Origin of the sequence: Serratia marcescens (genome assembly GCF_029846115.1) — a bacterium.
GTDB lineage: Bacteria > Pseudomonadota > Gammaproteobacteria > Enterobacterales > Enterobacteriaceae > Serratia > Serratia marcescens_L.
The window spans coordinates 2456082-2513752 of the sequence record NZ_JARVZZ010000001.1 but is presented as its reverse complement, the minus strand read 5'-3'; the positions used below and the strand labels follow the sequence as shown (position 1 = coordinate 2513752).

The 57671-nt window shown below is 58.2% G+C and carries 54 protein-coding genes and 1 pseudogene (2 of these 55 cut by a window edge); 27 read left to right on the top strand and 28 right to left on the bottom strand.

Translation table 11 applies throughout. The features are described 5' to 3' along the window. On the bottom strand, positions 1-318 hold the 5' portion of the coding sequence (locus QDT79_RS11850) for an isoaspartyl peptidase/L-asparaginase family protein (RefSeq protein ID WP_308316532.1). It extends 639 nt beyond the left edge of the window; only the first 318 of its 957 coding nucleotides appear in the window; the start codon lies at positions 316-318; the stop codon falls past the left edge of the window. Positions 319-676: 358 nt separating this feature from the next. Beyond that, positions 677-1213, bottom strand: a complete 537-nt coding sequence (locus tag QDT79_RS11845; protein WP_060421380.1) for a DUF924 family protein — start codon at positions 1211-1213, stop codon at positions 677-679. 157 nt (positions 1214-1370) lie between these two features. On the opposite strand from QDT79_RS11845, the gene moeA reads away from it, so the two are divergent. Both moeA and moeB read left to right on the top strand, forming a co-directional pair. Further along, positions 1371-2609 (top strand): molybdopterin molybdotransferase MoeA, encoded by a 1239-nt coding sequence (gene moeA / locus QDT79_RS11840; protein WP_308316531.1) that lies wholly within the window; start codon positions 1371-1373, stop codon positions 2607-2609. A gap of 2 nt (positions 2610-2611) precedes the next feature. After that, positions 2612-3367 (top strand): molybdopterin-synthase adenylyltransferase MoeB, encoded by a 756-nt coding sequence (moeB, locus tag QDT79_RS11835; protein WP_107227444.1) that lies wholly within the window; start codon positions 2612-2614, stop codon positions 3365-3367. Positions 3368-3418: 51 nt separating this feature from the next. Here the strand turns inward: moeB and QDT79_RS11830 are convergent, their stop codons facing one another. After that, on the bottom strand, positions 3419-5011 hold the full coding sequence (locus tag QDT79_RS11830) for an ABC-F family ATPase (protein ID WP_107227436.1): 1593 nt from the start codon (positions 5009-5011) through the stop codon (positions 3419-3421). Between the two features lie 246 nt (positions 5012-5257). Here QDT79_RS11830 and QDT79_RS11825 point away from each other — a divergent pair, with 246 nt between their 5' ends. Together QDT79_RS11825 and QDT79_RS11820 are read left to right on the top strand one after the other, a co-directional pair. Continuing rightward, positions 5258-5911: an Ssp6 family T6SS pore-forming effector gene (locus QDT79_RS11825; protein ID WP_063988859.1), complete on the top strand. Its 654-nt coding sequence runs from the start codon at positions 5258-5260 to the stop codon at positions 5909-5911. Between the two features lie 1943 nt (positions 5912-7854). Continuing rightward, positions 7855-9159, top strand: coding sequence for an MFS transporter (locus tag QDT79_RS11820; protein WP_063988856.1), 1305 nt, complete (start codon positions 7855-7857; stop codon positions 9157-9159). Between the two features lie 22 nt (positions 9160-9181). Here QDT79_RS11820 and cynR read toward each other — a convergent pair whose 3' ends face one another. Next, positions 9182-10081, bottom strand: coding sequence for a transcriptional regulator CynR (gene cynR, locus QDT79_RS11815; protein ID WP_063988855.1), 900 nt, complete (start codon positions 10079-10081; stop codon positions 9182-9184). Positions 10082-10195: 114 nt separating this feature from the next. On the opposite strand from cynR, the gene QDT79_RS11810 reads away from it, so the two are divergent. From QDT79_RS11810 to QDT79_RS11795, 4 genes are all read left to right on the top strand, one after another. Beyond that, positions 10196-10849: a carbonic anhydrase gene (locus QDT79_RS11810; protein WP_063988854.1), complete on the top strand. Its 654-nt coding sequence runs from the start codon at positions 10196-10198 to the stop codon at positions 10847-10849. 19 nt (positions 10850-10868) lie between these two features. Continuing rightward, entirely contained in the window at positions 10869-11339 is a 471-nt protein-coding gene (gene cynS / locus QDT79_RS11805) for a cyanase (protein WP_063988853.1), read from the top strand. A 234-nt stretch (positions 11340-11573) separates the two neighbouring features. Beyond that, positions 11574-11831 (top strand): YjhX family toxin, encoded by a 258-nt coding sequence (locus QDT79_RS11800; protein WP_004939031.1) that lies wholly within the window; start codon positions 11574-11576, stop codon positions 11829-11831. Positions 11832-11892: 61 nt separating this feature from the next. Next, positions 11893-12399, top strand: a complete 507-nt coding sequence (locus tag QDT79_RS11795) for a GNAT family N-acetyltransferase (protein WP_063988852.1) — start codon at positions 11893-11895, stop codon at positions 12397-12399. Between the two features lie 32 nt (positions 12400-12431). Here the strand turns inward: QDT79_RS11795 and QDT79_RS11790 are convergent, their stop codons facing one another. Together QDT79_RS11790 and QDT79_RS11785 are read right to left on the bottom strand one after the other, a co-directional pair. Next, complete coding sequence (locus tag QDT79_RS11790) at positions 12432-12929, bottom strand: P-loop nucleotide/nucleoside kinase family protein (protein WP_063988851.1); 498 nt, start codon at positions 12927-12929, stop codon at positions 12432-12434. A gap of 168 nt (positions 12930-13097) precedes the next feature. Beyond that, positions 13098-14006: a LysR family transcriptional regulator gene (locus QDT79_RS11785; RefSeq protein WP_253718941.1), complete on the bottom strand. Its 909-nt coding sequence runs from the start codon at positions 14004-14006 to the stop codon at positions 13098-13100. Between the two features lie 120 nt (positions 14007-14126). On the opposite strand from QDT79_RS11785, the gene QDT79_RS11780 reads away from it, so the two are divergent. Then, complete coding sequence (locus tag QDT79_RS11780; RefSeq protein WP_080473366.1) at positions 14127-14858, top strand: isochorismatase family protein; 732 nt, start codon at positions 14127-14129, stop codon at positions 14856-14858. 31 nt (positions 14859-14889) lie between these two features. Here the strand turns inward: QDT79_RS11780 and QDT79_RS11775 are convergent, their stop codons facing one another. After that, on the bottom strand, positions 14890-15237 hold the full coding sequence (locus QDT79_RS11775) for an antibiotic biosynthesis monooxygenase family protein (protein ID WP_063988849.1): 348 nt from the start codon (positions 15235-15237) through the stop codon (positions 14890-14892). A gap of 167 nt (positions 15238-15404) precedes the next feature. Here QDT79_RS11775 and QDT79_RS11770 point away from each other — a divergent pair, with 167 nt between their 5' ends. The 5 genes from QDT79_RS11770 to QDT79_RS11750 all read left to right on the top strand — a co-directional run bounded on the left by QDT79_RS11770 (position 15405) and on the right by QDT79_RS11750 (position 21135). Continuing rightward, positions 15405-16088, top strand: coding sequence for an ArsR/SmtB family transcription factor (locus tag QDT79_RS11770; RefSeq protein WP_308316530.1), 684 nt, complete (start codon positions 15405-15407; stop codon positions 16086-16088). 74 nt (positions 16089-16162) lie between these two features. Then, positions 16163-16870 carry a glutathione S-transferase N-terminal domain-containing protein gene (locus tag QDT79_RS11765; RefSeq protein WP_063988847.1) on the top strand — a complete coding sequence of 236 codons (708 nt, stop codon included), beginning with the start codon at positions 16163-16165 and terminating at the stop codon, positions 16868-16870. A gap of 130 nt (positions 16871-17000) precedes the next feature. Further along, positions 17001-18428, top strand: coding sequence for an alkaline phosphatase (gene phoA / locus QDT79_RS11760; RefSeq protein WP_063988846.1), 1428 nt, complete (start codon positions 17001-17003; stop codon positions 18426-18428). 461 nt (positions 18429-18889) lie between these two features. Continuing rightward, on the top strand, positions 18890-20470 hold the full coding sequence (gene mqo, locus QDT79_RS11755) for a malate dehydrogenase (quinone) (RefSeq protein WP_063988845.1): 1581 nt from the start codon (positions 18890-18892) through the stop codon (positions 20468-20470). Positions 20471-20676: 206 nt separating this feature from the next. Further along, the gene (locus tag QDT79_RS11750; protein WP_107227424.1) at positions 20677-21135 is read left to right on the top strand and encodes a helix-turn-helix domain-containing protein; all 459 of its coding nucleotides are present in this window, start codon (positions 20677-20679) and stop codon (positions 21133-21135) included. 73 nt (positions 21136-21208) lie between these two features. Here the strand turns inward: QDT79_RS11750 and QDT79_RS11745 are convergent, their stop codons facing one another. The 4 genes from QDT79_RS11745 to QDT79_RS11730 all read right to left on the bottom strand — a co-directional run bounded on the left by QDT79_RS11745 (position 21209) and on the right by QDT79_RS11730 (position 26180). Beyond that, positions 21209-22249: a fimbrial protein gene (locus QDT79_RS11745; protein ID WP_063988843.1), complete on the bottom strand. Its 1041-nt coding sequence runs from the start codon at positions 22247-22249 to the stop codon at positions 21209-21211. Between the two features lie 11 nt (positions 22250-22260). Next, the gene (locus QDT79_RS11740; protein ID WP_308316529.1) at positions 22261-24876 is read right to left on the bottom strand and encodes a fimbria/pilus outer membrane usher protein; all 2616 of its coding nucleotides are present in this window, start codon (positions 24874-24876) and stop codon (positions 22261-22263) included. Between the two features lie 26 nt (positions 24877-24902). Next, on the bottom strand, positions 24903-25586 hold the full coding sequence (locus QDT79_RS11735; RefSeq protein ID WP_004939085.1) for a fimbrial biogenesis chaperone: 684 nt from the start codon (positions 25584-25586) through the stop codon (positions 24903-24905). A gap of 66 nt (positions 25587-25652) precedes the next feature. After that, positions 25653-26180: a fimbrial protein gene (locus tag QDT79_RS11730; protein ID WP_063988841.1), complete on the bottom strand. Its 528-nt coding sequence runs from the start codon at positions 26178-26180 to the stop codon at positions 25653-25655. A 514-nt stretch (positions 26181-26694) separates the two neighbouring features. Between QDT79_RS11730 and QDT79_RS11725 the strand changes: the two genes are divergently transcribed. From QDT79_RS11725 to QDT79_RS11715, 3 genes are all read left to right on the top strand, one after another. After that, positions 26695-27411 carry an EAL domain-containing protein gene (locus QDT79_RS11725; protein ID WP_047568560.1) on the top strand — a complete coding sequence of 239 codons (717 nt, stop codon included), beginning with the start codon at positions 26695-26697 and terminating at the stop codon, positions 27409-27411. Positions 27412-27432: 21 nt separating this feature from the next. Further along, a complete protein-coding gene (locus QDT79_RS11720; protein WP_004939094.1) occupies positions 27433-28023 on the top strand; it encodes a LuxR family transcriptional regulator in 591 nt (196 codons plus the stop codon). 185 nt (positions 28024-28208) lie between these two features. Beyond that, complete coding sequence (locus tag QDT79_RS11715; RefSeq protein WP_130018453.1) at positions 28209-29834, top strand: FMN-binding glutamate synthase family protein; 1626 nt, start codon at positions 28209-28211, stop codon at positions 29832-29834. A gap of 108 nt (positions 29835-29942) precedes the next feature. On the opposite strand, the gene betA is transcribed toward QDT79_RS11715, so the two are convergent. From betA to betI, 3 genes are all read right to left on the bottom strand, one after another. Then, positions 29943-31610 carry a choline dehydrogenase gene (gene betA / locus QDT79_RS11710; RefSeq protein WP_130018452.1) on the bottom strand — a complete coding sequence of 556 codons (1668 nt, stop codon included), beginning with the start codon at positions 31608-31610 and terminating at the stop codon, positions 29943-29945. 224 nt (positions 31611-31834) lie between these two features. Next, a complete protein-coding gene (gene betB / locus QDT79_RS11705) occupies positions 31835-33307 on the bottom strand; it encodes a betaine-aldehyde dehydrogenase (RefSeq protein WP_308316528.1) in 1473 nt (490 codons plus the stop codon). Between the two features lie 14 nt (positions 33308-33321). Next, on the bottom strand, positions 33322-33924 hold the full coding sequence (gene betI / locus QDT79_RS11700) for a transcriptional regulator BetI (RefSeq protein WP_004939107.1): 603 nt from the start codon (positions 33922-33924) through the stop codon (positions 33322-33324). Between the two features lie 397 nt (positions 33925-34321). Between betI and QDT79_RS11695 the strand changes: the two genes are divergently transcribed. Continuing rightward, positions 34322-36361 (top strand): choline transporter, encoded by a 2040-nt coding sequence (locus tag QDT79_RS11695; protein ID WP_060440723.1) that lies wholly within the window; start codon positions 34322-34324, stop codon positions 36359-36361. Positions 36362-36405: 44 nt separating this feature from the next. Here the strand turns inward: QDT79_RS11695 and QDT79_RS11690 are convergent, their stop codons facing one another. From QDT79_RS11690 to QDT79_RS11675, 4 genes are all read right to left on the bottom strand, one after another. Next, positions 36406-36876, bottom strand: coding sequence for a YkgB family protein (locus QDT79_RS11690; RefSeq protein WP_033637683.1), 471 nt, complete (start codon positions 36874-36876; stop codon positions 36406-36408). A gap of 65 nt (positions 36877-36941) precedes the next feature. Further along, on the bottom strand, positions 36942-37232 hold the full coding sequence (locus tag QDT79_RS11685) for a pentapeptide MXKDX repeat protein (protein WP_060436890.1): 291 nt from the start codon (positions 37230-37232) through the stop codon (positions 36942-36944). A 59-nt stretch (positions 37233-37291) separates the two neighbouring features. After that, positions 37292-38068, bottom strand: a complete 777-nt coding sequence (locus tag QDT79_RS11680; RefSeq protein ID WP_130018448.1) for a molybdopterin-dependent oxidoreductase — start codon at positions 38066-38068, stop codon at positions 37292-37294. 10 nt (positions 38069-38078) lie between these two features. Further along, a complete protein-coding gene (locus tag QDT79_RS11675) occupies positions 38079-38690 on the bottom strand; it encodes a cytochrome b/b6 domain-containing protein (protein ID WP_308316527.1) in 612 nt (203 codons plus the stop codon). Positions 38691-38840: 150 nt separating this feature from the next. Between QDT79_RS11675 and QDT79_RS11670 the strand changes: the two genes are divergently transcribed. After that, complete coding sequence (locus QDT79_RS11670; protein ID WP_047728196.1) at positions 38841-39554, top strand: winged helix-turn-helix domain-containing protein; 714 nt, start codon at positions 38841-38843, stop codon at positions 39552-39554. A gap of 3 nt (positions 39555-39557) precedes the next feature. After that, the gene (locus QDT79_RS11665; RefSeq protein WP_063988835.1) at positions 39558-41024 is read left to right on the top strand and encodes a sensor histidine kinase; all 1467 of its coding nucleotides are present in this window, start codon (positions 39558-39560) and stop codon (positions 41022-41024) included. On the opposite strand, the gene QDT79_RS11660 is transcribed toward QDT79_RS11665, so the two are convergent. The 9 genes and pseudogenes from QDT79_RS11660 to QDT79_RS11620 form a co-directional block, all read right to left on the bottom strand. Next, complete coding sequence (locus QDT79_RS11660) at positions 41021-41689, bottom strand: fimbrial biogenesis chaperone (protein WP_060438937.1); 669 nt, start codon at positions 41687-41689, stop codon at positions 41021-41023. The genes QDT79_RS11665 and QDT79_RS11660 overlap by 4 nt on opposite strands. Before the next feature lie 9 nt (positions 41690-41698). Then, positions 41699-43333, bottom strand: a complete 1635-nt coding sequence (gene ecpD / locus QDT79_RS11655; protein WP_308316526.1) for a fimbrial adhesin EcpD — start codon at positions 43331-43333, stop codon at positions 41699-41701. Then, positions 43323-45769: pseudogene (locus QDT79_RS11650) on the bottom strand (fimbrial biogenesis outer membrane usher protein). The gene ecpD and the pseudogene QDT79_RS11650 overlap by 11 nt, the downstream one beginning before the upstream one ends. 122 nt (positions 45770-45891) lie before the next feature. After that, positions 45892-46560: an EcpB family pilus assembly chaperone gene (locus QDT79_RS11645; RefSeq protein ID WP_308316525.1), complete on the bottom strand. Its 669-nt coding sequence runs from the start codon at positions 46558-46560 to the stop codon at positions 45892-45894. Between the two features lie 77 nt (positions 46561-46637). Continuing rightward, positions 46638-47225 (bottom strand): common pilus major fimbrillin subunit EcpA, encoded by a 588-nt coding sequence (gene ecpA / locus QDT79_RS11640; protein ID WP_004939148.1) that lies wholly within the window; start codon positions 47223-47225, stop codon positions 46638-46640. Positions 47226-47650: 425 nt separating this feature from the next. Further along, positions 47651-48280 carry a helix-turn-helix transcriptional regulator gene (locus tag QDT79_RS11635; protein WP_308316524.1) on the bottom strand — a complete coding sequence of 210 codons (630 nt, stop codon included), beginning with the start codon at positions 48278-48280 and terminating at the stop codon, positions 47651-47653. Positions 48281-48446: 166 nt separating this feature from the next. Next, on the bottom strand, positions 48447-49286 hold the full coding sequence (locus tag QDT79_RS11630) for a winged helix-turn-helix domain-containing protein (RefSeq protein WP_308317177.1): 840 nt from the start codon (positions 49284-49286) through the stop codon (positions 48447-48449). Positions 49287-49815: 529 nt separating this feature from the next. Beyond that, the gene (locus tag QDT79_RS11625; protein WP_308316523.1) at positions 49816-51237 is read right to left on the bottom strand and encodes a heavy metal sensor histidine kinase; all 1422 of its coding nucleotides are present in this window, start codon (positions 51235-51237) and stop codon (positions 49816-49818) included. Further along, the gene (locus QDT79_RS11620) at positions 51234-51905 is read right to left on the bottom strand and encodes a heavy metal response regulator transcription factor (RefSeq protein ID WP_033650568.1); all 672 of its coding nucleotides are present in this window, start codon (positions 51903-51905) and stop codon (positions 51234-51236) included. The genes QDT79_RS11625 and QDT79_RS11620 overlap by 4 nt, the downstream gene beginning before the upstream one ends. Positions 51906-52045: 140 nt before the next feature. Here QDT79_RS11620 and QDT79_RS11615 point away from each other — a divergent pair, with 140 nt between their 5' ends. The 5 genes from QDT79_RS11615 (at position 52046) to QDT79_RS11595 (ending at position 54827) form a co-directional block, all read left to right on the top strand. Continuing rightward, complete coding sequence (locus QDT79_RS11615) at positions 52046-52669, top strand: hypothetical protein (RefSeq protein ID WP_063988828.1); 624 nt, start codon at positions 52046-52048, stop codon at positions 52667-52669. A gap of 12 nt (positions 52670-52681) precedes the next feature. Then, the gene (locus QDT79_RS11610) at positions 52682-53287 is read left to right on the top strand and encodes a cytochrome b/b6 domain-containing protein (RefSeq protein WP_063988827.1); all 606 of its coding nucleotides are present in this window, start codon (positions 52682-52684) and stop codon (positions 53285-53287) included. Beyond that, positions 53280-54047, top strand: coding sequence for a molybdopterin-dependent oxidoreductase (locus tag QDT79_RS11605; protein ID WP_063988826.1), 768 nt, complete (start codon positions 53280-53282; stop codon positions 54045-54047). Before QDT79_RS11610 ends, QDT79_RS11605 begins: the two co-directional genes overlap by 8 nt. 256 nt (positions 54048-54303) lie before the next feature. Beyond that, positions 54304-54561 (top strand): hypothetical protein, encoded by a 258-nt coding sequence (locus QDT79_RS11600; protein ID WP_308316522.1) that lies wholly within the window; start codon positions 54304-54306, stop codon positions 54559-54561. A gap of 71 nt (positions 54562-54632) precedes the next feature. Then, the gene (locus QDT79_RS11595; RefSeq protein WP_253718938.1) at positions 54633-54827 is read left to right on the top strand and encodes a hypothetical protein; all 195 of its coding nucleotides are present in this window, start codon (positions 54633-54635) and stop codon (positions 54825-54827) included. Positions 54828-54840: 13 nt separating this feature from the next. Here the strand turns inward: QDT79_RS11595 and ygbI are convergent, their stop codons facing one another. Further along, positions 54841-55611 carry a DNA-binding transcriptional repressor YgbI gene (ygbI, locus tag QDT79_RS11590; RefSeq protein WP_130018440.1) on the bottom strand — a complete coding sequence of 257 codons (771 nt, stop codon included), beginning with the start codon at positions 55609-55611 and terminating at the stop codon, positions 54841-54843. A gap of 283 nt (positions 55612-55894) precedes the next feature. On the opposite strand from ygbI, the gene ltnD reads away from it, so the two are divergent. Continuing rightward, positions 55895-56809, top strand: a complete 915-nt coding sequence (ltnD, locus tag QDT79_RS11585; RefSeq protein ID WP_308316521.1) for an L-threonate dehydrogenase — start codon at positions 55895-55897, stop codon at positions 56807-56809. Beyond that, positions 56809-57671: the 5' portion of a 3-oxo-tetronate kinase gene (gene otnK, locus QDT79_RS11580; protein ID WP_149558794.1), read on the top strand. Its footprint extends 397 nt past the window's final position; only the first 863 of its 1260 coding nucleotides appear in the window; it begins with the start codon at positions 56809-56811; its stop codon lies beyond the right edge, outside the window. The genes ltnD and otnK overlap by 1 nt, the downstream gene beginning before the upstream one ends.

The following is a 57671-nucleotide window of genomic DNA, read 5'->3' as shown; positions in this document are numbered from 1 at the left end:
CGGGTTGCGGATATGGCTGACGCCGGCGACGGCGCCGGCATCGCAGGTGCGGCCGTCCATCACGCAGGCGTCCAGTTCGTGAGTGCCCTGATGGGTAAACACCGAGCCTTTGCCGGCGTTGAACAGCGGGCACTCTTCGAGCAGTCGCACCGCTTCGGTCACCGCGTCCAGCGCGCTGCCGCCCTGTGCCAATATCGCCTGCCCAGCGGCCACGATCTCGGACAGCGCCTGGATATACAGCCGTTCTTTTTCCTCACTTAGCGCCGCCCGGGTAATTGCGCCCGCGCCGCCATGAATGGCAATCACTGGTTTGCTCATTTGCCTGACACCCTGTGTTAATCCCGCCGTTGCACAGCGAATAAGCTGAGCGCGGTATCATTATTATTTAGTCTTTTTCGACTCTATTTAGTCCTACAGTGGAAGTACAGCATAACGTCCACGTCCCGCTTTTAGCGTAGTCCGCTTAGACCATTTCGCACCTTGAAATAGCTTATTGGAATAAAAACAGCAGGTTATAAAAAGCAGCGAACCGCCGATCGTGCGGCTGAGATTATTGGTAATTTCGCGTGCGGAAATAGCGGCATGGCGTGAGGAAATAAACGTTCGCGCTGAATAACGCTTATTGTGGCACCCGACCTGCTGTTTTTTCCCCGGTCGGGCGCAGATGATCCGATGATTAAAAACCCGATCCAGGCTGCTGTAAAAAGGCCTCTTCTTCCGGCGTGCTGGTGCGCCCCAATATCGCATTGCGATGCGGGTAGCGGCCGAAACGATCGATGATCGCCTTATGGCGCAGCTCGAACTCCAACTGGTCGCCGTTGTTGAGCTCGGTGTACAGCACCAGCGCCTGCTGGTGGATCAGCGGCGATTCCGAATGCATGAATGGCAGATAAAGGAAGCCGCGCTGCTCGCGGCTCAGCCGTTCGCACTCGCCGCTGCGGATCGCCTCCTGCGCCAGGATCAGCGCCATGCCGTCGCAGGCGAACGACTGCGGCGTACCGCGGAACAGGTTGCGGCTGAACTGATCGAGCACGATCACCTCCGCCAGGCGCCCTTCGATGGTGTCGCGCCAGTGCGCCAGCTCCCCCGCCGCCGCCGCCCGCCAGATTTCGCCGAAACGGCTGTGCAGCAGACGATCGAAATCGTCGTCCTTTTTGAACCACATGATCGGTTCGATCTCGTCGAACCAGAACTCGATAACCTGTTTATGCATCATGATTCTCCTCTGTTTTACGCAGTTTATACCCGATCGCCCCGGCGCCGCAGTGCGAAAGATGGCGGGCATAACCCGTTCTCCCCCCCGGCGTTCTCTGCCATAATACCCGCACTTTGTCGCTATTTTAGCGCACCCTGATTACGGAGTTCCCTTTATGGATCATTGCCATACTTCCGATCTCATCTCCCTGGAGCAAGCGCTGGAAAAAATGCTCGGGCAGATCGCCCCACTACAGCAAACCGAATCCGTTGCCCTGACCGCCGCCGCCGGCCGCATCACCGCCGCGCCGGTGGTCTCGCCGCTCGACGTGCCGCCGTTCGCCAACTCGGCGATGGACGGTTATGCGCTGCGCCTCGCCGATCTGGCGGCCAATGCGCCGCTGCCGGTCGCCGGGAAAGCCTTCGCCGGTGCGCCGTTCGACGGCCAATGGCCGGCCAACAGCTGCGTGCGCATCATGACCGGCGCGCCGATCCCCGCCGGGGCGAACGCGGTTGTCATGCAGGAGCAGGCAGAAGTGAGCGACCAGGGCGTGCGTTTTAACGCGCCGGTTGAAGCCGGCCAGAATATCCGTCTGGCGGGTGAAGACATTCTCCGAGGCGCGAGCGTGTTGCCGGCCGGCGTGAAGCTGGGCGCCGCGCAGCTGCCGCTGCTGGCTTCACTCGGCGTCGCCGAAGTGCAGGTAATGCGTAAGCTGAAGGTGGCGGTGTTCTCCACCGGCGACGAATTGCAGCCGGTCGGCCAGCCGCTGCAGGCGGGCCAAATCTACGACACCAACCGTTTCGCGGTGCGCCTGATGCTGGAACAGCTGGGCTGCGAGGTGCTCGATCTCGGCATTATCCGCGACGATCGCGATGCGCTGCGCGCCGCTTTCGAACGGGCGGACAGCCAGGCCGACGTGGTCATCAGCAGCGGCGGCGTCTCGGTCGGCGAGGCCGACTACACCAAACAGATGCTCGACGAGCTGGGCCAGGTCAGCTTTTGGAAGCTGGCGATCAAACCCGGCAAACCCTTCGCCTTCGGCAAGCTCGGCCACGCCTGGTTCTGCGGCCTGCCGGGCAACCCGGTTTCCGCCGCCCTGACCTTCTACCAGCTGGTGCAGCCGCTGCTGGCGAAGCTGGCCGGCCACAGCGACTGGCGCCTGCCGCCGCGCCTGCGCGCGCGCGCGCTGACCCCACTGAAGAAATCGCCGGGCCGCCTCGATTTCCAGCGCGGCGTGTTCAGCAGCAACGCCGCGGGCGAACTGGAGGTCAGCACCACCGGCCACCAGGGCTCGCACGTCTTCAGCTCCTACAGTCAGGGCAACTGTTTCATCGTGCTGGAGCGCGAACGCGGTTCGGTGGCGGTGGGTGAAACGGTGGAGATCGAGCCGTTCAACGCCCTGCTGAGGAGCTGAGCATGCTGCCGGAATTGACCGACGCCGAAGCGCTGCGCTACAACCGCCAGATCGTGCTGCGCGGCTTTGACTTCGACGGCCAGGAGAAGCTGAAGGCCGCCCGCGTGCTGATCGCCGGGCTGGGCGGGCTGGGCTGCGCCGCCGCGCCTTACCTGGCGGCGGCCGGCGTCGGCCATCTGGTGCTGGTGGATTTCGACACCGTCTCGCTCTCCAACCTGCAGCGCCAGATCCTGCACCGCGACGATCGCATCGGCCAGAGCAAAGTCGCCTCCGCCAAGCGCGAACTGAGCGCCATCAACCCGCATATCCGCATCGACGCGATCGACGGCCGACTGGAAGATGAGGCAGTTGCGGCAGAGATCGCCGCCTGCGATCTGGTGCTGGACTGCACCGACAACGTGGCGGCGCGCGACGCCCTGAATCGCCGGTGCCACGCGCAGCGCAAGCCGCTGGTTTCCGGCGCGGCGATCCGCATGGAAGGCCAGCTCAGCGTGTTCACCTATCAGCCGGGCGAGCCCTGCTACCGCTGCCTGAGCCGGCTGTTCGGCGACAGCGCCCTCACCTGCGTAGAAGCGGGCGTGATGGCGCCGCTGGTCGGCACCATCGGCACCCTACAGGCGATGGAAGCCATCAAGCTGCTGGCCGACTATGGTCAACCGCTGCGCGGCAAGCTGTTGATGTTCGATGCGATGAGCATGCAGTTCCGGGAGATGAAACTGCCAAAGGATCCGCACTGCGAAGTGTGCGGCGGGGAATGACGGATAAAAAAAGGGCGGGATAATTCCCGCCCTGATGCGTTGCCACGAGGGTTACACGATGCCCTGGCTGCGCAGATAGTCTTCGTAGTTGCCGGTAAAGTCGATCACCTTGTTCGGGGTGATTTCCAGAATCCGGGTTGCCAGCGAGCTGACGAACTCACGGTCGTGAGAGACGAAGATCAGCGTGCCTTCGTACATCTCCAGCGCCATGTTCAGCGATTCGATGGATTCCATATCCAGGTGGTTGGTCGGTTCGTCCATCACCAGAATATTCGGGCGCTGCATCATCAGCTTGCCGAACAGCATGCGGCCCTTCTCACCACCGGACAGCACCTTCACGCGCTTCTTGATGTCGTCCTGGCTGAACAGCAAACGGCCCAGCACGCTGCGCACCGCCTGCTCGTCGTCTTTTTCCTGCTTCCACTGGCTCATCCAATCGAATACGCTCAGGGTGTCGTCGAACTCGTATTCGTGATCCTGCGCGTAATAACCGATACGGGCATTTTCCGACCACTTCACGGTGCCGCTGTCCGGCTGCGCATCGCCCACCAGCGTTTTCAGCAGGGTAGTTTTACCGATGCCGTTGGCGCCCAGCACTGCAACCTTCTCGCCCACTTCCACCATCAGGTTCAGCTTGTTGAACAGCGGGCCTTCGTCGAAGCCCTTGGTGAGCGCTTCCACTTCCAACGCGTTACGGAACAGCTTCTTGTCCTGCTCGAAACGGATGAACGGGTTCTGGCGGCTGGAGGCTTTCACCTCTTCCAACTGGATCTTGTCGATCTGGCGAGCGCGCGAGGTGGCCTGCTTGGACTTGGAGGCGTTGGCGCTGAAGCGGCTGACGAACGATTGCAGCTCACTGATCTGCGCTTTTTTCTTGGCGTTGTCCGCCATCAAACGCTCACGCGCCTGGGTGGCGGCGGTCATGTATTCGTCGTAATTGCCCGGATACACGCGCAGCTCGCCGTAGTCCAGATCCGCCATGTGGGTGCAGACCATGTTCAGGAAGTGACGGTCGTGCGAAATGATGATCATGGTGCTGTTGCGCTCGTTCAGCACCTGCTCCAGCCAACGAATGGTGTCGATGTCCAGGTTGTTGGTCGGTTCGTCGAGCAGCAGGATTTCCGGATCGGAGAACAGCGCCTGCGCCAGCAACACCCGCAGCTTGAAGCCCGGCGCGATTTCGCTCATCGGGCCGTAGTGCTGTTCCACCGGAATGCCGACGCCAAGCAGCAGTTCGCCGGCGCGCGCTTCGGCGGTGTAACCGTCCATCTCGCCGTAGGCGACTTCCAGATCGGCCACTTTATAGCCGTCTTCTTCGCTCATCTCCGCCATGGCGTAGATGCGGTCGCGCTCTTCCTTCACCGCCCACAGCTCGGTGTGGCCCATGATCACGGTGTCCAGCACGCTGTATTGTTCGAAGGCGAACTGATCCTGACGCAGTTTACCCAGGCGCTCGTTCGGATCAAGGAACACGTTGCCGCCGGTCGGTGCCAAATCGCCGCCGAGGATTTTCATAAAGGTGGATTTGCCGCAGCCGTTGGCGCCGATCAGGCCGTAACGGTTGCCGCCGCCAAATTTAACAGAGATGTTTTCAAACAACGGCTTGCTGCCGAACTGCATGGTGATGTTGTTGGTGCTTAACACAGCGCTCGCTCTTTATACATAGGGAATGTGATTTGGCGCGCATTATGCCACAACGAGGTTCAGAGATCGCGGGAAGTTTTGGTGACATTTTGAGCGGTGGGTTCACACCGTTTGCCGGTGGACATTGGCTTGCGTACAAAAAGTCTGCTAGATTCGGCGTTTCATATTGAAAAGGATTTCTATGAAAAGCGTAAAGTACAGAATGGACCTATCTAATGTTACAGGGTTCGTTGCAATGGAGAAGATATGGATTATCACGAAATAGCCAACCGAATAGCGCAAGTTATCTTATCCCCTAACGCTGTTATTGGCTTCACACATGGAGTCATTAGCGTACCTGTTGATTTTGGATATCTCGCTTATAGCTATCTCGATACTGGAAATCGATATAGCAATCAAACAGAAAGCATCAGATTAACTAAAGCTATTCGATATGGCATATTAGAGAACCACAATCTAACCAAGAGCATTAAGATCATTATTGATTTATTCAATGGATATATACCGAACAATACACAAAACATAATGTATAGCAAAAGTGTATCTTCTTTAGCTGGGCGAATGATTACCAGTGCAACAATCAGTAGTAAAATTACGACAGCCATTCTACAAACCACCCAATATAGCCGGCTGATCAAACTTAGAAGCGGGGTTATCAGTAGTATTTTATTGATGGGTGGAATGGCAACTCGAAGTATTTACAAATCTAAAGAGCTAAGCAATAAGGATAATATTGTATACAGCAAGCTAAGATATGCCGGTGATTTAGACTTCATCTACTTCTTGATACAGCCCTTTGCCGATCCATTTATTGAAGCAATAGCAGTAAGGCAAAAGCAAGGGCAGGAAGCGTTTGATAAAATCATTTCACTTGTTGAGGATACGTTAAATGGGCATTAAAAAAACATTAGAGAAGGTATTCTTCTCGATCTCTGACATACTGATTCATTTGCTCGGTTCTATTGGCTTTTTATTGTGTATTTACTTCTTTTTCCACTTCGACTCAGTGACTGACAGACTCCTCTATATTGGAGGAACGGTGGCTCTCGCCTGCATCCTTGCCTACTTAATACCCACAAAGAAGCAATAGCTTGCTTAAAACAGAGCAAGCTAACAACTCTCATGGAGCACATATACTAATCTACTACCCCCCATACATTTACAATATGAATAATTGAATGCTAAATGTATATAAAAATTCATCATCTACCTTAATAATCACTGTACTCAGATTGGCTTATGAACAAACCAGTACTAATCATTCTATCCAGAATTATTCAGGGCATTGGGTGCGGCGTTGTGGCCCTCTCGCTATTGGCCATTGCCTGGTTCGTATTTTACTCCGACGACCATTTGCAATCTCTGTGGGTTGCGACCTCCATAGCGGGAGTTTTCTTAGGGTATGTCATTTTCAGGTTTGCGGTTAAAAAGGTATACGATGAAAGTCCTGAGTGAAAGGTGTAGTTAAAATTTAAAAAAATATCATATTGTTCTTAATGCTAATTACTGACTCTCTAGCCGATGATTTGTAATTAACTCAACTATATGCCACACGCAGATTACTATTTTTTCCGACGTATTTACCCCAGATAATCAGATGAGCCAAAGCGACGAAAGTCGCGAAAAACCATTGAAACCTATCTGTGTAGCAAAACCCTTCTCTTTTTATATTAGTTATATTTTTATGTGTTTTTTATTAGTTAAACGACGCTCCTTACCCACACCAATTTTTTCATAAAAACCACCATTAATATCATTAAAAGTTAGTTTCTTACTGCACTGCTGTGGCAAAGCACAAGAATTCTTTTTTATTTTACTAGGTGAGTAACGATCGTTATCACACCTGATTTCCCTGCCCAGTAGGTAAACTCAGCAAGCAAGCCTTTGAAGTTTCTTCCTAATACCTTTAGCTGTTTTTTCATATATATCAAGGTATTTCAATACTATACCTACACTTGAAATTTGACAACCCTTCAACTTTCCTTAAATAAATATTATAGACATTCTTAATACCATCTATTCCAGAGGAATCCAACATGTACATAACCACCTTTCATTGAATAATGGGTGGGACAATTAAAATATAAATAACAATATTTTCATTTAATTTTAAATATGAAACAACACTGTGATGTTATTAACGCTTAACACAGCGCTCGCTCTTTATACATAGGGAATGTGATTTGGCGCGCATTATGCCACAACGAGGTTCAGAGATCGCGGGAAGTTTTGGTGACATTTTGAGCGTTTCCGACGGATGAGCCATACCTGCATTTAATAACGCCAATGAAAGTCACAGGAAGGCTTCACGCAGCAAGCCGTACAATAACTGGAACAAATTCACCAAAAATATTAATTAGCGGTATTAATTAAAATAAAAAATGAATTTCATTCTCGCCAGATACCGCACCAGGTAAGAATAAATCGCACCTGAATACCTCTTGAAAATCATTGATACAGTCAACGCACCTCTATTTAATTCTATTTCTTGCCGACTATCGCCACATATTCTGCTATACGCGACATTTTGTGACCCTCCTCTTAAATGCCAGGATTTTTTCAATGATTAATGCGCTACAGCTCACTAAATCGGCACTAAATCACCTCACTGCCACACATCATAAATCCAAAAAAAACATATAAATACAAAATCTTAAAAAAATCAAACCACCGTTATCCCGTTAATTGATCTCGCATTGCATATGATTGTACATACAAGTATATGTAAAGGAGACGTTGCCATTCTGTTGCCGCTTCGGGCGGCGATTATCGCCGTCCCGGATAATGCCACCACGGCCAGAAAATAATAACAACACACCGTCCACCTATCGCGAGAGATAACGATGAACACTGCTGAAAAAACCTTGCCCAAAAGCCAAACGGCGGAGAAAGGCGCGGTAAATTACAAAGTCATTGTCGGCGCCAGCCTGGGCAACGGCCTGGAGATTTTCGACTTCACCGTGTACAGCTTCTTTGCCGCCATCATCGGCAAACTCTATTTCCCCAGCGACAGCGCCTACGGTTCATTGTTGATGTCGGTGGCGGTGTTCGGCGTCGGCTTTATCATGCGCCCGCTGGGTAGCATGGTGCTGGGCGCCTATGCCGACCGGGTCGGCCGCAAGGCCGCCATGCTGATGACCATCGTGCTGATGGGCGTCGGCACTGCCCTGATCGCCTTCGCGCCGACCCATGCGCAAATCGGCGTTCTGGCGCCGGTGTTGATCGTAGTCGGCCGCCTGATTCAGGGCTTCGCTGCCGGCGGTGAAGTGGGCTCAGCGACTACGCTGCTGCTGGAGTCGGCCGGCGCCAATCAGCGCGGCTTTTTCGTCAGCTGGCAGGCGATCAGCCAGGGCGTCAGCGCCCTGCTCGGCGCCTCTTGTGGGCTGGCGCTCACCTATTTTCTGCCGGAAGAGGCGCTTTATGCCTGGGGCTGGCGCGTGCCGTTCATCATCGGCCTGCTGATCATTCCGGTCGGCGTCTATATCCGTAAGCACCTTGAAGAGACCTACAGCGGCGAACAGCCGGATCGTGCGCGGATACCGCTGAATCCGGTATGGGATCTGGTGAGCAACCATGCTAAAGACCTGTTGCTGGGTGTGCTGGTCATCATGTCCGGCACCGTGATGGTTTATGTTGTGCTGCTTTACATGCCGACCTACATGATGCAGACCTACCACATCGCCGGCCCGACCGCCTATCTGTTCAGCTGCATCGCCTCCGTGGTGCAAATTGTGGCAGTCTATTACGCCGGGCGCTATGTCGATCGGATCCAGAATTACAAAAGGCCGCTGCTGTTCTCGATCTTTGCGGCACTGATCCTGATTTACCCGACCTTCTGGTTCCTCAGCGCCACGCAAACCCTGTGGCTGGCGATTGTTTTCCGCATCCTGCTGATCGGCGCTCTAGGCATCAACATGCTGGCGAGCACCATGCTGATCGTCTCGGCGCTGCCGCGCCACGTGCGCGCCACCGGCACCTCGATGATTTACGCTTTCGGCGTAACGCTGTTTGGCGGATCGGCGCAGCTGATCGTCACCTGGCTGCTGGAGACCAGCGGCAACCCGCTGGCGCCGGCGTGGTACGTGACCGGCATGCTGACCGTCAGCCTGATAGCCACTCTGCTGTTCCGAGAGCGTCATAAAGAATAGCGCATGCTGCCGGGCCACGTGGCTATTGGCTGCCCGGCGTTGGCGTAACGCCCTGTTCCTGCAAGACGGCGATAAACGCCTGCGCGGCGGCGCTGCGGTAAGCGCCTTTGCGCTGCAGCCATACCGCCTGCCGCACCGGCATAGCGTTGGCCAATGCCACTTTTTTCAACTGCCGGTTCTCGCGCGCAATGGCGGCCGGCAGCAGCGTGGCGAGCTGCCCACGCCGCACGATCTCGACGATGGCGCCCAGCGCGTTGGCCTCCACCGCCACCTGCGGCCGAAATCCCAGCTGCGTGCAGTAGCGATCGATAAACTGGCGCGTGGCGAAGTCGCCGCTCAGCAAGGCCAGCGGCAGATGTTGCCACTCCGCCAGCGTCAGCGGCCGGCGATGCGCCGCCAGGGGATGGTCGGCGCCGACCATCAGCTCCAGCGTCTCGCTGAATAACGCCGCCGCTTCCACCTCCGCCGACTGCGCCATCTCGAAGGCAATGCCCAGATCCAGCCGATCCTGCGACAGCAGCGCCTCGATTCGCTCTTGCGCCATCTCCTCAATGCTCAGGGTAATCCCCGGATAGCGGCGGTAGAACGCATCGATCGCCGGCCCCACCAGATAGGCGGTGAAGGTCGGCGTCATCGCCAGCCGCAAATGGCCGCGCGCCAGCGTCGCCACGTCATGGATCGCCCGCGCGCCGGCGTCCAGATCCTGCAGCGCCAGCCGCGCATAGCGCATCCACGCCTCACCGGCGTCGGTCAGGCGCACGGCTCTGCCGCTGCGATCGAACAGCGGCGCCCCCAGTGTGTCTTCCAGCTGCTTGATCTGTTGAGACAGCGTCGGTTGCGAGACGTGCAGCACTTCGGCGGCGCGGGTGAAGTTGCCCTGTTCAGCAACGGCCAGAAAATAACGGATGTGTCGCAGCAGCATGGCGCCCCAGCTATTAGTAAAACCTATAGCTGGCATTATAAATGGGTCTTAGACCCTATAGCCAGAAGCGTTCATCATGCCGCCATCGCATAACGACACCCAATGGAGAAACGGATGAAAGAGGTGATTGAAGGCTTCCTGAAATTCCAGCGCGAAGCCTTTGTTGAACGCACGGCGCTGTTTCAGCAGTTGGCGACCCGCCAAAACCCGCGCACCCTGTTTATCTCATGTTCCGACAGCCGCCTGGTGCCAGAGCTGGTCACCCAGCGCGAGCCGGGCGATCTGTTCGTGATCCGCAACGCCGGTAACATCGTGCCTTCTTTCGGCCCCGAACCCGGCGGGGTTACCGCCTCGGTCGAGTACGCCGTCGCCGCGCTGGGCGTGGAGGATATCGTGATCTGCGGCCATTCCGACTGCGGCGCGATGACCGCCATCGCCACCTGCCAGTGTCTGGAGCACCTGCCGACGGTCGCCGGCTGGCTGCGTTACGCCGATTCCGCGAAGGCGGTCAATCAGGCTTATCCGCACGCCTCCGATGAGGCCCGGGTCGCGTCGATGGTGCGCGAAAACGTCGTCGCCCAGCTCAACAACATCAAAACGCACCCTTCCGTCGCCCTGGCGCTGGATCAGGGCCGCCTGACGCTGCACGGCTGGGTCTATGACATCGCCAGCGGCGCTATCGAGGCGCTGGACGGCGAAACCCGCCGCTTCGTGCCGCTCACCACCCATCCCGACGTGACCGCCACCCCGGCGATCGCCCGCTTTTAAGCCAACAAAAGGAGCTAACATGACACACTCTCTGCACAATGCCGCCCCGCGCTCAGCGCTCACCGACACCATCATGGCCGCCAAGATCCGCCATAACCTGACTTTCGACGCGCTGGCCGAGGGCACGGGTCTCAGCCTGGCGTTCGTCACCGCCGCGCTGCTGGGGCAGCATGCGCTGCCGGAACCGGCGGCGCGCACGGTCGCGGCCAAGCTGGGGCTGGACGAAGAGGCGGTGCTGCTGCTGCAAACCATCCCGCTGCGCGGCAGCATTCCTGGCGGCGTGCCGACCGATCCGACCATTTATCGCTTCTATGAAATGCTGCAGGTTTACGGTTCCACGCTGAAAGCGCTGGTGCACGAGCAGTTCGGCGACGGCATCATCAGCGCCATCAACTTCAAGCTGGATATCAAAAAGGTCGCCGATCCGGACGGCGGCGAACGTGCGGTGATCACCCTGGACGGCAAATACCTGCCGACCAAGCCTTTCTAATTGGCCTTTCGCCGGCGGCCCGCCGCCGCCGGCAAATTGACAGCCAACCGGCCATTGGCTACATTATCTGCGCTGAAACGCCGCCCTGGCGTTTTTCACTGCCCGAGGCCTGTATGTTGGAGATTGTAACCACCCGATAGTCGCTTCCTTGCCGTATGGCGAGGGACTCTGACGTATCCGACGCGCGTTTGCGCGGGGATGCGCGTATCTGGGGTTATTACAGGATCTCCCAACATGAACATTTCCAAAGCGGAACAACGCGTGCTGCACGTGTTGGCCAAAGGCGGCTATATCGCCTTCACCCGCAACGACGCCGGTCGCGTCACCCACGTCGAATGCTACACCCGCGAAGGGCTCGGCCTGGCCGACTGCTCGCTGGCCGTCTTCACCAAGCTCAAAACCAAACGCCTGATCCTCTCTCGCCAGGGGCGCCCTTATCGCGTCACCTTCGCCGGGCTCAAGGCCGTGCGTGCGCAGCTGGATAACCGTTAATCATCGATACCGGCCGGGCAGGCAGCCCGGTCGACTCAGCCTTGTTGATCAGGAGACAACCATGAACATCACTTTACGCCACGAAACGCCGGCCGACGTCGGCGCCATCGCCACCCTGACCGCCGCCGCGTTCCTGCATGTCGAACACAGCAGCCACACCGAGCAGTTTATCGTCAACGCGCTGCGTGCGGCAGGCGCTCTCACCCTGTCGCTGGTCGCTGAGCACAATGGCACACCGATCGGGCACGCGTCCGTCTCACCGGTCGTGCTCAGCAACGGCGGCGCCGGTTGGTACGGGCTGGCGCCGGTGTCGGTGCTGCCGGCCTGTCAGAGCCGGGGGATCGGCAGCCGGCTGATCCGCCAGCTATTGGCCGAACTGCAAGAACGGCACGCCGCAGGCTGCGTGGTGCTGGGCGATCCGAACTATTACGGCCGTTTCGGCTTCCTGGCGCAAACGGCGCTGACCCTGCCGGGCGTGCCGCAAGACTACTTCCGCGCCATCACCTTCCAGGGCGCGCTGCCGTGTGCAGAAGTCGCCTTCCACAACGCGTTTAACGCCGAAGCCTAACCCTGTTGCCGGCGCCGTCATGGCGCCGGTTTTCAGTCCTGTTCGCCATAACGCAAGACGGTCATCCCTTCCTCTTCCGCCGGGGGAACAAAGTACTGTGCCAGGCGCTCAAACTCCGTTTCGCTCAGTGTAAACGGATGCTCGCCGCGCGCGTTTCTCAGCGTTATCCGGCTCAGGCACTGCGCATGGCTGACGTCGAGAAAGTGCAGGCAGTGTGCAACACCGGCCTCCTCCGCCAATGCTTTGGCCCAGCGCCGCCTGTCCGGCGTATTCATCGGGAAATCGAGCGCCACGGACCAGCCGCCGCGCAGCAGCTGAACGAGGTGCCCGCCCAACGCCCGCCGCAACCGGTCGGAACAGCGCGCATAGTCTTGCAGGCTGGCCATCTCCTGTTCATACAGCGTCGCCAGCCACGCATCTTCGACCAGCAACAGCGTTTGCGGTTGCTGCGCCAAACGCTGCGCCAGCGTCGATTTGCCTGCGCCGGCCTTGCCGCACATCAGGTGTAAAACTGCAGGGTAGGTTTTCATGGCGTTCTCCGGTCGTTGCCGGAAGGGGATAAAAAAACCCGCCTGCCGGCGGGTTTTTATTGGCGACACACGCGCTATCCCACCCTTTGGAGAAGGGTGATAATAATTTGCGCGAATGGGCGATAGGATTTTTTCATAACTAATGAATATGACAACCGTGCGCCGTTGTCAATTCGCCGTCATCAATCCCTGTTCTCGCACAAACTCGGTGAATAAACTCACTTTCTGCTGCACATGCCGGCGCGTCGGGTAAACCGCGAAGACCTGATGCGCTTCGGCAATCTGTTCAGGGAACAACCGCACCAGCCTGCCGGCGGCGATTTCGGGATCCGCCACGAACGACGGCAGCGAACCGATGCCCAGTCCCGCCACCAGCATATCCCGCAGCATCAGGCTGTTGTTGGCGATCAACCGGGGAGTGAACGTCACGCTCAGGCTCTCCTCGCCGGCGGTGAACTGCCACTGCCCCGGCCTTTCCGCCAGGGAATAGGCCAGACAGCTGTGCCGCTGCAAGTCATTCGGCGTTTGCGGCACACCGTGCTGTGCCAAATAGCCGGGCGCGGCGCAAATTCGCTGGTGCACTTCACCCAGCGCCCGGGCGCTGAGGGAAGAATCCGGCAGCCGTCGGCGAATGCGCAGGGAAATATCGAAACCGGCCGCCACCACGTCCAATACCCTGTCGTCCAGCGTCAGTTCCACCTGCAGCTGCGGGTAACGTTGCATAAACGGCGGCAGCAGCGGCGACAGCACCGTCAGGCCGAACGAAAGCGGCGCATTGACCCGCAGCGTGCCGGAGACCTGCTGCGCGCTGGCGGCAACCGTCTGCTCCAGCGCGTCGAACTCGCCGAGCAATCGGCAGGCTTCCTGGTAATAGAGCTGCCCGGCTTCGGTCAGGCTCATGCTGCGAGTGGTGCGCACCAGCAACAGCGTCCCCAACCGGTTCTCTAACTGCTTAATCTGCTTGCTCAACGCCGCCGGCGTGATCGCCAGATCCTCCGCCGCCTTATAGAAACTGTTGCGCTCAACCACGCGGCGAAAGGCGCGCATCGTCAGTAGCACGTCCACATTATGTCCCATAAGTTAATTATTAATTCAGTAAACCATAGATTATTAACCAAATAAACAACAGTAGACTTTATTCAACCGCTTCCCTGAGTGTGAAGTGAATTTAATGTACTGATAAAAATGGAGTTAATAATGAAAAAGACCCTGTTCGCCCTGATGCTCGGCCTGAGCGCCGCCACCGCCCCCGTCGCCGCGCTGGCGCAATCCCCCGCCGCCGACAGCCGCCAGGCGGGTTATGTGCAACCGCTGACCGCCGACAACAGTCTGCTGCTGCTGGTCGATCTGCAGGACATGTTCGGCATGACCATTTCCTCTATCGATCAAACCAATCTGGTGAATAACGCCGCCGGTATCGCCAAGGCCGCCAAGGTGTTCAACGTGCCGACCATTCTGGCCTCGGCTAACGCCAAAAGTTTCGCCGGGCCGGTATTCCAGCAAGTGACGCAGGCACGCCCGGATCTGCAGGTGTACGATCGCACCGCCATCAACGTCTGGCAGGATCGGCGCGTGGTGGATCTGATCAAACAATCCGGCCGCAAGAAAATCATCATCGGCGGGCTGTGGACCGCCAGCTGCGTGATGCTGCCGGCGCTGTCCGCCCTGGGCGAGGATTATGAGGTTTATATCCTGTCGGACGTCACCGGCGACATTACGCCAGACAGCCAAAACAACGCCATGCAGCGTCTGATACAGGCGGGCGCCACCCCTATCAACTGGGTGGCATTAATGCTGGAATGGCAGCAGGACTGGAGCCGCAAGGCCACGGCGGGGGGCGTATTGCAGATCGCCCGCGACCACGGCGCCGCCTGGGGAATGGGTGCCAGCTACGCCGGAGCAATGAAAGTGGGCAGCGAAGCGAAATAACAGACGAAAGCCCGCCGCCGGCGGGCTTTTTTCAGGTGTGGTGATAACAACGGCTATCCTGTGGCGCCTGATCGCGACTCTCCAACCCGTAATCCCGCACCACCTCCGCCACCCGCAGCCGGTACTGCGCCAGCACCTCGCCACGGCCGCGCGCCTGCGCCGCCCGGTGCTGCTCGAGATTGCGCCACTGCTGCACCGCCGCCTCGTCGCGCCAGAAGGAGAGCGACAGCAGGCGCGCAGGATCGGCCAGGCTTTGAAAACGCTCGATGGAAATGAATCCGTCGATCTGCGCCAACAGCGGCTTCAGCTCCGCCGCCAGCGCCAGATAGGTATCACGCTGCCCATCGGCGGCCTGCAGTTCAAAAATCACGGCGATCATTATCGTTTCCTCTCAACGGTAACATTCAGGTACGCGCACATTGTAGCCACCGCACCCATTCCAACGCCCGCTCATCAATATCCAGCGAACACAGACGCACTGGCCCAGAGTGCGACCACCACAGGCTAGCAATGGACGCGCAGTCATACTTCGTCTAACCTCGAAGTATGCATGACATCGACATAGAAGATCGTTTAGCGGCGCTGAGCGCCGCCATCGCCGACCGCACCCGGGCGCGCATGCTGTGCCTGTTGATGGATGGGCGCGCCTACACCGCCACCGAGCTCAGCGCGGCGGTCGAGGTCGCCCCGTCCACCGCCAGCGCGCATCTGGCGAAACTGCTGGAGCAGCGGCTGCTCGCCTGCGTCAAACAGGGGCGCTACCGCTATTTCAGGCTGGCCGGCCAGCCGGTGGCCGACGCGCTGGAAGGCCTGATGGCGCTGGCGGGCGTACCGCGCCCGTCGGTGAAAAGCAGCACGCCCACCACGCTGCAATATGCCCGCACCTGCTACGACCACATGGCGGGCGAGGTGGCGGTGAAGCTGCACGATCGGCTACGTGCGCTGAACTGGCTGACCGGTGAGGAAGACTACCGGTTAAGCGACGCCGGTCAGGCCGCGCTGGTGCGGCTGGGCGTCGATTGCTCCCCCGCCCCCACCCGCCGCCGCTTCGCCTGCGGCTGCCTGGACTGGAGCGAACGCCGCTCTCACCTCGGTGGCACACTGGGCGCCGCGCTGTTGGCCGCTTTTATTCAACGCGGCTGGATCGTCCGCCGGCTCGACAGCCGCGAGCTGCAGCTGACCCCCGCCGGTAAAAAAGCGCTGGCCGCACATTTTGAGCTCACGGTGTAACCCGGCGGCGGGGTAGTTTTACTGCAATACTCAAGGGGTACGCTTAAGCGACCCCGCCAACCCGAGGAGTTTCCATGCTCGATTCCACCCAATTCCCGATCGTCAAACGCTGGCCGGCTCAGCACCCGGAACGGCTGCAGCTCTACTCTCTGCCGACGCCGAACGGTGTCAAAGTGTCCATCATGCTGGAAGAGATCGGCCTGCCTTATGAAGCGCACCTGATCGACATCGGCAACAACGAAACCTGGACGCCGGAATTTCTGGCGCTGAACCCGAACGGCAAGATCCCGGCGATCATCGATCCCGATGGCCCCGGCGGCCGGCCGCTGCCGCTGTTCGAATCCGGCGCCATTCTGCTCTACCTGGCGGAAAAGAGCGGCCGTTTCCTTCCGCAGGATCCGGCGCAGCGTTACGAAACCATTCAGTGGGTGTTCTTCCAGATGGCCGCCGTCGGCCCGATGTTTGGCCAGCTCGGTTTCTTCCACAAATTCGCCGGGCGCGAGTATGAAGACAAACGGCCGCTGGAGCGCTACACAAACGAATCGAAACGCCTGCTCGGCGTGCTGGAAACGCGCCTGGAGGGCCGCGATTGGATCATGGGCGCGGACTACACCATCGCCGATATCTCGCTGCTGGGCTGGGTGCGTAACCTGATCGGCTTTTATGAGGCGCGCGAGCTGGTGGCGTTCGACAGTTTCCCGCGCGTCGCGCAGTGGCTGGAGCGCGGTCTGGCGCGGCCGGCGGTACAGCGTGGGCTGGCTATCCCGGCGCGCGCGGCCTGACGCCAAACGGGGTGGCCGCCGGGCCATCCCGTCTTTCGCTGTCATAAAATTGTCATCCCTCTGCTCTACTCTCCTTTCGTAACAATTTGATGTTATTTACATTGTTGTATTACGACAAGGAGCTTACCCCATGCAACCTGCTGTATCCCTGATCGCCGGCGCCGTGCTGTCCGCCCTGCTCTGTTCCTCCGCCACCGCGACGGAAACCTCAGCCAATGCCGATGGCCTGACCGAGCGCGCCGCGCGCGGCACCCTCACCGAGCCGGGCGGCGCCCGTCGCCTGGCCGGCGATCAGACCGCCGCGCTGAAGGCGTCGCTGTCGGACAAAACGGTGAAAAACGTGATCCTGCTGATCGGCGACGGCATGGGGGATTCCGAGATCACCGCCGCGCGTAACTACGCCGAAGGTGCCGGCGGTTACTTCAAGGGCATCGACGCCCTGCCGCTGACCGGGCAATACACCCACTACTCGCTGGACAAGAAAACCCACAAGCCGGATTACGTGACCGACTCCGCCGCCTCCGCCACCGCCTGGGCCACCGGGGTGAAAACCTATAACGGCGCGCTCGGCGTCGACGTAAACGGCAAAGACCAACCAACGCTGCTGGAGATCGCCAAGGCGGCCGGCAAGGCCACCGGCAACGTCTCCACCGCCGAACTGCAGGACGCCACGCCGGCGGCGCTGGTGTCGCACGTCACCTCGCGCAAATGCTACGGCCCGCAGGAAACCAGCGAGAAATGCGCCGCTAACGCGCTGGAAAACGGCGGCCGCGGCTCCATCACCGAGCAACTGCTGAAAACTCGCGCCGACGTCACGCTGGGCGGCGGCGCGAAGTCCTTCAATCAGCTGGCGAAAAGCGGCGAATGGCAAGGAAAATCGCTGAAGGATCAGGCAGCAGCGCAGGGTTATCAGTGGGTGAGCAACGCGGATGAGCTGCAGGCCGTTACCCTGGCCAATCAGCAAAAGCCGCTGCTGGGCCTGTTCGCCGACGGCAACATGCCGGTGCGCTGGCTGGGGCCGAAAGCCAGCTATCACGGCAACCTCGACAAGCCGGCGGTAACCTGCGAAGACAACCCGGCGCGCACCGCGGCCACGCCAACGCTGGCGGCGATGACCGAAAAAGCGATCGCGCTGCTGAAAGACAACCCGAACGGCTTCTTCCTGCAGGTAGAGGGCGCGTCGATCGATAAGCAGGATCACGCCGCCAACCCGTGCGGGCAGATTGGTGAAACCGTCGATCTGGACGAAGCGGTGCAAAAAGCGCTGGCCTTCGCCCGCGCCGACGGCAACACGCTGGTGATCGTCACCGCCGACCACGCGCACGCCAGCCAGATCGTCGCTGCCGACGCCAAAGCGCCGGGCCTGACCCAGACACTGACCACCAAAGACGGCGCGCCGATGACCCTCAGCTACGGCAACTCGGAAGAGGAATCGCAGGGGCACACCGGCACCCAGCTGCGCGTCGCGGCCTATGGCCCGCACGCCGCCAACGTGGTGGGGTTGACCGATCAGACCGATCTGTTCTTCACCATGCGCGATGCGATGGGCATCAAGTAACCACCTTGTGAATCATGGCCGCCCGTAGCGGCGGCCATTTATTATTGGTTACCGATGTATATTTGCAATTTAACCGCAATTATTGTGTGATAACGAAATAACGTTTAATTGCGCGGCAATTAGCCCCTGAAAATAACGCGGTTATACGGCCCTTCCCCCCTCTCTGTTTATTCCTGCGACAGCAACCGACCTATTTTTGCTTATATTCATTTTTTTTAGTTACAAAAGTAGTTTTTAACATTCTCGCAAACAATAATACCCCGCCAGTAACGTGAACCGATCAATTTGCATCCGGACGGCCTGCAATAGTTCACTTTTCGTTAAAAACCCTATTAACAAAAAGGCATTATCGCTGCCTATCGGCTCACGCCGGGCGGTCGGCTTCACTATTTTCCAGGGTAACTCCCGCTAAATTCTTTCACCTGCAATGAGTAGAATTTACACACAAGAGATTTAATTCAATGAGAAAATTACTCGTCCTGATTTTCAGCCTCAGCCTGTTTAGCGTTACGCAGCAGGCAGCGGCTGAAGAGAAGAATAAAACCGTCGACGTGGTGTTGATCGGCGGCGGCATCATGAGCGCCACCTTGGGTACCTATCTGCATGAGCTGGAGCCGACCTGGACCATCGACATGTACGAGCGCATGAACGGCGTGGCGGAAGAGAGCTCCAACGGCTGGAACAACGCCGGTACCGGCCACTCCGCCTTCAGCGAAATGAACTACACGCCGGAAAAAGCCGATGGCACCATCGATATCAGCAAGGCGGTGAAGGTCAACGAGTCTTTCGAAATCTCCCGCCAGTTCTGGTCTTATCAGGTGAAGAACGCTGTCCTGAAAGATCCGAAATCCTTCATTAACAGCGTGCCGCACATGAGCTTCGTGTGGGGTGACGATAACGTCAACTTCCTGCGTAAACGCTACGCGGCGCTGCAGCACAGCACCCTGTTCCGCGGCATGGAATACTCCGAAGATCCTGCGCAAATCAAACAGTGGGCGCCGCTGGTGATGAACGGCCGCGATCCGGCGCAGAAAATCGCCGCGACCCGCATGCCGCTGGGTACCGACGTTAACTTCGGCGTGATCACCCACCAGCTGGTTGACGCGCTGAGCGCCAGCGACAAGTTCAAGCTGAACCTGAGCCACGAAGTACGCGACATCAAGCGCAACGCCGACCAGACCTGGAGCGTGACCGTTGCCGATCTGAACCGCGACGGTAAAGAAACCACCGTTAACGCCAAGTTCGTGTTCATCGGCGCCGGCGGCGCGTCCCTGACCCTGCTGCAGAAATCCGGCATCCCAGAAGCCGACGGCTACGGCGGCTTCCCGGTCGGCGGCCAGTTCCTGGTCACCACCAACCCGGCGATCGCCAACCAGCACCTGGCCAAAGTGTATGGCCTGGCCAGCGTAGGTTCGCCGCCGATGTCCGTGCCGCACCTGGATACCCGTATGCTGGACGGCAAGCGCGTGCTGCTGTTCGGGCCGTTCGCCACCTTCTCCAGCAAGTTCCTGAAGAACGGTTCACTGTTCGATCTGCTGCACTCGCTGAGCACCTCGAACCTGATGCCGATGACCCACGTTGGTCTGGATAACTTCGATCTGGTGAAATACCTGGTCGGCCAGCTGATGATGAACGACGACGATCGCTTCGCCGCGCTGAAAGAGTACTTCCCGGACGCCAAGCAGGAAGACTGGAAGCTGTGGACCGCAGGCCAGCGCGTGCAGATCATCAAGAAAGACGCGGATAAAGGCGGCGTGCTGCAGTTCGGTACCGAAGTCGTCAGCTCTGAAGACGGCAGCATCGCCGCTCTGCTGGGCGCGTCACCGGGCGCTTCCACCGCTGCGCCAATCATGCTGCACCTGATGGAAACCGTGTTCAAAGACAAAGTGGCGACGCCGGAATGGCAGAGCAAGCTGAAAGAGATCATCCCGTCCTACGGCCACAAGCTAAACGGCGATATCGAGATGACCAACAAGATCCGCGGCTACACCAGCAGCGTCCTGGGTCTGAACTACATTGAAGTGAAACCGGAAACCAACTGATTTTCCACTCGTTTCCTGCTGAAAAGGCCGCTTTATGCGGCCTTTCTCTTATCCCCCTGCGATTCAAAGAGCATTTTTGGTCACCTTTTTACCCCCGGTTTACCCTTGCGTAACGGCGCACTCACGCCTATTATCAAAGCATATTCTTGGATAATTAAGCTAAGTCACTGTGACCTGAATGTCGTTTTTGCGGGAGAACTAAAACCATGGATCGCGTCAATATCATTCACGATTTACTAGACTGGATTGAAACTCATCTGGACCAGCCGCTGCTGCTGGATAACGTCGCCGCCAAGTCGGGCTACTCCAAATGGCACCTGCAGCGCATGTTCCGCAGCACCACTGGCCACGCGCTCGGCAGCTATATCCGCGAGCGGCGCCTGTCGCAGGCGGCGCAGGCGCTGCGCTCCACCCCGCGCCCGATCCTGGATATCGCCCTGCAATACCATTTCGATTCTCAGCCTTCGTTCTCACGCGCCTTCAAGAAACAGTTCGGCAAAACCCCGGCGGTCTATCGCCGCACCACTCGCTGGGACGTCGCGGAATGGCCGGCGCAGCCGGTAGAGCTGGAGGCCGAGCCACGCCACGATGCCCCCACGCTGCCACGCTGGTACGCCGGCAAACCGCCGGAAGGCGTTTGCACCACCTGGATGGGGCTGCGTTGATAAACGCGGCATAACACGTAAAAAGGGTTCAGTTCTCGCGAACTGAACCCTTTTTTATTGAAGCGACACCGGATTATTTGAAGGTGACGTCAATATTCGCCGAAGCGCTGAATGGCCCCACTTTCGGGTTGGTGCTCAACCATTTCAGGCTGGCCATGAAGTTCTTTTCAACGATGGTGCCGTTGACCAGACCCAGATCGACCGGGCTGTTCATCATGATCGGCGTATTCGGCGTGGCCGCCTGCGAGATCAAAATACCGAAGCCGCTGTCGCTGGTCGGCAGGATCACGCTGTTATCCTGCAGCGGATAAGTGCTGCTGAAGCTGGCCTGCAACGTTTCCCCCTGGCAGTCCTGCCCGGTCGTCGGATCGGACATATTGGCGGCAACCGAGAACGGCACCTGTTTCTCGATTTTACCCACCACCGCATTTTGACGCGGGATAGTGCCAAAATTCACCGTCGAACCGTTGTTGGCCACGACGGTGATTTTCGGGTTGCAGGAAATAAACTGAATGTTGCCCAACCCGGAAATGTAGGCGTTAAAGTTACTGTTCGGCGTGCCGTTCAAGCCGCCGACGCCATCAACCTGAAACACCGAGTAGGAGTTGTTGTCGTTGATCTTGCCGCCGGCCGGAGGCGCTTTGCCGGTTGCTTTAATATAGATAGCGTAAGACACGGTTACCGTCAGCGGTCTGGCCGGAGACAGGCAGCGGCTACCCGAACGGCGGCATTCCGTGCCGGGCCCCACGTCCTGACGTGCGCCTTTCGTCGGTTTGACGTCAACCCCCTGATAAGTAACGCCCACTTCGATCGAGTTATGGATCTGGCTCATCCGGGACTGCGGATCCCAGTACAGGTAGGCATTCTCCCCTTTCGGGTTGTTCCAGTCATCTGTACATTGGAAAGTCGAAGTAAAGGTCTGCGAACGCCACAGCAACGCGCCCGGCGCGGTATTGGCGGTCGACACCTTGATGGCTTTATCCAGCACGATATCCTGGCGAATGCTGCCGTTCTGCTTACAAGACAGCGCATAGCTGCTCTGCGAAAACGCGCCCAGCGTGACCAGCAGCCCAGCCGCCAACCCGAGATTCTTGTGCTTTAACAAAGAAGACATATCCTTTCCTTTTACGGTTTTCCGCAGGTCAGCGAAAGTTCCTGATAACCCATCAACTGTTCAGTCGCCGCTTTCAATTCCGGCACCACCAGTGAGCAGCTCTCGCCCGTGTCGTTGCCCCATTTCACCAGCAGGCGATCCCCTGCGGAAGCCCCTGAAATATAAATATCGCCGTTGGTACCGACAGTACCGTTGTTCTTGCCGTCCGCACTGAAGACGTTGGCGCCAATCGGCGGTACGCTGCCGTCGGCCATCTTGCTGTGTACCAACAGGCTTTGGCCCGTATGCGTTTCAAACTTCACGCGGGTGATTGCGCCGTAAGTCGGCACCACGTCTCTCGCCGCCATCGGGATATCCAGGCCGTTGCCGATATCTTCGGTGCGCAGCGCCACGCGGTTATGGCGGTATGGCGACGCAGAGGTCATCACCGCGTAACCGAAGCGGTCGATGGCGACACCCGGTTGGTTTTCGATACGAACGCCCTTGGCGTCTTTCGCCTCCACCAGCACAAACGTATTCTGCAGCGGCTGGGTCAGCGTCACACCGCCGGAGTGCGCGACGATGCCGCCCGCCACGCCCAACGAAGACTGCTGATAATCTTTGCTGTAGCTATAACCGGCATTGATGGTCCCCATGCTGCCCTGATAACCGACGTTGGCCGAGCTGGTTTGGCCCGAATAACGATCATGACCGCTTTGCACCGCATAGTTCAAGCGGTTGTCATCCAGCGCGGTGCCGCTCAGGCCGGCGCTGTAGGTATTGCCGCTCTGCTTGCTGTGGCCGGCGTTGAAGCTGGCGGTCATGTCCGACGAGTCCTTGCTGAAGAAGCTGAACGGAATCGACACGGTCAGGTTGACGCTGCGGTCTTTATAGCCGTAGTTGCTGCGGCTGTCCTGATAGAAGACGCCATAGCTGATATTTTTATAGCTGCTGTTGAAACCGGTTTGTACGGTGCGATCTTCACCGGACCCGCCCCAGTAAGACTGGTTGCTGAGGTTAGCGTACAGCGTCGAGCTACCGGCGATGCGCTGGTTGACAGACAGCTCAACGCGCTGGCGTTTGTTGTTGAAACGGCTGGTGTAATAGCTGCGACGGCGCGATTCCGCCCAATCCGGCACGCCCAGGTTGCGATCGTTTTGATCGTAGTAATCGTTCCGGTAATAACCGTTCTCATAGCGTTCACGCTCGGCCACCGCATCGGAGAAATCATAATATCCGGAGGTCGAGTAACGGTAACCGGCAATGCGGAATTCCGTCCCCCAGTCGTTGAGCGACTTGGAATACAGGAAACGGAAACTCTCCCCTTGTTTGTCATCACCGTTCACCAGGTTGGTGTCGGAATAGGACATATCAAAAGAGACGGCCCCCCAGTTCCCCAGGTTTTTACCGAGGCCCACGACCGCTGAACGGTAGTTCTCCGCCACCAGCACGCCGCCGTAAGGCGTGATGTCATACGCCATGCCGTGCGACAAGGTGCCTTGGACAAACTTGGGCTGATAGCGGCTGGTGCCGTCGTGGTATTTACCGGCGGTCAGCTGATAGTTCCAAATCCCTTCGCGCAGCATGTTCGGCACCGAGGAGAATGGCACGACGAAAGAGGTTCTCGAACCGTTGGCTTCGATGACCGTCACGTCCAGGTTACCGCTCAGGGTGCTTGGGAAAATGTCCGTCAGCGCAAACGGCCCTGGCGGAACGTTGGTGCTGTAAATGGTATAACCGTTCTGACGCACTTCAACGCGCGCGTTGGTCGTCGCCACGCCGCGCACCACCGGCGCATAGCCGCGCTGGCTTTCCGGCAGCATATCGTCGGCGCTGGACATCTGCACACCGCGGAACTGGATGCTGTCGAAAACGTTGTTGTTAGTGTTGGTCTGGCCGATCACCAGACGGCTGCGCAGAGAAACGATATCCGTTTCCGCCCAGCTGGAAATGTTCTTCCAGTGCGTGCCGGCACCCGACTGCTGGTTCAGCGTCGAGTTGTTGCGCAGGCGCCAATCGCCAATATTAAGGCCATTGTTAAGGCTCAGGAAGTAATAGTCAGAAGTCTTGTCGTTCTGGTTATTGCCATAGCGGTTATGGGTGCCGCTAAAGTTATAGTTTACAAAGCCGGCGTTGATGCCGCGATCGTAAACTTTCGGTGAAATGGCACCTTGCGGGCGCGGGATCAGAAACACCTGCGGCACTTCCAGATCCATACGCTGTACGGCGGCGTCATAGCTCAGCTTGGCGCCGGAGATTTCTTGCGGCAATGCATAGCATTGCGCGGCGCCAGCGGTGGTCAGATCGCCGGGCAGCTTTACGCCGTAATCCTGGTAATCCACAGCCGTCAGGCACGGCGCTACCGGGGAGTCTTTGGATTCTTTCTTGAACTCGATCTCGCGGTGATCGATACGCTGCCCGTTGAGATAGATATCAAACGGATATTTACCCGGCAGAATATCATCCCCGCTGGCCAACGACGCCACTTGGGCGATATTGTCATCGCCATGGATGAAGGAGGTGTTGAACTGCTCCTCCGCCATGGCCATCTGTGAGAATGAAAAAGGCACAGCAGAAAAATAAATTACACCATTAATCAGCTTCACCAAACGTTTTGGCGCGAGGGTTGTTATTCTTTTGTGTGCCATTTCTTTCATTCCTTGAAGTGCTTCAATCAATTCAGTGCGACGTTTTTAATCTCGGTGTGACCGCCATAGTCGTTGATATAGGTAAACGACATATTGTTGGCTGATTGCGCGCCCTGAGGCAGGGAGATACGCAGGCTGTCGTGTGGCTTGACCATGTCGGCGTTCACTTTCCAGCTCTTGCCACCGCTCTTCAGGTTCAACACGCCCAGCGTGACGAACAGCGGGCCATCGTTAGTCACGACTAAATTGCCGCCCTGGCGCTTCCACTTCAGCGCTTCCGCCTGCTGTTGCAGGTTGGTTTTCAACGAATCTGGGCGATAGAACAGTTTGATACGGGTACGGATCGCCACCTGCAGCACGTTATCTTGCTTAGGCGTTGGCGGAATTTCCTGTACGTTGACCCAGAGCAGAGATTCTCTGTCCTGCGGCAAACCGCTGCCGGAATAGATAAAACGCAAAATAGCGTCTTTCTTGGCAGCCAGCTTCAAAATGGGTGGCGTCACCACGATCGGCAAATTCTTAGGCATCTGGCTTGCATCGCCAGTATCCAGCCAGGTTTGCACCATGTAGGTATCGTCGCTGTCATTGCTGATTGAGAGCGATGCGGATTTACTTGCACTGTTATAGATGACACGCGTCGCATCAACCTGGATGCCTGCGAAGGCATTAACAGAGAATGCGAATAAAATACCAGTCAGAATTTTTTTCATCGGAATGTCTCAACTCTCAAAATTTAGCCATCCTTGGCCAATAACTCTATCTATCCTGCCAGCGAATTATTTGTATTCGATGGTGAAGGTAGCGTTAGAGTTTGCCTGACCGGCAGTTACCAGATCCTGGAAGGATTTGTAACGAGCGCGCAGGTTGAAAGTCGCAGCGCCTGGGTTATCGCCATCAGCAGCAACAGTAACGGTAGCTGGGGTAGCCACTTCCTGAGAGATAGGCAGAGTAGAGCCGTTGTTATCCAGAATTTCAACGCCAACGCCAGCCGCGCCGCCAGTTACAGCCAACAGCTCTGGGTGGCCCGCAGGGGTGTTACCGTCGAAACGCAGGGTGTAGTTACCCGCTTCACATTTCTCCAGGCTAATATCGAAAGCTTTAGCACCGCTGGTAGAACCGGCAGTTGGGAAAGCGGTAGTAGGATATTTACCCAGGTAAACTTCTTTATTCTGGTCTTTATCAACAACTTTACAGGTGGACTGTACAATTTCACCGGTGAATTTAACGTTGCCGTTTGCTGCCATTGCGTTGGAAGCAGTTGCAGACAATACCAGGGCGGCCAAAGGCAATAATACTTTTTTCATTTCCAGCTCCATAGAACAATAAAATAATCGATTCAGTGGCGGGCTTATATATATATTGCCGCCACTGAGCATACACTCAGCGATAGCACTCCCTTGCTGAAAAGGAGCGTTGCCTCGATGAACTCATTGCCGGACGAAATATAGACTAAGCATATTCTTAATGTTAAATCGTTTAAAACATTCATAAGGCCCCTCTTGATAGGAATAAACTATCGGCGGATACCTATCGATCGATGTTGACGATTCATATGAATAGGAATAATCTGTGTTTGGGAAAGCTGCAGAGTTCAAGATTTTGCATTAAGGCCTGAAAATCAGAATATTATCCCGAATATTTACATTTAGTAACACATTGCGACGTTTGGACTTTGGCACGAATTACGCGTTAAATGGTCTGTCGACACGCTTCGGCCATCCTGACGCTTTAAATAAGAAATTTACCAATAAACTCGGAGTAACTTTCTTTTTAACCATTTAAAATCAACAAGTTAAATATCAATCCAAGGATTGGGAAATGAGCAGTTCTTTCAGAGAGAAAAATAACGGCATTAATTATGTTTTTCAGCCAATGTTCGCGAAATCGGGACAATTGCTGGCCGTTGAATGTCTGTCTCGCTTTACGTTTAATAGTGAGTACGCCCATTTTTCTCCCGAACAGTTCTTTCGTCACGCCGACAGTGCCACCCGGATTGAGATTTTGATGGATCAGATCAATCTGATCGATAAATACAAACACTGGTTTCATGAAAACCAAGTGATAGCCACGTTGAATGTTGACGACTATTCCCTGCAATCGCTGGCGAATACTCACTTTGCCGAAAGAATTAATGCCCTGCGCTGTATTCATTTTGAGATCAGCGAGAATTCAACCCGGCTGGTGAAAGATCGCGTACACGGCGATCCGTCATTGAATAGTTATTCATTTTGGCTCGATGATTTTGGTTCTGGCTATGCGGGTTTCTCCGCGTTGTACAACAGCCAGTTCCGCTTCGTTAAGCTCGACCGTTTTCTGCTTTGGGACTTCATGAAAAAGTCCGGCGGCGAGGGCTTGATGCGCGCGTTACTGCGCTTTTTTTACCTTAATCATTACAAGGTAATTATCGAAGGAGTTGAAACTCCCGAACACAAGAAATGGCTGGATGAAATGCCATATTACGCACTGCAGGGAAAGCTGTGGAAGGAATCCAGCATCAAGGATTTGAACTCGCTTCTTACAGCTGAATACTTTTAACTCGGTATTGGTGTTTGCCCTATGTCTAAAAACAACGTTCTTGTGATTAGTGAGTGTAAGTACAGCTATGTTGGCCTGTCGGTGCTGCTGAAGAAACACTACGGCGCGTACGATATCCGCCTGTTTTCCGATTTCATGCACGGCGGCGCCAAAGCAGAGAAGATCACCAAGCACGATATCGCGCTGATTTTCACCTCGCAAAATCTGGAACAGAGCGTCAACGTGATCGAAAGCCTGGTGTCCCTGCACCAGCAGTACAACAGCAAGACGCGTCTGCTGGTGTTCTATGACGACGAGCGCGTGGTGAAGCTGTTGTCGATCCTGGGGATTTCCGTTGAGTTGGTCTCTACCCGCATTCCGCTTTATTCGCTGCAGGAAAAAATCCAGCGGCTGCTGGAAAGCAAAGAACCGGGCGGCATCAGAGTGCAGAAAACCCGCGAGCTCAGCCCGGCGGAAAGCGACGTGATCTTCAATCTGCTGCGCGGCGACAGCCTGTTGCACATTGCCGAAAAACGCGGCACGCACCCAAAAACCATCTTTTCGCAGAAATACAGCGCGATGAAAAAGCTGCGGCTGCGCAGCATGAGCACCATCTTCGTCGCCGGCAAATAACCTGCCCTGGCTTGTTGCGCGGTACGCCGCGCGGCAACCAGCCCTCCCCCGCCAAGTTAAATTAATGTAACAACCAGCGACAAAGCAGCAACAGACACACAACATCTCCTCCTGTTGGTTACGATTTGCACACGGATTATCCGTGAGTCATGTCGTGTGGATTAAAATAAACATCAGGAGATGTTATGAAGTCGTCCTTATTCAGCCGCTACACCTGCTTTGTGCTGAGCATCTTGCTCACCCTGGTTTTCTTGATCATGATGCGCAACCATCCGTGGTTCTGGCTGCCGGCCCTGGCCTGCGGTGGCTTGATGGTGCTGGGCATCTATGATCTCACGCAGCAACGTCACGCCATCTGCCGCAACTACCCGATCATCGGCCGCCTGCGCTTCTTCTTCGAATTCATCCGCCCGGAACTGCGCCAGTATTTCCTCGAGCAGGATAATGAAGAGATCCCGTTTTCACGCACCCAGCGCACGCTGGTGTATCGCCGGGCGAAAAACGAGATGGGCGACAAGCCGTTCGGCACCCTGCTGGACGTCTACCAGACCGGCTATGAGTGCATCGGCCACTCCATGCGGCCGGTGGAAGCCGCCGACCCGACCAGTTTCCGCATCACTATCGGCGGCGCCGACTGCCGCCTGCCCTACTCCGCGTCGATCTTCAACATCTCGGCCATGAGCTTCGGCGCGCTCTCCGCCAACGCCATTCGCGCGCTCAACCTCGGCGCGGCCAAGGGCAATTTCTACCACGACACCGGCGAGGGCAGCATCAGCCGCTATCACCGCGAAAACAACGGCGATCTGGTGTGGGAGCTGGGCAGCGGCTATTTCGGCTGCCGCACCGCCGACGGCCATTTCGATCCGCGGCGCTTTGCCGAACAGGCGCAAAGCCCGCAGGTGAAAATGATTGAAATCAAGCTCAGCCAAGGCGCCAAACCCGGCCACGGCGGCATTCTGCCGGCGAAGAAGGTGGATGCGGAAATCGCCGCCACCCGCGGCGTGCCGGAAGGGGTCGATTGCATCTCGCCGGCCTCGCACAGCGCCTTCACCACCCCGCTGGAAATGATGCATTTCATCCAGCAGCTGCGCGAACTGTCTGGCGGTAAGCCGGTCGGTTTCAAGCTGTGCATCGGCCACCCGTGGGAATTCGTCGCCATCGTCAAGGCGATGCTGCACACCCGCATCCTGCCGGATTTCATCGTGGTGGACGGCAAGGAAGGCGGCACCGGCGCCGCGCCGCTCGAGCTTTCCAACTATATGGGCATGCCGCTGCGCGAAGGGCTGCTGTTCGTGCATAACACATTGGTAGGCTGCGGCCTGCGCGACCAAATCAAGATAGGCGCCAGCGGCAAGATCATCAGCGCCTTCGATATCGCCAGCGTGCTGGTGCTCGGCGCTGACTGGGTGAACTCGGCGCGCGGCTTTATGTTCGCCGTCGGCTGCATCCAGTCGCAAAGCTGCCACACCAACCACTGCCCAACCGGCGTGGCGACGCAAGATCCGCTACGACAGAAAGCGCTTGTAGTGCCGAACAAGGCGGAACGCGTCTACCACTTCCATCAGAATACGGTGAAAGCGCTGGCAGACATGCTGGCGGCGGCCGGCGTCAGCCGCCCGGAACAGCTGACCTCACACCATATGCTGCGCCGCATCACGCCGACCGAGATCAAGGTGTACGCCGATATCTATTACTACCTGGAGCCGGGGGCGCTGCTGCAGCCGGAGATCAAAAGCGAGTTCTATGCCCGCATGTGGCGTATGGCGACGCCCACCAGTTTCGATCAGGCGATCTCGCTGCCGGCGGCATGATGGGATAAGGAATAAAAAAGAGTTGCCCCCTCGCCTTGGGGAAGAGCATATGGAGAGGGGTTGCTTGCTACGGCGGCCCTCCCCCTCAACGGCGAGAGGGCGTGTCGGTTACTGCTTGCGCACCGGCGCATCGCCGGCGACGTAATAGTCGGCGGCGCTACGCGGCAGCGGCGCGCGCTGGCGAATGCGATCGGCTAACTTCTCGGCGATCATGATGGTGGTGGCGTTCAGGTTGCCGGTGATGATCAGCGGCATGATCGACGCATCCACCACCCGCAATCCTTCCATGCCGTGCACCCGGCCCTGCCCATCGACCACCGCCATCTCATCCTCGCCCATCTTGCACGAGCAGGACGGGTGGAAGGCGGTTTCGGCGTGCTCGCGCACGAAAGCGTCTAGCTGTTCGTCGGTCTGCACCTCCGGCCCCGGGCTTATCTCGCGGCCACGGTATTCGTCCAAAGCCGGCTGCGCCATGATCTCGCGCGTGATGCGAATAGCGTCGCGGAACTCCTGCCAGTCCTGTTCGGTCGCCATGTAGTTGAACAGAATGCTCGGGTGCTGGCGCGGATCTTTCGATTTTACCTGCACCCGGCCGCGGCTCGGCGAACGCATCGAGCCGACGTGCGCCTGGAAGCCGTGCTCTTTGACCGCGTTGCTGCCGTTGTAATTAATCGCCACCGGCAGGAAGTGATACTGAATGTTCGGCCAGGCGAACTCTGCACGGCTGCGGATGAAACCGCCGGCCTCGAACTGGTTGCTGGCGCCGACGCCGGTACCGTTGAACAGCCATTCCGCGCCGATCTTCGGCTGGTTGAACCATTGCAGCGCCGGGTACAGCGACACCGGTTTCTTACAGGCGTACTGCAGGTACATCTCCAGGTGATCCTGCAAGTTTTCCCCGACGCCCGGCAGATCGTGCACCACCTTGATATCCAGGCTGTTCAGCAGCGCCGCCGGGCCAACGCCCGAACGCTGCAGGATCTGCGGTGAGGCGATGGCGCCGGCGCACAGCAGCACTTCGCGCCGCGCTTTGGCGTGGGTCAGCTGATTACTGTCGCCCTGCAAATAGTTGACGCCCACCGCACGCTTGCCGTCGAACACGATATGGTCGGTCAACGCATGGGTAACGATTTTCAGGTTCGGCCGCGAACGCGCCTGATCCAGATAACCGCGGGCGGTGCTGGCGCGGCGCCCTTTCGGCGTCACGGTGCGATCCATCGGGCCGAAGCCTTCTTGTTGGTAACCGTTCAGATCGTCGGTGCGCGGGTAACCCGCCTGCACGCCGGCTTCTACCATGGCGTGGAACAGTTCGTTGTTACCGGCTTTCGGCGTGGTGACACTCACCGGGCCCTCGCCGCCGTGGTAATCATTCGGGCCGATATCGCGCGTTTCCGCCTTGCGGAAATACGGCAGGCAGTCCAGATAGGTCCAGTCTTCCAGACCCGGCGCCTTGGCCCAGTTATCGAAGTCCATCGCGTTGCCGCGAATGTAACACATGCCGTTGATCAGGGACGAACCGCCCAGCCCTTTGCCACGGCCACATTCCATCCGGCGGTTGTTCATGTGCGGCTCAGGATCGGTTTCATACGCCCAGTTATAGCGGCGGCCCTGCAGCGGAAACGCCAGCGCGGCCGGCATCTGGGTACGGAAATCCATCCGGTAATCTGGGCCGCCGGCTTCCAGCAGCAGCACGCTGACGTCGGCGTCTTCGGTCAATCGGGTGGCTAACACGTTGCCGGCGGAACCGGCACCGATAATGATGTAGTCAAATTCCATTCATTATCTCCTAAATATTCGTATGCCTGGATGATGCGAATGGCTTGAATTCCGCATGCTGAATATATCAAGGCAGTTTTGGATGCAAAAAAGATATATCCCCTATGGATTTCGAGTTACAGCTAGGCGGCAAGGGCGCAGAGCCCCAGGAGCTTACTCAAGTAAGTGACTGGGGTCTGCGCTCGCAGCCAACAACGCTGTAGCTTGAAAGACGACGGGGATAGTTAAAATACCGAGGCGTATTCGCCCAGCTCAACCTGCACCGATTTGATCTGGGTGTAGTGTTCCAGCGTCGTCAGGCCGTTCTCGCGGCCGACGCCGGACTGCTTGTAGCCGCCGACCGGCATTTCCGCCGCCGACTCGCCCCAGGTGTTGATCCAGCAAATGCCGGCTTCCAACTGATGGATCACGCGGTGCGCGCGTGCCAGATCGTTGGTCACCACGCCCGCGGCCAGGCCGAAGGTGGTGTCGTTGGCGCGGCGCACCACTTCCTCTTCGCTCTGGTAGCGGAGAATGCTCATCACCGGCCCGAAGATCTCCTCGCGCACGATTTCCATGTCGTCGCGGCAGTCGCTGAATACCGTCGGCGCCACATAAGCGCCTTTGCCGAATTCACCGTGGGTGACGCGTTCGCCGCCGCACAGCAGGCGCGCGCCGCTGTTCTTGCCGCTCTCGATAAAGCGCAGCACCGACTCCATGTGCGCGAAGCTGACCAGCGGCCCAAAGTTGGTCTGCGGATCGGTCGGATCGCCGAGGCGAATACGCTTCACGCGCTCGAGGATTTTCGCCTCAAACTGCGCCTGCAGCGCCTCCGGCACGAAGACGCGGGTGCCATTGGTGCACACCTGGCCGGCGCTGTAGAAGTTGGCCATCATGGCGATATCGGCGGCGCGATCCAGATCGGCGTCGTCGAAAATAATCAGCGGTGACTTGCCGCCCAGCTCCATAGTGACTTCTTTCAGCGTCGACCCCGACGCGTTGGCCATTACCTTCTTGCCGGTTTTCACCCCGCCGGTGAAAGAGACTTTGGCGATGCCCGGATGGTCGGTCAGGTACTGCCCCACTTCCGCGCCGCTGCCGGTCACCACGTTGAAAACGCCGTCCGGCAGGCCGGCTTCGGTGTAAATTTCCGCCAGCTTCAACGCCGTCAGCGAGGTGACTTCACTCGGTTTGAAGATCATCGCGTTGCCCGCCGCCAGCGCCGGCGCGGACTTCCACAGCGCGATTTGAATCGGGTAGTTCCAGGCGCCGATGCCGGCCACCACGCCCAGCGGTTCGCGGCGGGTGTAAACGAATGAGGTTTCGCGCAGTGGGATCTGTTCGCCTTCAATGGCCGGGATCAGGCCGGCGTAATACTCCAGCACGTCGGCGCCGGTAACGATATCCACCGCGGTGGTTTCCGACATCGCTTTGCCGGTATCCAGCGTTTCCAGCGCCGCCAGTTCATCGTTGCGCTCGCGCAGAATATCCACCGCGCGACGCAGGATACGCGAACGCGCCATCGCCGTCATCGCCGCCCACACCTTCTGCCCGCTGGCCGCGCTGGCCACCGCACGATCGACGTCTTCAGCGCCGGCGGACTGGACTTCAGCCAGAACTTCGCCGTTCGCCGGGTTAATGGCGTTGAAGGTTTTTCCAGCGGTGCTGTCTACATAGGCGCCATGAATATAGAGCTTCTGCAAGCCAAAACGGGACATAGGATCTCCTTGGGTTATCCTCCGGGCGGCGTCTGCCCCCGGAGTTGGAACGTGATGTATTCGGTCGTGAGCGCCAGCGCCTGCGCCTGATTGAACGCCGAGCCGCGCAGCGCGCTGCGCAGCCACAGTCCGTCGATCAGCGCCGCCAGCCCCTTGGCCGCCAACCGCGCCTGCGGCTGCGGCATGACGCGGCGAAACTCGGCGCACAGGTTGGAATAGAGCCGGCGGCCGTTCACCTGCTGCAGCCGGTTGAGCTGCGGTTGGTGCAGACTGCTGGCCCAAAAGGCCAGCCAGGTCTTCATCGCCGCGCTGTTGATCTGGCTGTCGTCGAAGTTGCCGGCGACGATCGCCTGCAGCCGCGCCGCCGGGCTGTTATCGGTCAGCGCCTGCAAACGCAGCTTCACCGCCTCGCCCAGATGGCTGATCAGATAGCGCATCGTGGCTTCCAGCAGGCCGTTCTTGTCCTTGAAATAATGGCTGATGATGCCGTTGGAAACGCCGGCCCGCCGCGCGATCTGCGCGATGGTGGCGTCATGCATTCCCACTTCGTTTACCGCGGCGAGCGTGGCATCAATCAACTGCTGCCTTCTGATTGGCTGCATTCCTACCTTTGGCATATTTCGACTCTCACAAAACCGACTTCGGCCTTATCTCAGCGGGCAAATTTCACTGCCGTTTCGCCCGTGATTCAGGTCATCATGAGGACCATTAAACTTTTTTTTGATTGAACGTTCAATAAAAATTGCATATATTTTATTGCCGCCTGGTTAAAAATTTGTACTATCTGGTTGTGGAACTGGCTGATTTTTGTGAGGTAATTAACGAATCTGACCAAAATCAGTGGCTGTAAGCGGTTCCCGCCGCGAAGCGCGCCGGCGCTTCATTAACAGGCGAAAGCGGTATCATTCAGGCCCTCCTCACGGGGATGGCCGCCGCCTTCATTCGCCCGTTTTCCAGAGGCCAACGCGCCCCGGAATGCGGAGCGGCACGATTTTCTCAGTTCAGAGGATGACGATGACAACCCACGAAACCTCCTCCAAACCGCAGCAGGACCGCCTCAACCCTGTGGTTTTCTTCACCTCGGCAGGGCTGATCCTGGCCTTCTCGCTGATGACCATCTTTTTCACCGACTTCTCCGGGCAGTGGATCACCCGCACGCTGAATTGGGTGTCGACCACCTTCGGTTGGTACTACCTGCTGGCGGCGACGCTGTACATCGTGTTCGTGGTGTTTATCGCCGCTTCGCGCTTCGGTTCGATCAAGCTCGGGCCGGAGCAGTCCAAGCCGGAGTTCAGCCTGATGAGCTGGGCGGCGATGCTGTTCGCCGCCGGCATCGGCATCGACCTGATGTTCTTCTCGGTCGCCGAGCCGGTGACCCAGTACATGATGCCGCCGGAAGGCGACGCGCAAACGCTGGAAGCCGCGCGCCAGGCGATGGTCTGGACGCTGTTCCACTACGGCCTGACCGGCTGGTCGATGTATGCGCTGATGGGCATCGCCCTCGGCTACTTCAGCTATCGCTACAATCTGCCGCTGACCATCCGCTCGGCGTTGTACCCCATTTTCGGTAAGCGCATCAACGGGCCGATCGGCCACAGCGTGGACATCGCCGCGGTGCTCGGCACCATCTTCGGCATCGCCACCACGCTGGGCATCGGCGTGGTGCAACTCAACTACGGCCTCAAGGTGCTGTTCGAAATCCCGGAAAACCTGACGGTGCAGGGCTCGCTGATCCTGCTGTCGGTGATCATGGCCACCATCTCGGTCACCTCCGGCGTCAACAAGGGCATCCGCATCCTGTCCGAGCTGAACGTGCTGCTGGCGCTGGGCCTGATCCTGTTCGTGCTGTTCTTTGGCGACACCGAGTTCCTGCTCAACGCGCTGGTGCTCAACGTCGGCGATTACGTCAATCGCTTTATGGGCATGACGCTCAACAGCTTCGCCTTCGATCGGCCGGTGGAGTGGATGAACAATTGGACGCTGTTCTTCTGGGCCTGGTGGGTGGCGTGGTCGCCGTTCGTCGGCCTGTTCCTGGCGCGCATCTCGCGCGGGCGCACCATTCGTCAGTTCGTGGTCGGCACGCTGATTATACCGTTCGTGTTCACCCTGCTGTGGCTGTCTATCTTCGGCAACAGTGCGCTCTACCAGATCATTCACGGCAACGCCGAGTTTGCTCAGGAAGTGATGCAGTTCCCGGAGCGCGGTTTCTACAGCCTGCTGGCGCAATACCCCGGCTTCACCTTCAGCGCCTCGGTGGCCACCATCACCGGCCTGCTGTTCTACGTCACCTCGGCGGACTCCGGCTCGCTGGTGCTGGGCAACTTCACCTCGCGCCTGGCCGACATCAATAATGATGCGCCGAACTGGCTGCGGATTTTCTGGTCGGTGGCCATCGGCCTGTTGACCATCGGCATGCTGATGACCGACGGCGTGCCGGCGCTGCAGAAAACCACGGTGATCATGGGCCTGCCGTTCAGCTTCGTGATCTTCTTCGTGATGGCAGGGCTGTATAAATCGCTGCGGGTGGAAGACTACCGCAAGGCCAGCGCGCTCAGCACACTGGCGCCGGTGCCGGTCTCCAGCCACGACGTGCTCAACTGGAAACAGCGCCTGTCACGGGTGATGAACTACCCGGGCACCCAGTACACGCAGAAAATGTTGGATAAAGTCTGCCGCCCGGCGATGCAGGACGTGGCGCGCGAGCTGGAGCTGCGCGGCGCGAAAGTGGAGTTCAGCGAAGTGCCACCGACCGAAGACGAACGCCTGAACCACCTGGAGCTGCTGGTGCGCCTGGGTGAGGAACAGAACTTCATCTATCAGATCTGGCCGATGCGCTACTCGGTGCCGGGCTTCACCTACCGCGCCCGCTCCGGCAAGTCGCACTACTACCGGCTGGAAACCTTCCTGATGGAAGGCACCCAGGGCAACGACCTGATGGACTACAGCAAGGAACAGGTGATTGGCGATATCCTCGACCAGTACGAGAAGCACCTGAACTTCCTGCACATTCATCGCGAAGCGCCGGGGGGCACCCTGACCTTCCCGGATATGTGACGGTCGATAAATAACGAGAGGGCGTAGCCAGGCTACGCCCTTTTTTATGCCTGCTCGGCCGGCAAGTCGGCTTTCAGCAGCACCAGGGAACCGGCCAGTAACACCAGATCCTTGATTAAAAAACTGGTGGCCCCGGCCATGGCCGGGAAACCGCCGGCGGAAGGCTCCCAGGCACCCGGCGTGGAAAAGATCAGCGTCAGCGTGGTCAGGTAGGTCACCGTCGAACCGATCGCCCCCAGCAACCCCAGCCGCCGCGACCAGAATCCCGCCAGCAGCAGCAAACCGAAGCTCCACTCGGCGACGCCCAGCGCATAGCTGGCGCCGCGGATGCCGAACGCCTGATGCATCCAGCTCAGCAGCGGGCTGTTGCCGATCAGCGGTACCAGCCCCTGCGCCTCGTAATCAAACCACTTGGCGTAACCGAAGGCGGCGAAGATCACCACCAGCGCCGCGCGCATAAAGATAACGTCCCCGTTCGAGCGCTGAAAGCGCCGCAGCCATGTCGCCAGCATCATCCTCTCTCCTTATGTTGCCCACGGCCGCCGCGGATCGCCCGCTTGCGGCCGCGGGGTGCGGCGGCTTAGTGCCCCATCGCGTCCTTCTTCATTTCGTCTTTCTTCATACCGTCTTTGGCCATACCGTCTTTCGCCATGCCATCCTTTTTCATGGCGTCTTTGCCCATCTTGTCTTTCTTCATGCACTCTTTGCCCATGCACTCTTTCTTCATGCCATCTTTCGCCATGCCGTCGTGCGACATCTGGCTCATGCCGTCCTTTTTCATCGCGTCTTTGCTCATGCCGTCTGCGGCGTTGGCGCCGGCCACGCCCAGCATCAGCGCGCTGCACATCATCATTGCGAATAACTTTTTCATGGTATTTCCTTCCGTCATGTCAAAGGCACCGGGGTGCCGGAGAATGGCCGGTGGCTGCCTCAGCTGCCGCCAAACCAGTTGTAACCCTGGTCTTCCCAGTAACCGCCCGGGAAGCGGTTGGTGACCTCGATCACCTGAATGTGTTTCGGGTTCTTGTAGCCCAGCTTGGTCGGCATGCGCAGCTTCATCGGGTAGCCGTATTTGCGCGGCAAGACCTGCCCGTCATAGGTCAGCGCGATAATCGTCTGCGGGTGCAGCGCGGTGGCCATGTCGATGCTGGTGTAGTAATCGTCGGCACAGGTAAAGCTGACGTAGCGGGCGCTCAGATCCGCGCCAATCGCCTGGAGAAAGGTCGCGAACGGCACGCCGCCCCACTTGCCGATGGCGCTCCAGCCCTCGACGCAAATATGGCGCGTCACCTGGCTGACCTGCGCCATGCGGTGCAGCTGCGGCAGGCTCCAGGCGCGTTTGTCCTGCACCAGTCCCGCCACCTCCAGCCGGTAATCGTCGCCGTTGATGTCCGGCGCGTCCTCCTCGGCGTAGAAAGCGTTGAACGGGAACGGCCGAGTGATCATCGATTCCGGGTAGACCGGCGCCAGGCGATCGCCGTTGAACAGCCAGCCCTGTACCCGATCGTTGAAGCGCGAGATGCGGCTCAGCGCCTGTTCGACGTTGGCGTTATCGCTGAGATCGCAGCCGGTGAGCATGGCGATGCCGCCCAGCGTCAGGCCGTTGCGCAGAAAGCGGCGGCGCGAAGGCGCGCTCAACAGCCGCTGCGCTTCTTTGACGATCGCCTGCCCTTCACCGATCGTCATGATCCGTTTATCCTTTTCCATCATTCACTCCTTAGCGTCCGCGCAGCATGGCCAGCAGCGTCCGCGGCACCAGCGCCACCATCACCAGGTGAATCGCGACGAAGGCCACCAGCGCCGACATGGCAAAAAAGTGGATATAGCGCGCCGCCTCATAACCGCCGAGCAGCGTGCGCAGCAGCGGAAACTGCACCGATTTCCACAGCACCAGCCCGGACAGCGCGCTCATCACGCCGAGGATCATCACCGACAGATAAGCCACGCGTTGCACCATGTTGTAGTGGCGCAGGTCGGCGTGTTGCAGCCTGCCGCGCAACGCGGCGCCTATATCGGCGAGAAACTGCCGTGGGCTGAGCGGCCAATATTTGCGTTTGAAACGCCCGCTGGCCAGGTTGATCAGCAGGTAGCACAGCCCGTTGACGCCGAACAGCCACATGCCGGTGAAGTGCCACTGCAGCGCGCCGCCCAGCCAACCGCCGAGCGTCAGCTCATTGAGAAAGCTGAAGTTGAACAGCGGCGAGGCGTTGTAGATGCGCCAGCCGCTGGTCACCATGATCAGCATCGCCAGCGCATTCAGCCAGTGCGTCAACCGCAGCCACAGCGGATGCACCGTCTGTCGTTGTTCCGGAGTGAAAGTGAGGCTCATAAAGATTCCTGCCAGCTAACGATGCGATGAGCCAAGTATTCGCCGGATTTGTTCCCCAAGACCTCACGCAAAGTTAAATAAAATGTGATAACTCCGCCGATGGGGGTTGTGTAGACTTCAGAGAGAAACGGGCAATCAGCGGTAATGAGAATGGACAAGCCAAAACGAATTTTGATCGTCGAGGACGACGGCGACATCGCCGAGCTGCTGCAACTGCATCTGCGCGACGAAGGTTACGCCATCAGCCACGCCGCCGACGGCAATCGGGGCATGGCGATGTTGGAACAGGGCGGCTGGGATGCCTTGATCCTCGATCTGATGCTGCCGGGCGTGGACGGATTGGAAATTTGCCGCCGAGCGCGCACCATGACGCGCTACACGCCAATCATCATCACCAGCGCGCGCTCCAGCGAGGTGCACCGCGTGCTGGGGCTGGAGCTGGGTGCCGACGACTATCTGGCCAAGCCCTTCTCCATGCTGGAGCTGGTGGCGCGGGTCAAGGCGCTGTTTCGCCGCCAGGAAGCGATGAGCCGCAACCTGCGCATGGACGCTGGCGTGCTCAGCTTCAACGATCTGACCATCGACCCCATCGCCCGCGAAGTGCACCTGCATCAGCAGCCGGTCGAGCTGACGCCGCGCGAATTCGACCTGCTGTACTTTTTCGCCCGCCACCCGGGCCAGGTGTTCTCACGCCTGAGCCTGTTGAATCAGGTTTGGGGCTATCAGCACGAGGGGTATGAGCACACCGTCAACACCCATATCAACCGGCTGCGCATCAAGATCGAGCGCAACCCGGCGGAACCCGAGCGCATCCTCACGGTGTGGGGCATGGGCTATAAATTCGCGGCCGCGCCGCAAGAGTGAGCCATGAAAAACCTTACGTTAGCGCAACGCCTCACGCTGATCTTCGCGCTGCTGATCGTCATCGGCTGCGCCTTTTCCGGCTGGATGCAGGTGCGCAGCAGCACCCAGTACAGCCAGGCGGTGATCCAGCGCCTGTCCGGCAACCTGGCGCAGCATATTGCCGACAGCAACCCGCTGCTGGGGGTGAACGGGCCGGATCCGCAGGCGGTGCATACCCTGTTCGATCAGCTGATGGCGGTGAATCCCAGCGTTGAGGTTTACCTTCTCGACAAACAGGGCGCGATTATCGGCAACGCCGCGCCGGCCGGGCATCTGAAGCGGCAGCGGGTCGCGCTGCCGCCGCTGCAGGCGCTGCTCGGTGGCGCGCCGATGCCGGTGTATGGCGACGATCCGCGCAGCGCGGACGGGCGCAAGGTGTTCAGCGTCGCGCCGCTTAAGGTCGATGGCCGGATCGAAGGCTATCTGTACGTGGTGCTGCTCGGCGAAGAGTACACGGCGCTGGCCAGCAACGCCCAGTTCAACTCGGCGGTCAGGATGGCGCTGTGGACCTCCGGGCTGATGGTGCTGTTCAGCCTGCTGGCCGGCGGTTTCGCGTTTTATTGGGTGACGCGCCCTATCCGTCGCCTGACCCGGCAGGTCAGCGCGCTGGACAGCGGCGGCATCGAGGCGGTGCAGGCCTACGCGGCGCTGCCTGCGGTACGGGCCGGGCGCGACGAAGTCAGCCAGCTGCAGCAGGCTTTCCACCGCATGGCGCAGCGCCTTGCCGATCAGTGGCAAACGCTGGCGCAGCAGGATCGGCTGCGGCGTGAGTTCATCGCCAACGTCTCGCACGATCTGCGCACCCCGCTCACCTCGCTGCACGGCTATCTGGAGACGCTGTCGGTCAAGGCTGCCACCCTGAGCGAAGCCGATCGGCGGCGCTATCTGGAGATCGCGCTGGCGCAGAGCCGCAAGGTGGGCAAGCTGGCGCAGGAGCTGTTCGAGCTGGCGCGGCTGGAGTACGGCGTGGTGAAACCGCAGAAAGAGCCTTTTTCCCTCAGCGAGCTGTTGCAGGACGTGTTCCAAAAGTTCGAGCTGGCGGCGGAGGCGCGCAACCAGCGGCTGCACGCCGACATTCCCCCCGGCATTCCGCCGGTGTTCGCCGATCTCAGCATGATTGAGCGGGTACTGACTAACCTGTTGGACAACGCCATTCGCCATACGCCGCCCGGCGGAGACATCGGCGTGCGGCTGTGGCGGCAGGACGATCGGGTGATGGTGCAGGTCAGCGACAGCGGCCCCGGCATTCCGCAGACGCTGCGCGCCGATCTGTTCGTACGCCCGTCTGTCCTGAGCGGCGCCCGGCGCCCTTCCGGCGGACTGGGCTTGATGATCGTGCGGCGCATTCTGCAGCTGCACGACAGCGATATTCAGCTGATCGAACAAGCGCAAAGCGGCGCCTGTTTCCGCTTTGCCATTCCGCCGCGTTAATCGAGGCAGCTGCGATCGACGCTGATAAATTTGTCGTTATAGATAATGAATTTCTGCCCCTTCAGCCGAATACCGGCATGGGTCAGCGTATCGCCGGGGCGCAGGTATTCGGTGACACCCTCTTCATCTGTGCTGTTGCAGCCCGGCTTGAGCAGGAACTTGAAATAGGTGTTGCCGGTGTTGGTGAGCGTACCGCGCTGGGTATCGAGCCGATAGGCAAAGTTTACCTGACGCGGGCGCACCACCAGAATGGTGTCCATCACCACGATCGGCTCCAGGTTGACGCCGGCGCCCCGACGCGGCCCCGGTTCGAACAATCGGGTCGGCACTTCGCGAAATGATACCCGGTAATAACGCTCGCGATTATCCTGCGGCCCGCGGTAGAAAAACTTATAGTACTCCGCCTGCCCGGCCTGCAGCGTCAGCTGGCGCGGCGCAAACAGCAGCTCGCCATCCGCCGGCCGGCTGCGCACCTCGCGCTCTCCCGGCCGATCGATGGCGCGAATGCTCACCTGATACAGGCGCGCGCTACGGTTGTTATTCAACACCCGCTTGGCGGTGAATGAGCGATCCTGATCCATGGCAAACGTCAGGGTACCGACATTGATTGCAGCGGCGGTAAAGGGGAAGGACAAACACAGCAACCCTATCAGCACAAGTTTCACGCCTTGTCCTCAATTGATGTTGCGCCAGGTGGCTTCGACATGAATTTCACCGGCGGCGCTGACGTCGCCATACCAACCGTTGCCGTCGACGGTTCTCAGCGAGATCGGATTGTTCATCGGAATGCTAAAGGTCACGCGGGTCTTGTTCAGCACTCCCACTTCACCGGAGATATCATTCCACGGCGTGCTGCTCCAGAGCGCATTGGTCATGTCGTGCCACTGGCCATCGCAGCCGGCGGCGAAGCTCTGCTGGCCGTTGGTGCTGGTGGTGATGCCGAGGGTGGCGGGGAACGGTACCTGGGTACTGTTATCCGCAGAAGAAAAGAGGCAATAGTTCACCCCGTTGATCGCCTGAGTCGGCCCGGTCGCCATCACCCTCACCTGATCGGCGGCGGTTTTGCCGCTGGTGGTCACGAAGTAGCCGAACTCCAGCGCCGGTTCCGCCGGGCCGACATAACCTTCACGGTGTGGGCTGTTGTCGTAATCATCGGAAATAATGCTGATGCTGAAATCGCGCGGCTTGATAATCAGCTGGTTTGAGGTGGAAAACTCATACCATCCCGACTCCGGCGAGGTGGTGTTCTGAAAACGGAAATTGATCAGATCGCGAGTGCCGCTGTCGGAAATCCCCAGCGCGACCATCTGTTTGAAGAAGTTACTGGAGAAGAACACATACACGGCGTTGCTGCTCTTCAACTCGTTAAACGTATAGTAGCTGCCGGTGCCCGACGTATTTTTCCAGGTGTTGCCGTTCAGACTGAACTGCAGATCGGCGGCGTTCACCGCGGATGACAGCGCCGCATGGTTAATCGCCGGGAAAATATGAATCGAGGTATTGCTCACGCTGCCGTCGGTCTGCAAATCGTAGCTGACCATCTTGCACATGATGCCTGAGCGGGCGCCGATGGTCTGGTTCTTGCAATCGGCATTGCCCTCACCGATGATCGGCACCCCATCGCTGTTGACGAACACCTCCGATACGGCGTTGGTATTGATAAAGCGCAGGTGGGCAGCCTTGCTGTGCGTGACGGTGCGCTTATACCAGCTGCCGCTGGCCTGATCCCGACAGCGGCCGCCGGTCGCGGCGTCGTAAGCCACCGACGTTTGGCAGCCGTTGATCTGCATGCTGAATGCGTCACCCGCCGCCATCTGCTTCAGATACTGATAGAAGCTCGGCGACATCATGCCGTGCATCCATTTTGCGCCGCCGGGCGTGACCACGGCACCGTAAAATCCCTTTTCGTCGGTGGTCTGCGGCAGAATCAAGCTGGTATCCATATTGCAACCGGCATACCAGTTGATGCAGCGCAGGCCGAGAAACGGATTCTTTATCGGCGCATTTTCCAGCCACATGTCATAGCGCCAGTTGGCATTCAGCCCCGTGTTGTAACCATTATCCACGTACCCCAGGCTCTGCTGATAGACAGTGCCGGAACCGCCGTATTTCAGCCCGGTCCACTTATTGGCGCCGGTCATGCGCGGATCCAGCCCGCCGGCCGGCGTGACGAAAAAGTTGTCGTCGGCGTTGTTCTCCACGAAGACAAATTTCATTACCGCCGCATCCGGCCAGTTGGTCTGGCTGACCGCCGCCTGCAGCGCGGGGGCGACCAGCGCCAACAACAACAGCACAACGTTAGCTCTCATGGTCAGACTCCCCGGATGACATATTGCCCGCATAGGTTTTCAGCCCGGTGCAGATCACGTCGCCGACCCACACGGCGCCTTGCGCCTTGCTGAGATCCAAATCCACTTCGCATGTCTGATTGCCGCTGTGGGTAAAATCGATAACCGGGAATTTCTTGTCGACATCCATGATAAATTCGCCTTTCTCATCGGTGCGGGTGCGGCCGATATGGTTCTTGATATAGGCGTTGGCCAGCAGCGTGCCGTCCTCCGCTTTGATGCGGCCGAACACCGTCACCATCTGTTTTATCTCCGGCGAGATCACCGCCACGTTGCCCGGATACAGGGTGAGCTTGCTCTTGCGCTTGGTGACGATGTCGAAGCTCTCCGCTGAGTTTTTGTTGTTCATCAACTCAACGTCGTACTGACCGTAAGGCGACAAAGGCAGGTAATTCTTATTGCCGCTCAGCTTCACCATCCGGCCGTCAACCCGTGCGGTCAGCAGGCCGTCGTTTTCAATGCCGGTATTGAAGATAATCCCGGCGTTGCCTTCGTTGCGGCCGCTGATGGCAATATCACGCCCTTGCCAGCCCATGCTGCCGCTCGCGGTCAGGCTGCTGTTAACGTAGCCGTCGGCGGAGCTGCTGACGTTGAGCGTGCCGGCAGAATACTTGGTGTCGAAGCGCGCATAGCCGCCACCGTTGAAACGGTTGTCGCCGCGGGTATCACCGGAAATCGCCCGCGACAGGTTGGCGCCCAAGGTGCGGATCGGCCCGTCCTTGATGTCCTTGCGCGCCGCCAGGTTGGCGGTGGTGTAGCCGTTTTGATTGGAAACGCCGGCGCTGAGCCAGTTGCCCATCGGCAGTGAAAAATCGAGCGCGATGTACTTGCCGGTATTGGCGTTGCTGCTGCCGTTGTTGTAGCGTTGCACGCCCGCCCGTACGCCCAGCGTGCCGAAGCGGCCGGTAAAGATGTTCTGGTAATAGTCGGCGTTGTAATAGTGACTGTCGTTCTTCTTATCGTCGTTGTAGCTGGCGCTCAGGGTGCCCAGCGGAGACCACAGCGCCCCCAGATTAAGGCTGCCGCCAACGGCGCGGTTATAGGCGTCATTTTGCAACAGACGATCGCCAATCTGCGTTTTCTCCTGATTGATCCATACGCTGCTGAAGCCGCCGGGCAACGCGGCGCTGACGCTGTTGACCAGGCTCCAGGAGCGATCGGAGGCCGCCATGTTTTGCAGGTTGATCTGAATCGACTCGGTCACCGGCAGGCTGACGCGGCTCTCGCCGACGGCGTTGCCGTCAAACGAATACCCCGACAGCGCCCAATTAAGCGTTTGCAGATTGCCGGTAGCCGAAGCGCCAAGCAAATAAGAGTCCTTTGCCGGGCGGTGGCGCTCCCGTTCGCCGCGCCAGTCGTCCATGCGCAGCATCCCGCCCCAGAATTGCCAGGCCAGCGGCGCATTGGCGCCGCGATTGGGGCTGAACAATTTATTCACTCGCTGCATGCGTTTATCGACCACTTTGCCGTTGACCACGATCTCCACCTCTACGTCATAGATACCGTAGGGCAAACTGCCGGTGTCCACTTCATGGTTGCCCATCGTGAAGTTTTGTACGCTGAGCAGCCGCCCGTCGCGCGACAGATGCACCTCGCCGGCCGAGGGGAAAAAAACCACGATCGGCGTCAGCGATTGGGAATTATCAATACCGTCGAGTTGGCGCGGTTGCCGTAGGACAGACCATAAATCTTGCTCGAGTTGATGGTGGTGACCGGCCCCAGCGACTGCAGATTCCAACTGTCCAGCATGCCGGCGGCGAAACGGCGGCCGGCGAAATCACGCTCGTACATCGCTTTGTACAGCGTGGCGTTTTCATCGCCGCTGCCGATACCGTAGATTGAACCGTTCAACTCCACGTGGTGCTCACGCAACGCCGTGACGCTGTTGAGCGATAAATAACTGGAGGTGTTGCCTTCGCTGGCGCGGGCCCGGTTATCGTAGACCCCGAGGTTATAATCCAGCGTGCTGCTTACGGCATCCACGCTGGACGCGCCGATGTCGCTGGAGCGAGCGCGCAGCACCGTCCCCAACGCGGATTCCTTCACCACCAGTTGCAGGTTGAGCTGCCGGAAATCCAGCGCCAGCCAGGCGTCGTCCGCGACCCGGATATGCTGCTGCCGATCGAATGGCGCATCCTGCAAAGCCTGCAGCTGGCCGGCAATCGCCGTCGTCAGCGGGGCACCGTCGTCGTTATCCTCCAGCGTCACCCGACGAATCTTTAGCCTGTCCTGATCCAGGTAGAGAAAGGCATGGCCGATGCGGCTGTCGTCTTTGACGCCATCGCTCTTTTCATAATGCAACAACAGCGGAATACTCATCCCCTCGCGCAACGCCAGGCTGAAAGTGTGCGGGATCAGCACGCCGTTAATCTGCGTCAAACCGGCCGCCATCGCCATCCGGCCAGGCAACAGCGTCGGGAGCGCCAGCGCACCGGCAGCCAAAAGCGTTCTCAACAGCACAGCGTTCACATGCCACTCCTTGCGTGATTGTTTTGCATCCATCGTGGATAACGCGCGCATTACTTCACCGGGATAAACTGTTCGCCGTGCCACAGCGCGACGCGTCCTTTTTTATCGTTGACGTCAACCTTGTTGAAGGCGCGATCCTTCCCCGGCATCACGAAATAGTTTTCCTTGCAGTCGCTGCCGTCTTGCTTGTTCCTGCAATTGCCGTAGGCCACCACTTTGAACGTGGCGTTGCCGGTGTTTTTGATCCGTCCGTTGGCGAACTGATAGGCGAAGCGATCCTGCCGAGGCGCCACCACCAAAATGGTGCCGATGCGCGCCGACGTGGTGGCCACGGCATTACGCCGAGCCGAATTTTGCCCCGCCTCGCTCAACGCCTGATCGAACCAAACGATGCGGTAGTAACGCTCCTGGGCATCATTCGGCCCCTTGTAGTAAAAGCGGATCACATCGCTGGCGTTGGCCGGCAAGATCAGGCTGGCGGGCGACAGCAGCATTTCATCCCGACTGCTCATCGGGATCACCGTGCCGGAGGCCAGGGGACTGGAAATGCGTTCGATCTTGATGGTCACCAGCCGGCCGCTGTCGGTGGTGTTTTTGATTTCCTTGCTCAGGCGCGCGCTGTCGCCAGGCATGAAGGCGCTGATCTCACCCACATCGAGCGCCAAAGCCGGCCGCAGCAGCATTAACATCAGGGTGACGGCGAGAGAAAAGCGTGTCATTGCGGTATTCCACTGGCGTTGATGAGCGATAAATAGCAGGAGGTCTCCCCCCTGCCAGATGCAGATCGTTCGGGGGATTAGGAAGTCCAGGTCGCGTTGAATTCGACGCTGACGTCGCCGCTCCAGATACCTTCCGGCAGCGTGCTGAAATCCGTGACGGCGGTAGTGCCGTTTGACGTCGCGCCGATGATGCTGAAGGTGAACTGATCCTGCGCGCTGGTGCGGCCGGCTTGGTTGTAGGCGTTGGACAAGGCGCTCAAATTGCCGCCCAAAATGCCGGCGGTGGTGTCGATCATGGTGGTTTCAGCCGTTTTCCCGACCACCGCACCGTTATAGTTCACCCCGACTTCCAGCGTAGAACCGGAAGTATCCAGCTGAGTCAGCGTATTGGAGACCAGTTTTGAGGTCAGTTTGAAAGCGGTGGCCGTGGTATCGCCTTCCACGGTGACGTCAAACAGGCCTTTCTGGCTGTTGAAACCCTTAATGCCTTCTGCATAGTTGAAGGCCAGGCTGCCAATCGGCGTCACAACCAGTTTGCTGGTGGTGTCTTTCTTGGCGGTCGCAGACCAGGTTGCCAGCGCCTGAGCGGTAACGTCGGCGGCTTGAGCAGTGCTGACCGCTGCAAAGGCGGAAACGATCGCCAGAGCCAGTGTCATTTTCTTCATGGTATAACTCCCTTCAATGTTGAATATGTTTTCTTTCTTTCGTCCATTCTCAGCCAGCCGTTTGCATCACTGCGTTTAGCCAGTCTGCTTGACGCCACAAGAATATCCCCGACCGATCAAAAAAGAATCATTAACTATTAAAGTTCAAATATTTAGATTTAAATCCCGCCATTAATGTTTTAACCCCCATAAATCACATTAAAAAGCGGGTTAAGCCTTTGATGAAAGCACAATCACATTGTGGTTTAACCCCGGCAAGGCGGTTATTGTTTAACCACAAATACGCTCTGTTCGCCCTTCTCATGTCGGTGCAAAATTTCAGCGCCGGCGTTGTTCGCTGAGGGGGGATTGATTGGATTTACGCAGGGGGCAGCAGCCAATCAAGATCGGCCGCTGTAGAGAAAAGGGGGGCTTATCGCCACGTGTCAGGAAGGGTATCGGGTTCTCAGGGTAAGAATAAGCCGCATAAAGCCGGCCTGATTGAGGCCCAGTTTTCGCATAATATTCAGTTTATGGGAGCTTATGGTTTTGTAACTTCGCCGGGTCACGTTGGCGATGCTTCGTGCAGATGCGCCGGCAACCATCATGGCCAAAACTCGCCATTCACTGTCAGATAATGCGGCTGCAGAGTGCACCAGCCGGGCGCGAATATGCGGGGAACGATAGCCGGAGAACTCACCCGCAGCCGCAATGGCATCACTCAGGCAATGCAAAGGCTCCTCCTTTGCCACTATAGCTATGCGCGCATCTGCCGCCAACAACGCTAATATGCAGGGGTGTTCTACCGCGGTGAAAATCACCAAGGGAATTTCCGGCCAAATATTTTTTGCCGTCAGAACGAACCGTAATACATCATACAAATATTCTCTCTGATGATATAACTCCATAATAAGCGCGCGAGGTTTTCCCTCTTTCAATACCCCCTCCAGCTCCCTCAAGGTGTCGATAAAATAGCTGTCACTTGATTGGGTAACGAGAAATGCTTCCATTCCTCTTCTCACTAAATAGCTGGGTTCAAAAAATAGCAGCGCATCACCGAAATCGGCTTTAACCATACATAATCACCATAATGAGGTAGAAAGCGGTAGAGAAAGGGAAATACCTCTCGATAAACGCCACACGGCAGCCCGCCAAATGAAAGTCGAACGTTCTATTTCAACACTGTAATATTTTTGTCATATCCACCGCCCTTCAATCGCGTTGGGCAGCGGCTATCAATGGTCAATTAATAAACTCGGCATTGTCGCTTTCCAATCCTGAACAGATCTCCATTTTATGTTCGCGCAAGATCTTGCAGCGCAGCAGGAATAAGCGGGAAATGCCGGAAATGTAAGCCCTGACCTGATTGCTGCGCACCACCAGCAAAAACTCATCGCCGCTGCATTCTCCCGTTTGGTGCGCGGCGTAAGCCAGAATGTCCCGATTCAGGCTGGCGTTGACCGTCGCCGAGGCATCAGGCAACGACATGAAAACCTTACAGTTGCCCGACTTTCCCAGGTAGCTCTCCTGCCGGGCCCCCGAGCCGCTGAAATAGGCCGTGACAGCAATAGCCATGAGGATCCCCCCCAGAACCATCGCGCTGAACATCAGCCACCCACGGCGGGAATAACCAAGATGAGAAGAGGCCCCGTCGATGACGGTGTCGGACGCCGGATTGACCGCCGCTGCGGGCGCAGATCCAGGCACAGCCGCGGCAGGTTCCGCGTCGTGAATATCTTCCGCGTCCTCATAAGACTCGATGGTAATCTCATCACGCAACATAAAACCCACTTTAGGAACCGTAACAATGACCTCATCCTCGACGCCAAGGTTTTTAATCACCCGACGCAATTTGCTGACGCACTGATTAAGATTATTATTGCTGGACACCATGCCGTAATCGTCCCAGACCTTCTTGAATATCAGTTCACGCCCTACGGCCTCGCCATGATGGGCAATCAACAGCAGCAACAACCGTTTGGAAGGACCGGATATGGATATGGGATCGTCAGAAAAATCTGTTGGGCTAAGGGTTCTGGTGTCTGCGTCAAAGAGAATATGGTCATTAAATCTATATTTCATTTTATTCACATGTTTTCACTATAGCGATCATTTATAGTTTGGCGTCAAATGTTAATGAAATATTAAATAAATATTTAATCAGGTAATTCGCGAAAATACCCAAGCACAGGCAAGAAAAACCACTCAATTAACGCCACGAAATACGCTTTGTCACCTCACCACCGTTTATATAGGATTTTTCTTGTAAACCATAACCAAAGGTTAACCAATCACCTCATTCATTGATATATTGACGCGACAAAAACCACAAAGTTAGTTTTTTGTGTCGCAAATCATCCATTTTAAGGAAAAACATCTCAAAAAAAGACCACAGAACTAAATTTTAATAAAAAAATAATAACACGTGAATGTTGAGCGTAATCACAGACCGCAGTCCATCTGCATTAGCCCGATGAATTAACGCGTTTGCCGCGACGCAAATGTTAAATTTTAGGTTCAGCCGAGGTTGATGGGAAACAATAATGAAAGGAAAAACTTACGAATGACGCCTGTCGCGCTTTCCGCAACAGGCGAAAACATTCGCTGCAGCTCATTGAACTGATGAAGGGAAAACCAGGCTAAAGGTCAAACAAGCGGAACCCCGGCTAACGGAACACTGCGCGCGAACTTCACCACCGTGCAGCGTCATGATGGCGCGCACGATAGACAGCCCCAGCCCACTGGCATGATTGCCAGCGCTGCGTGCGGGATCGGCGCGATAAAAGCGATCGAACAATTTTTCCAGCTGTGCCGGCGCGATCGGCGGCCCCTGATTGATAACCTGTACCCACCAGGCATCGGCGCGCCGTTCAGCCCGCAGGACGATCCGGCTGTTTTCGTCGGCATAACGCACTGCGTTAGCCACCAGGTTGCTCAACGCGCGCTGGAACAGCATCGCGTCCGCCTTCAGCCCGCCTTCCCCTTCGCAGCTCAGCGCGATGCCGCGTTCTTCCGCCAGCCCCTCGAAGTAATCCGCCACCCGCCGCAGCTCCAGCGCCACATCCAGCCGACTGTAGTTCAGCGCAGACTGCGCCTCGCCGGCGCGCGCCAGGAACAGGATATTTTCCACCATGCGGGAAATACGCTCCAGCTCATCCATATTGTTCGACAGCAGGGTTTCGTACTCTTCCACGCTGCGGGGCTGGTAAAGCGCCACCTGGCACTGGCCCATCAACGCCCCTACCGGGGTGCGGATTTCATGGGCCAGATCGGCGGAAAACTGCGTCAGCCGCTGGTAGCCTTCATTCAACCGATCGAGCATCGCATTAAACGAACGGATCAGCTGCTGCAACTCCTTCGGCGCCCCCTGCTCGCTGAGGCGTGTCGACAGCGTATTGGGCGCAATCTGCGACGCCTGCGCCGCCATGCGCCATAACGGCTTCAATCCCCGGCGCATGACCCCATACCCCAGGAGCGCAATCAGCAGGAAAGCCACCGCCACCGCCGCGACGATGCGCCACAGGTAGCGCGCCAGCATTTTCTGTTCGTTGACCATCACGTGCGCGGCGGAGATCTGCAACAGGCCGCCGTCTTCCAGGCGCACCATCGCCGAAGCCGCGCGCAGCGGCACCCCCTGCGCCGTTTCCCCACCGCGGACGGCGGCCAGCGTCTGCGCCTGGCCGGCCGGCGTCGGCGCGATCGGCGGTAGGTTCACCCCGGCCGGATTCACGTTGATGAGCGGTTTTTGTCCCGGAATTTGGAAAATCAGCACGTCCTGTTCATTGCCCAGCATGTTTTCAAACAGGCCGTTATTGGCGGTCAGGCGCGCCAAAGGAAAGCGCTGCCCCAGCAAATGGCGGAAATATTCTACGCGCCCGGTCACCTGTAGATCGCTGCGCAGCGTCATTTCCTGGCGCATGGCGCTATACAGATACCCGCCCGTTCCGCTCACCACCAAAGCGGCTACCAGTGCGAACAGCGTGGCGGTGCGCAGCGTCAGCGACACCGGCCGACGTGACGTGCGCCCGCTCACGAGCGTGGCTCGCAGACATAGCCAATGCCGCGCACGCTGTGGATCAGCTTGACGTCGAACGGCCGGTCTATTTTGGCACGCAGGCGTTTGATGGCCACGTCAACCACATTGGTGTCGCTGTCAAAATTCATGTCCCACACCTGAGAGGCTATTTGCGTGCGCGACAGCACTTCGCCCTCGCGCCGCACCAGCAGATGCAGCAGCATGAACTCCTTGTTGGTCAACGGGATCACCTGATCCTGGCGCACCGCCCGGCGGCGCAGCACGTCCAGCTGCAGATCGGCGATGGCGTAATGATCGGCTTCGCGCGCCGGCCCGCGGCGCAGCAAGGTGCGCAAACGCAGCACCAGCTCGGTAAACGAAAACGGTTTAATCAGATAATCGTCCGCGCCCAGCTCCAGGCCGTGGATGCGGTCCTGCACGCCGTCGCGGGCGGTGAGAAACAGAATCGGCACGTCGCTTTTCTTGCGCAGCACCTCGATGATCTGCCAACCGTCCAGCCCTGGCAGCATCACATCGAGCACGATCGCGTCGTAATCCTGCTCCAACGCGCGAAACAGCCCGTCGGTGCCGTTGCGCGCCAAATCGACGCCGTACCCCGCTTCACCCAACCCTTTCTTCAGGTAATCCCCTGTGCCGATATCGTCTTCAACTACCAGTATTCGCATGCTCGCCACCTCGTTACGTCTGCAAAAATACTAGCAGCTTCGGCGGACAAACTTGATGACATTAATGTCATCAAACGGCCATGGCGCTGACCCAATGGCTCAACCATGCTTAACCGGCAAACTCATTTCAGGAGAACGTTATGATTACCCGTCATCGTATAGCCGGTTTACTGTTATCCACCTTGCTGCTGTCCAGCGGCCTGGCCGCCGCCCAAACGCCGGGCAAAGTCATCGCGCCGCTGCGCGGCACCATCAGCCAGGTGGCCGACGGCAATCTGCAGCTGACCGATCGCAAGGGCGAGACACTCAGCGTCAAGCTGAACAATCAGACCAACGTGCTCAGCGTGTCCAAAGCCACGCTGGACGACATAAAACCGGACAGCTTTATCGGCACCGCCGCCGTGCCGCAGCCGGACGGCACGCTCAAAGCGCTGGAGGTGCACGTATTCGCCGCCAGCCTACGCGGCACCGGTGAAGGGCACTCGGCCTGGGAATCCGCCGACGGCAAAGTAGACACCATGACCAACGGCACCGTCGGTAAACTGGTGAAATCCAACGGCCGCACCCTGACCGTCACCTACGGCAACCAGCAGAAAACCGTCATCGTGCCGGAAGACGTGCCGATCGTGACGCTGGATCCGGGCGATTTGAGCCTGCTCAAGCCGGGCGTGCACATCGTGCTGTTCTCCGCCGTCAACGATAAGGGCGAGCGCATCGCCACCCGCATCTCCGCCGGCAAAGACGGCACCGTGCCGCCGATGTAACCGGAGAAAGCCATGAAAACCAACGCGTCGCGGCCGGTGCATCGCTGGCCGGTTCGAATCACTCATTGGATCAACCTGTTCGCCATGGTGTGCATGTTCATGAGCGGTTGGGAGATCTATAACGCCTCGCCGCTGTTCGATTTCCGCTTTCCGCCGCAGATGACGCTGGGCGGTTGGCTGGGCGGCGCGATTGGTTGGCATTTGGCGGTGATGTGGCTATTGGCGCTGAACGCCGTCTGCTATTTGCTGTGGAGCCTGTTCAGCGGCCATTTTCGCCGCGATCTGTTGCCGCTGCGCGTCGGCGCGCTGCGGCAGGATATCTGGCTGGCGTTGACGCTGCGCCTGCGCCACCGGCATGGCCACTACAACGCCATTCAGAAACTGATGTACCTCGGCGTGCTGGCGCTGGGCCTATTGCTGGTGCTGTCCGGCCTGGCGATTTGGAAGCCGGTTCAGCTGCAGGGATTGGTCGCCCTGTTCGGCGGCTTCGATTTTGCGCGCTACGTGCATTTCTTCGCCATGGCCGGCATCGGCCTGTTCGTGGCGATCCACGTTTTCATGGTGATCGTCGTGCCCAAAACGCTGTGGGCGATGATAACGGGTGGCAAACATGAATGAGAAAAAGCCGCGGGCAGCCGCGCCAAAACTGGAACCGGACCAAAAAAAGCAGCTGGTCAATCTGCAGCGCCGCCTGATGCTGCGTTCCGGCCTGACGCTGGGCGGTATCGCCATGCTCACCGGTTGCAACCTGCAAGACGGCGATCGGGTGGATAAGGTGCTGTGGGCCATGTCGCGCTGGAACGACCGGGTGCAGGCCTGGCTGTTCAGCGGCCAGCGGCTGGCGCAAACTTACCGGCCCGATCAGATTACCCACCCTTTCCCTTTCAACGCGTTTTACCCGGAATACAACGTCCCCGAGATCGATCTCGCCGGCTACCGGCTTGAGGTCGCCGGGAAGGTGGAGAAAAAAGCCCCCTGGACGCTGGAACAGCTGCAGCGGCTGCCGCAGCAAAGCCAGATCACTCGCCTGATCTGCATTGAGGGCTGGAGCGCCATCGGCCAATGGGGCGGCGTGCCGCTGCGCACCTTTCTGCAGCACGTCGGCGCGGATCTGAATGCCGGTTACGTCGGCTTCAAATGCGCCGATCGCTACTACTCCAGCCTCGACATGGCCACCGCGCTGCATCCGCAGACCATCCTGGCACTGGATTTCGGCGGCAAGGCCCTGCCGGCGGACTATGGCTACCCGCTGCGGCTGCGGGTGCCCACCAAGCTGGGGTTCAAAAATGCCAAACATATCGCCGCGATCTTCGTCAGCGACGTCAATCCGGGCGGGTATTGGGAGGATCAGGGCTATAACTGGTTCAGCGGCATTTAGTTTTGCGCAGCGCTGCGCATAAGCCTCATCGGCGGCTGGAGGATCTTCTCCGCCGCGGTTAATAATTTGTTCGTCACAACGGGGATAACTATAGGAAAAGTAATAGTAAAAATGATTTTATCATGGAGATTGATGTGAGGGAGATCAATGCGCGACCTGTCACGGAATATAGGTACCAAATAACAGTTTATAAAAATGCCGGCAGCGTTGCTGCGTATTACCTTGATTTTAAAAAAGCGACGTTAAGGATGCGTCAATGGCTTATTGGGGCTTTCCTGCCTCGGAAGTATTGGACAATGCTTACGTCATGGAACTGTACGATGTAAGGGCGTTGGAAACCCGCGCCGAAGTAACCAAATCCTTATTTGATACCTATACCAGGATGGCGTACACCCGAGATGAACGAGAACAACTCTATGGCATCGGCCTGGCGATTGTCACGTTTGTGGTGCAATACCCAAGCGAGATTGATTTTCAGCGTACCGCTCAGGCCAGCGTTAGCCAGAATTTATGACTCGCTCGTGAAAAAACATGCGCATCACGTACATTATTTGTACAACCAAGCGCTTATTGAGGACGGATGATATGTCATCGAAATACCGCCTGTTAACGGCAGAATCCCACCCAACTCCTATGAGCATAAAGGAACGGCACCAAAGAGAAATGCAAGCCTTCCACGAAGAATGGGCTGAACAAAGACGCCGCGAATGGCGCGAACGCGGCGGTGCTGAAGCAAGTGAACTGCCCGCCAGTGGCATCGATACCGAACTTTCATCCTGATTCCGGTTCGTTCTTACTCTTCTTCCCCTGCCGTCAACAACGCAAGCCCCGCCTGCTCGATGGCCTCCCGCGCAGCGGCGGGCAACCCTTCGTCGGTAATGATGGCGTCAAAGGCGGCGATCGGCAGCGCCAGGTAGGTCGCGATCTTGCCGTATTTCGAGGTGTCGCTGAGCAGAATGCAGCGGCGGCTGGCCTCGACGATGGCCTTCTTTACCATCACCTTGTCTTCGTTCGGCGTCGACAGGCCGCGCATGCTCCACGAAGAGGCGGAGATAAACGCCAAATCGATAAACAGAGCACGCAGCGCCTGCGCTGCCGCTTCGCCGACGCAGGAACGATTTTCCCGGCACACGGTGCCGCCGGTGTGGATGATTCTGCACTGGCTGTGTTCGATCAGGAAGCCGGCGATGACAAAGTCGTTGGTCACCACCGTCAAATCGTCACGTTCACCGATCTGTTTCGCCAGCGCCAGCGTGGTGGTACCGGCATCCAGATAAATACAGCTATTGGCGGGAATATGCCGCGCCGCCAGCCGGCCGATGGCGATTTTCTGCCGGCTGAACATCCCTTCCTTGGCCTGGTGCGAAGGTTCGCTCGCCACCCGCTCAGGCGCCTGCACGCCGCCCGAGACCGACTGCACCGCGCCCTGTTCCTCCAGCTTTTGCACATCGCGGCGGATCGTCATGTGCGAGACCCCCAGCCGTTCGGTCAGCTCGGCAATGCTGACGACGCCGCGTTCGGATACCAGCGCAAGAATTTGTTGATGGCGTTCTACAGGTATCACGGTTCCCTCTCGTTGCTGCGGTGATAATAATTGTGATTTTACGTCAATTTTCGTTCGCCGATAGCCCTAATTTTTCACGGCGTGACGGTGAGCGCAGTGACGCCAGACAAGCATAAACTTATTTAAAAACATAATAGTAATGTTGATACAGGCCAGAAGCCGCACAAAAAACCCGTCTCGCGCATTGTTAATTATTGTGATAACGATCGCGGATTAACGGCCGCCAAGCGCTTACATTTAACACAACAAAACAAATTATCACTAAAATTAACAGGAGTGCAGTATGACACACCCAAGGAAATATGCCGTCTGCATCATTGGGCTGGGCGCGATGGGCATGGGCGCGGCGCGCTCGTGCCTCCGCGCCGGATTGACCACCTACGGGGCGGACCTGAATCCGCAGGCGCTGGCGGCGCTGCAACAGGCCGGCGCGAAACAAACATCTACCAGCGCGCGCGACTTCGCGGCCGAGCTGGACGCCGTGCTGCTGCTGGTGGTGAACGCCGCCCAAGTGAAGCAGATCCTGTTCGGTGAACAAGGCCTGGCGCCAAAGCTCAAGCCGGGCACCGCGGTGATGGTCTCTTCGACCATTTCCGCCGATGACGCCAAACAGATCGAACAACGCCTGCTGGACTATGGGCTGCCGATGCTGGATGCGCCGGTTTCCGGCGGAGCGGCCAAGGCGGAGGAAGGCCAGATGACGGTGATGGCCGCCGGCGACGACGCCACCTTCGAGCGTCTGCACCCCGTGCTGGACGCCATTGCCGGCAAAGTGTACCGCATCGGCGAGACGATCGGCCTGGGCGCGACGGTAAAAATCATCCACCAGCTGTTGGCTGGTGTACACATCGCCGCCGGAGCCGAGGCCATGGCGCTGGCCGCCCGCGCCGGCATCCCGCTGGACGTGATGTACGACGTGGTCACGCACGCCGCCGGCAACTCCTGGATGTTCGAAAACCGCATGCGTCACGTGGTCGACGGCGACTATGCGCCCAAGTCGGCGGTGGATATCTTCGTCAAGGATCTGGGACTGGTAGCGGATACCGCCAAGGCGCTGCACTTCCCGCTGCCGCTGGCCTCCACCGCTTTCACCATGTTTACCGCCGCCAGCAACGCCGGTTACGGTAAAGAAGACGACAGTGCGGTGATCAAAATCTTTGCCGGCATCGATCTGCCGCAGAAAAAGGAGTCAATCTGATGCTGCTCGGCGTAATCGCGGATGACTTTACCGGCGCGACCGACATCGCCAGTTTTCTGGTGCAAAACGGCCTGCCGACGGTGCAGCTGAACGGCGTGCCGCAAGACGAAACGCAGGTAAACGCACAGGCGGCGGTCATTAGCCTGAAATCGCGCTCCTGCCCGGCAGAACAGGCGGTCGAACAGTCGTTGCAGGCGCTGACCTGGTTGCAAAAACAGGGCTGCCGCCAGTTCTACTTCAAATACTGCTCCACTTTCGACAGTACCGCACAAGGCAATATCGGCCCGGTGACCGACGCCCTGCTCGCCGCGCTGGGAGAAAGTTTCACGGTTGTCTCACCGGCGCTGCCGGTAAACGGCCGCACGGTCTATCAGGGCCATCTGTTCGTCGGGGAACAGTTGCTGTCTGAATCCGGCATGCGTCATCACCCGGTCACGCCGATGACCGAGAGCAACCTGCTGCGCCTGATGGCGTCCCAGGCCGCCGGGCGCTGCGGGCTGGTAACGGCGGCGGAAATGGATCGCGGCGCCGAGGCAGTCAGCGAGAAACTGCGGCAATTGGCGCAGGACGGCGTGCGCTACGCGGTGCTGGATACGCTCAACGAACGGCATCTGCTCATCCAGGGTGAAGCGTTGAAAACGATGAAGCTGGTGACCGGTGGTTCGGGCCTGGCGATCGGCCTGGCGCGGCAATGGGCGCAGAACGGCGAACGTTCGGCAGAGGCGGCCGGTGCGCCGCAGGGGGAAAAAGCGGCGGTGCTGTCGGGCTCGTGTTCTGTGATGACCAACCGGCAGGTGGCGCACTATCGAGAACGCGCTTCGGCGCAGGCCATCGATATCGGCCGCTGCCTCGAGCCACAGGC

Coding starts and splice junctions, on each gene's coding strand:
- QDT79_RS11715 (WP_130018453.1), top strand. CDS start 28,209: ATGAAGTCGTCCTTATTCAGCCGCTACACCTGCTTTGTGCTGAGCATC.
- QDT79_RS11720 (WP_004939094.1), top strand. CDS start 27,433: ATGTCTAAAAACAACGTTCTTGTGATTAGTGAGTGTAAGTACAGCTAT.
- cynS (WP_063988853.1), top strand. CDS start 10,869: ATGACACACTCTCTGCACAATGCCGCCCCGCGCTCAGCGCTCACCGAC.
- betA (WP_130018452.1), bottom strand. CDS start 31,610: ATGGAATTTGACTACATCATTATCGGTGCCGGTTCCGCCGGCAACGTG.
- QDT79_RS11790 (WP_063988851.1), bottom strand. CDS start 12,929: ATGAAAACCTACCCTGCAGTTTTACACCTGATGTGCGGCAAGGCCGGC.
- phoA (WP_063988846.1), top strand. CDS start 17,001: ATGCAACCTGCTGTATCCCTGATCGCCGGCGCCGTGCTGTCCGCCCTG.
- QDT79_RS11695 (WP_060440723.1), top strand. CDS start 34,322: ATGACAACCCACGAAACCTCCTCCAAACCGCAGCAGGACCGCCTCAAC.
- QDT79_RS11735 (WP_004939085.1), bottom strand. CDS start 25,586: ATGAAAAAAATTCTGACTGGTATTTTATTCGCATTCTCTGTTAATGCC.
- QDT79_RS11665 (WP_063988835.1), top strand. CDS start 39,558: ATGAAAAACCTTACGTTAGCGCAACGCCTCACGCTGATCTTCGCGCTG.
- ecpD (WP_308316526.1), bottom strand. CDS start 43,333: ATGAGAGCTAACGTTGTGCTGTTGTTGTTGGCGCTGGTCGCCCCCGCG.
- QDT79_RS11845 (WP_060421380.1), bottom strand. CDS start 1,213: ATGCATAAACAGGTTATCGAGTTCTGGTTCGACGAGATCGAACCGATC.
- QDT79_RS11595 (WP_253718938.1), top strand. CDS start 54,633: ATGTCATCGAAATACCGCCTGTTAACGGCAGAATCCCACCCAACTCCT.
- QDT79_RS11670 (WP_047728196.1), top strand. CDS start 38,841: ATGGACAAGCCAAAACGAATTTTGATCGTCGAGGACGACGGCGACATC.
- moeA (WP_308316531.1), top strand. CDS start 1,371: ATGGATCATTGCCATACTTCCGATCTCATCTCCCTGGAGCAAGCGCTG.
- ltnD (WP_308316521.1), top strand. CDS start 55,895: ATGACACACCCAAGGAAATATGCCGTCTGCATCATTGGGCTGGGCGCG.
- QDT79_RS11615 (WP_063988828.1), top strand. CDS start 52,046: ATGATTACCCGTCATCGTATAGCCGGTTTACTGTTATCCACCTTGCTG.
- mqo (WP_063988845.1), top strand. CDS start 18,890: ATGAGAAAATTACTCGTCCTGATTTTCAGCCTCAGCCTGTTTAGCGTT.
- QDT79_RS11635 (WP_308316524.1), bottom strand. CDS start 48,280: ATGGTTAAAGCCGATTTCGGTGATGCGCTGCTATTTTTTGAACCCAGC.
- QDT79_RS11725 (WP_047568560.1), top strand. CDS start 26,695: ATGAGCAGTTCTTTCAGAGAGAAAAATAACGGCATTAATTATGTTTTT.
- moeB (WP_107227444.1), top strand. CDS start 2,612: ATGCTGCCGGAATTGACCGACGCCGAAGCGCTGCGCTACAACCGCCAG.
- QDT79_RS11690 (WP_033637683.1), bottom strand. CDS start 36,876: ATGATGCTGGCGACATGGCTGCGGCGCTTTCAGCGCTCGAACGGGGAC.
- betB (WP_308316528.1), bottom strand. CDS start 33,307: ATGTCCCGTTTTGGCTTGCAGAAGCTCTATATTCATGGCGCCTATGTA.
- QDT79_RS11610 (WP_063988827.1), top strand. CDS start 52,682: ATGAAAACCAACGCGTCGCGGCCGGTGCATCGCTGGCCGGTTCGAATC.
- QDT79_RS11810 (WP_063988854.1), top strand. CDS start 10,196: ATGAAAGAGGTGATTGAAGGCTTCCTGAAATTCCAGCGCGAAGCCTTT.
- QDT79_RS11605 (WP_063988826.1), top strand. CDS start 53,280: ATGAATGAGAAAAAGCCGCGGGCAGCCGCGCCAAAACTGGAACCGGAC.
- QDT79_RS11765 (WP_063988847.1), top strand. CDS start 16,163: ATGCTCGATTCCACCCAATTCCCGATCGTCAAACGCTGGCCGGCTCAG.
- QDT79_RS11780 (WP_080473366.1), top strand. CDS start 14,127: ATGAAAAAGACCCTGTTCGCCCTGATGCTCGGCCTGAGCGCCGCCACC.
- QDT79_RS11675 (WP_308316527.1), bottom strand. CDS start 38,690: ATGAGCCTCACTTTCACTCCGGAACAACGACAGACGGTGCATCCGCTG.
- QDT79_RS11680 (WP_130018448.1), bottom strand. CDS start 38,068: ATGGAAAAGGATAAACGGATCATGACGATCGGTGAAGGGCAGGCGATC.
- QDT79_RS11775 (WP_063988849.1), bottom strand. CDS start 15,237: ATGATCGCCGTGATTTTTGAACTGCAGGCCGCCGATGGGCAGCGTGAT.
- QDT79_RS11785 (WP_253718941.1), bottom strand. CDS start 14,006: ATGGGACATAATGTGGACGTGCTACTGACGATGCGCGCCTTTCGCCGC.
- QDT79_RS11600 (WP_308316522.1), top strand. CDS start 54,304: ATGGCTTATTGGGGCTTTCCTGCCTCGGAAGTATTGGACAATGCTTAC.
- QDT79_RS11825 (WP_063988859.1), top strand. CDS start 5,258: ATGGATTATCACGAAATAGCCAACCGAATAGCGCAAGTTATCTTATCC.
- QDT79_RS11820 (WP_063988856.1), top strand. CDS start 7,855: ATGAACACTGCTGAAAAAACCTTGCCCAAAAGCCAAACGGCGGAGAAA.
- QDT79_RS11620 (WP_033650568.1), bottom strand. CDS start 51,905: ATGCGAATACTGGTAGTTGAAGACGATATCGGCACAGGGGATTACCTG.
- QDT79_RS11630 (WP_308317177.1), bottom strand. CDS start 49,286: ATGAAATATAGATTTAATGACCATATTCTCTTTGACGCAGACACCAGA.
- QDT79_RS11740 (WP_308316529.1), bottom strand. CDS start 24,876: ATGGCACACAAAAGAATAACAACCCTCGCGCCAAAACGTTTGGTGAAG.
- QDT79_RS11795 (WP_063988852.1), top strand. CDS start 11,893: ATGAACATCACTTTACGCCACGAAACGCCGGCCGACGTCGGCGCCATC.
- QDT79_RS11685 (WP_060436890.1), bottom strand. CDS start 37,232: ATGAAAAAGTTATTCGCAATGATGATGTGCAGCGCGCTGATGCTGGGC.
- QDT79_RS11800 (WP_004939031.1), top strand. CDS start 11,574: ATGAACATTTCCAAAGCGGAACAACGCGTGCTGCACGTGTTGGCCAAA.
- QDT79_RS11645 (WP_308316525.1), bottom strand. CDS start 46,560: ATGACACGCTTTTCTCTCGCCGTCACCCTGATGTTAATGCTGCTGCGG.
- QDT79_RS11750 (WP_107227424.1), top strand. CDS start 20,677: ATGGATCGCGTCAATATCATTCACGATTTACTAGACTGGATTGAAACT.
- QDT79_RS11770 (WP_308316530.1), top strand. CDS start 15,405: ATGCATGACATCGACATAGAAGATCGTTTAGCGGCGCTGAGCGCCGCC.
- cynR (WP_063988855.1), bottom strand. CDS start 10,081: ATGCTGCTGCGACACATCCGTTATTTTCTGGCCGTTGCTGAACAGGGC.
- betI (WP_004939107.1), bottom strand. CDS start 33,924: ATGCCAAAGGTAGGAATGCAGCCAATCAGAAGGCAGCAGTTGATTGAT.
- ecpA (WP_004939148.1), bottom strand. CDS start 47,225: ATGAAGAAAATGACACTGGCTCTGGCGATCGTTTCCGCCTTTGCAGCG.
- QDT79_RS11745 (WP_063988843.1), bottom strand. CDS start 22,249: ATGTCTTCTTTGTTAAAGCACAAGAATCTCGGGTTGGCGGCTGGGCTG.
- QDT79_RS11730 (WP_063988841.1), bottom strand. CDS start 26,180: ATGAAAAAAGTATTATTGCCTTTGGCCGCCCTGGTATTGTCTGCAACT.